The organism is Saccharopolyspora sp. NPDC002376, assembly GCF_053593195.1.
The window spans coordinates 1-57671 of record NZ_JBSFBZ010000023.1 but is presented as its reverse complement, the minus strand read 5'-3'; the positions used below and the strand labels follow the sequence as shown (position 1 = coordinate 57671).

Genomic DNA, 57671 nt, shown 5'->3' with positions numbered 1-57671 from the left:
CGGAACCGAGAGCCTGGTTTTCCGTGGTGGCGTCCCTCTGAACCAGCACGAACGGATGCGGGCTCCGTTCCAGGACGGCTCGTTCGACGGGCCGGTGAAGTACGGGTACCTCAACGTCGGGAGGGTCGAGGAGGGCCCGGAGTCCTTGGTGGGGCGCGTGGTGTTCTGCCTCTACCCACATCAGACCCGCTACGTCGTCCCGGCCGACGCAGTGGTCGTCGTCCCGGACGCGGTCCCGGCCGGTCGAGCGGTGCTTGCTGGCACGGTCGAGACTGCGGTTAACGCTCTGTGGGACGCGGCACCATTGGTCGGGGACCGGGTCAGCGTGGTCGGGGCCGGACCGGTCGGCTGCTGCGTGGCGGCGTTGCTGGCACGCATGCCCGGGGTTCGCGTTGAGTTGGTCGACATCGCGCCGACACGGGCCGCGATCGCCGACAGGATCGGCGCCGACTTCGCGCTCCCGGAGGACGCGCGGGGCGACCGCGACCTCGTCGTGCACACCAGTGGAACCGGCGCCGGGTTGACCCGGTCGCTGGAACTGCTCGCCGATGAGGCGTCGGTGCTGGAGTTGAGCTGGTACGGCGACAGGCCCGTAACTGTCGAGCTCGGAGGCGACTTCCACTCCCGCAGGCTTGCCGTACGCAGCAGCCAGGTCGGCGCCGTCGCTCCTGCCCGGCGCGGCCGGCGCAGTCACGCTGACCGGCTCGCCCTCGCCCTCGACCTGCTCGTCGACCCGGTGTTCGACGCGCTGGTGACCCACGTCGTCAGGTTCGAGGAGCTCCCGCGGGTGTTGGACCGGATCGCGACCGGTGTTGAACCGGACGCGCTCGCCGTCCGTATTGACTACGAAGAACCAACATCGCATTGAGGAGATCGGTTGTTCAGCATCACCGTCCGTGACCACTTCATGATCGCGCACAGCTTCCGCGGAGACGTGTTCGGACCCGCTCAGCGACTGCACGGCGCGACCTACGTGGTGGACGCCACGTTCCGCCGACCCGACCTCGACGACGACGGGATCGTCGTCGACATCGGACGGGCGAGTGCCGAGCTGAAGGCAGTGCTGGCCGACCTGGATTACCGCAATCTCGACGACGACCCTGCCTTCGCCGGGGTCAACACTTCGACCGAGTTCCTGGCCAAGGTGGTCGCCGACCGGCTGGCGGAACGGGTGCACACGGGCCGACTCGGCGAGAGCGCGAGCGGGCTGACCGGGCTCACGGTGTCGCTGAGCGAGTCGCACGTGGCCTCGGCCGCCTACGAGCGGACGCTGTGATGGTGCCGATGCTGCACCTGCTGGTCCCGGAGGACGTCGACGACCCGCTGCGCCCCAGCGGAGGCAACGTCTACGACCGCAGGGTCCGCGACGGCCTGCTGCAATCAGGGCGGCCCGTGCGACAGGTGGCGCTGTCCGGTGACTGGGCGGACCCCGGGCCGTCCACGATGGCCGGACTGGCTCGTGCCCTCGCCGCGATCCCCAATGGCGATGCGGTGCTGGTCGACGGGCTCGTCGGATGCGCGGCCCCGCAGGTGGTCGTCTCGCACACCGCGCGGCTCGATGTCGTCGTGCTGGTCCACGTGCCGCCGGGGGAGGAACCGGGCACCCACGCCCAGCACGATGCCGGCGGGCTCCTCAGAGCGGCCCGCGCGGTGGTCGCCACCAGTCCCTGGACCGCCCAGCGGCTGAGCCGTTGCCACGGGGTCGACCCGGCGTCGATCATCGTGGCGGTCCCCGGGACCGACCCGGCGCCGCTCGTCCCCGGCACCGACGGCGCAACGAGTCTGCTGGCGGTCGGATCGATCACCCCCACCAAGGGCCACGATCTGCTCATCGCGGCGCTCGCCCGGCTCGACGGACTGCCGTGGCGGTGCCGGATAGTCGGGCCGGAATGCCGAAGCCCCGGGTTCGCAGCCGCGCTGCGCCGCACGATCGCTGACCGGGACCTCGATGCCCGGATCAGCCTGGAGGGGCCCCGCGCCGGTGCCGCGCTGGAGGCCGAGTACGCAGCCGCTGACCTGGTGGTCGTGCCCTCCCGGACCGAGTCCTACGGAATGGTGGTGACCGAAGCGCTGGCCCGAGGAATCCCGGTGCTGGCCGCGCGGATCGGCGGCGTCACCGCCGCGCTCGGCTCGGCCGCAGTGCCTGAGCTCCTGATCGAGCCGGGCGACCCCGCGGCGCTCGCCGCGGGCTTGCGGCGCTGGCTGACCAACCCCGGCCTGCGCGACGACGCGCGGCGCCGGGCCCGGCGCCGACGCGGCACGCTACCTAGTTGGGCGCACACCGTCGCCGTGGTGGACGCCGTGCTGGGTGTCCGGCAGCCGGAGGTGTCACGGTGAGCCCCGTCGACTCCGCGGTCTGCTCGCCGGAGTGGCTCACGCTGCGCGAAGAGGCCGACGCCGACGCCCGGTCCGCGGAGCTCGCCGGGTACCTCACTGGACTGTCGGGGGTGGTACGCGATCTCGGCTGCGGTACCGGCTCGATGACCCGCTGGCTGGCGCCCCGTTTACCCGGCGTCACCGGGTGGGTGCTGCAGGACCGCGACCCGCAGTTGCTGGACCGCGCCCGGTCTGCCGCCGCCCCGGTTACCACGTTGTGCGCGGACCTGACGACGGTGCGGGCCGCGGATCTCGCCGGGACAGCCTTGGTCACCGCGTCGGCTTTGCTCGACCTGCTCACCGCTGACGAGGTCGACGCGGTCGTCGAGGCCTGCCTGGGCGCTGGCTGCGCCGCTCTGCTGGTGCTCAACGTCACCGGCGAGGTGGCTTTCGACCCGGCGGAGCCTCTCGACCGCGAGTTCGCGGCTGCCTTCGACGAGCACCAGCGCCGCACCGTGCACGGCCGTCGTCTGCTCGGGCCGGACGCGGGTGCCCACGTGGCCCAGGCGCTGGCCCGCGGCGGCGGGCGGGTCCTCACCCGGCCCAGTCCGTGGCGGCTGGGCTCGATCCGGCCCGCGCTGACGGCGTCCTGGCTGGACGGATGGCTGGCCGCAGCCTGCGCCCAGCGCCCGGGTCTCACCGCCCACGCCGAGAGCTACCGGCGGCGACGCCTCGCCAGCTGCGCAGCTGGTGGGCTCACGGTGACCGTGGGACATCTCGACGTACTCCACCTGCCCAGCGGGACCGGGTCGTGAAGGCCGGACCGTTCGTCCGTGGCGGCCTCGCGATGGCGATCCTGGCGCTGCTCGCGGGCCATCTCGGCACCCGCACGGTGCTCGAGGGCCTGCGTTCGCTCAGTCCAGGCACGTTCGCCGCGGCTCTGTCACTGGGCGCCGTCGCGGCGCTGGCCGCGGCCGCGCGCTGGCGGCTCGTCTCCCGGACGCTCGGGGCGCCCGTGCCCCTGCCCGTCGCGGTAGCCGACACCTACCGCGCGCAGCTGCTGAACTCGGTCTTGCCAGCCGGTCTGGCCGGCGACGCGCACCGGGCTGTCGCGCACGGTCTGCCGGGATCCGGTGGCCGAGCGGGGTTCCGCGCCGTCGTCCTGGAGCGGGTGGGGGGACAGGTCGTGGTGATGCTCGCCTGCCTGGTCCTGCTGGTCGGCCCGTTCTGCCCAGCCGGGATCGGCTGGGCCCTGCTCGCCGCTGCGATCGTCGCCACGGCACTCGTCCGATACGGCCGGGCAGTCCGCGGACCGTCCCGCCCGGGGGCGCGCGGCTGGTGCGACGACGCCCGCGCCGTCCTGCTGTCCCGTGAGACGGGGCCGGGGGTGGTGCTGCTGTCTCTGGCCGCGCTGGCCTGCCACTTGGGGTTGTTCGTCGTAGCCGCCCGGGCGGCTGGAGTGACGGCTCCCCTAGGCGAGCTGCTCCCGCTGCTGGTCTCCGGCCTGCTCGCCATGTCGATCCCGCTGAACGTTGGCGGATGGGGCCCCCGGGAGGGGGTCACTGCGGCTGCGTTTGGTGCCGCCGGGCTGGACCCGGCAGCCGGGTTCGCCGTCGCCGTGCTCTTCGGCGTGCTCGGCATCGTCAGCTGTCTGCCCGGAGCGTTGACCCTGGCCCGCTCCTGGGGCGGTATCAAGGTGCATCCGCGCCCGACGAAAGGACCACATGACCGCTATCAACCTGCGCACCGATGACGACGCCACGGCCGTGGCGGCCGAGTTAGTCGGCGCGATCCGGTCGCATTCCCGCCGCCCGCACGTCGTTCTGAAGTATGCCCAGACCCTCGATGGCAGGCTCGCGGCCGTCGGCGGCGACTCAAAGTGGATCAGCTGCGAGCAGGAGCGGGCCATCTCGCACGCCGTGCGGGCCCGGTGTGAGGCGGTGCTCGTCGGAGTCGGCACCGTCGTGCGCGACGACCCTCGGCTCGACGTGCGCCTGGTCGCGGGGGAATCCCCGATGCGGGTGGTGCTCGACAGCACCCTGCGAACCCCGAGCAGCGCCCAGGTGCTCAACGGAGGGCCGGACACCGTGCTCATGGCGACTGAGCGAGCCACGGCCGGTGACCGGGAGCGTGTGCGGAAGTGCGGCGTCACGGTCTGGGAGATCCCGGCTGGGCCGGGCGGGGTCGACCTGCCCGCCGCGTTGGCGGCACTGCATGGTGCCGGGGTGCGCGCGCTGATGGTCGAGGGCGGGGCACAGCTGCTCACCTCGCTGCTGGCAGCGGGACTCGTGGACCGGGTCGTCGTCGGCATCGCCCCGCGGATCCTCGGCGCCGGCGTGGAGGCCGTCGGGGACCTGGGAGTGAGGCGGGTTGCGGACGGGATCGCATTGCGCCGGGCGTGCGTCCGCCTCATAGAAGACGACGTACTGGTCGCCTACGACGTCCTGCCCGGCCGGTGAACACCGGTATACCTGGGGGCCGGGCGGTGGACCGCTTCTTCGCGACGGGGCGCCCTGCCCTTGCCGAAAACTGCGTCCGTGCCGGTCACTCATCGACAGCAGGCGCAGCATCGCGAACGCGTTGGTCACCCCCCAGTAGGCCAGTCGCAGCAGCGCAGTCGATCATCAGCCGTAGCCTCCGACAGCAGCGGGAGCGCTTGCGTGAGCGACTGCGGTCGACCTACCCGTACGCCGTGGCTGCGGCGTCTCACCAGGGCGGATGAGGTTATCGGCAAGGGCAGGGTGTGTGGCCGGATATGCATCCGGCCACACACTACTGCGGAGCGCTCGGCGCAGGTCAGAACGTTGGCTCAACGCTGGTCTCGCCGTCGGCAGAGCGCCTTCGTGCCGGCGCCACCTGGTTTGTGCGCGGGAGCGCCCTCGCCAGCGGCCGTTAGTGTGGTGTGCTCGGGACGATGACGATCAAGTGGGGGATGCATGGCGGCGACGGCGCGGGAGCGGTTGGCTCGGTTGCTCAGGGGTTCGGAGCCGGTGGGGTCGTTCAGTGCGGAGCTGATCGCGCCTGCGCGTCTCTTCGAGCTCGAGGTGTCCGGTGTGGGGCCGGTGAGCCTGCCGATCCGGGCGCCTGTGGCGAGGAAGTTGATCTCGGTGGCACGGCCCGCGATGTTCGGGCGGGGTGCGGAGACGTTGACCGACACCGGGGTGCGGGATACCTGGGAGTTGACGCCGGATCAGGTGTCGTTGGGCGGGTCGGGGTGGACGTCGTTGCTGGAGGGCGCGCTGGAGCATTTTCGTGACGCGCTGGGACTTCCCGGGGCAGCGCGGTTGGTCGCCGAGCCGCATTCGATGTTGGTGTATGGCAAGGGGCAGTTCTTTCTGCCGCACCAGGATTCGGAGAAGCACGATGCGATGGTGGGCACGCTGGTGGTGTCGTTGCCATCGACGCACAACGGTGGGGAGTTGGTTGTCGAGCACGCCGGGGAGTCGCGGACCTACCGTGCGTCGAAGTCAGAGTTGGCTTTGGTCGCGTTCTATTCCGACTGCCGTCACGAGGTGACCCCCGTGCGGTCCGGGTATCGGGTGACGCTGACGTTCAACCTGCTGGCCTTCACCGAGGCCTCGACGGGGGAGCCCGGTTCGGTCACGGAGTTGGCGCAGTGCCTGACCGAGCATTTTGCTACTCCGGCGACCTCGAGGTATGGGGGCCGTGATCTCGGGATGCCGAATCGACTTGTGTTCCTGCTCGACCACGAGTACACGCAGCGCGGTCTGGGCTGGAGTCGGCTCAAGGGGGTCGACGCGGAGCGGGCCGCGTCGGTACGTGCCGCGGCGGAGGAGGCCGGGTGCGAGGCGGTGTTGGCGCTGGCGGATGTGCGGGAGACCTGGGACGCCGACTCCGATGACGGTAGTTACTACTGTGAGGTCACTGAGGACTACGAACTGCACTCGTTGATCGACGACGAGATCACCTTGGGCTGGTGGACCAACGGGGAAAACGGTGGTGAGTCGATCTCGCTGTACGTCCCCGACCATGAGGTCTGTGCCCTCACCGCGAGCGTGGAGCTGAAGCCCTACCAGTCCGAGTACGAGGGCTACATGGGCAACTACGGCAACACGGTGGATCGGTGGTACCGGCGGGCCGCGATCGTGATGTGGCCGAGGGAGCGGGCGTTCGCGGCGCGCGCCGAGGCGGGATCGGGCTGGGCGCTGCACGAACTCCGTGACTGCATCGAGAGGGGTGATGTGGCGGGCGCGCGTGGCGCGGCGGAGTCGCTCGCGCCGTTCTGGAAGACGACGGCGCCGCAGCCGGAATTGCTGGGGGTGGCGCTGGCTGTGGCGAGTGGTCTCGACGCTGCCGAGACGGCGGCGATGCTGCTTGAACCGTTCCGGATCGAGGCGCTCGCGCGGGACGACGCCGAGGCGTTGGCCGAGGTCGCCGGGCGGTACGGCGAGGACTGGACCGCCGATGTCCTCCGCGGGTGGTTTGGCGGCGAACACCGAATCGGAGCCGATCGAGACGGGTGGATCGAGACGCTGCCAGGGTTGTGCGAGGCGCTGCGTGCGGCGGGCGCGCCGCAGGTGGCGCGACTGCTGACCGGCCGAACCTGGTACTGGGTGGATGTGCAGCTCCGGTCGGGGCTCGCCAGTGGGCGAGCCGACATTCGTCGGCCGCGGCTGCAGCGGCTCGGTTCACCGCTGGCGCGGCTGTTCGAAGCTGCCGACGAAACACAGCGCGACGAGATCAGGACGGCGCTGCGCGAGCGCGGAGACACGGTGCTGGAGTGTGTGATGTCGGCGCTGCGTTCGGCGGATGGGCGACGGTCGGCCGGGCTGGAAGCCCTCGCCCACGACTGCGCGGCGTTGCTCGACACGATCATCGCGCGGCCGCGGCGCGCCGGGGACGACTGGTCGATCGACTGGACCGGGTGCGGATGCGAGCTCTGCAAGACCCTGGAGGATTTCCTTCATTCCCGATCGGAGCGGCGCTTCGAATGGCCGCTGGCGGCGGAGAAACGTCTGCACGTGCATTCCCAGATCGACTCGGCCGATCTCCCAGTGCAACACCAGACTCGCAAGCAGGGCCGACCGTACACCCTCGTCCTGACCAAGGCCCAGGCGCTGTTCACTCGGCCCGAGGAGCAGCGGCAGCAGGCCTTGGCGGACCTGGCGTGGATAAGGTCGAGCTGGGGAGGCGGGGAAGAGAACTCGGGTGCCTCTGCTGATGTCGATGAGCTGGAGCGGTGAGTCACGTTCCGCGTTCCGGTGGTGGCAGCGAGCCGCACCGGATTGTCCTGCGGATTTGGGGTTTTCGCTGGTCACTGTCTCTTGTGGACTGCGTTGGGGGGTTAAGGGGTCGTGGGTTCGAATCCCGCCATCCCGACTCGATCGCTCAGGCCCAGTCGTGGCGCGCCGCGTACCAGCCCAGCTGCATCCGGGTGTCGACCCCGGCGAGATCCATCAGATGTCGTAGGCGGCGTTGCAGGGTTCGCAGGGAGAGGTCGAGCTGGGCGGCGACCGCCTGATCCGTGAGCCCGGTCAACAGCAGAGCCAGGATCCTCCGATCCAGCCCGGTCGGGACGTCCGCGTCTCCACCGTGAGTTTCCTCGGCGGTCAGCTCGCCGAATGTGGAAACGTTGAGCGGATGGGCGTACCGCCATACGATCTCGAACAGTGCGTCCATCGCCGTGAGCAGCCCGGCGCGGTGCAGCAGCACCACACCAGGCTCGTCCCCAGGCGTGACGGTCAGTGGCACCAGGCCCAGCTCGGTGTCGGCCAGTACGAGCTTGATCGGTAGCGACTCGACCACCCGCACCTCGACGCCCTTACGCAGTGACTCGATGGCCTCGTCGACCGCGCCGGGTTCGGCGAGCACCGCCCGTTCAATCACCACCCGGTAGCGCACGCCCTGGGCCACCACCTGCGACTCGGTCGAATTGGTACCTATGGGTACGACAACGGCAGGTGCGGTGACGAAGCTGCGAACCTCTGTGCGGGCGGCGTGCTGCACCTGTGCGAACCGGTGCCGGACCGCCTCGACGCCGGTGACCACCTCGATCAGCTCGCTGATGGTGCGGCCCGCCGTCGCCTTGCGATGCTCCTCGGCGAGCTCGACGAGCGCCAGCTCGGCGCTCCGCAGAGCCGCCCGCCGTTCACTGAGCAACGCCCCGAGCGCGACCGCGGGCGGCGCCGCGGCGAATTCGCCGTCGCGGGTGGACTTCACCAGACCGCACGCCAACAGATGCGACAGCGCCTCCTCGACCGCCGGTACGGGCAGGTGCAGGGCGTCTGCCAGCTCTGCCGAGTTCGCCTCGGCACGGCCAGCGAGCACGCCGTAGACCGCTTCGTCGTCGGGGCTCAGGCCCAACGCGCCCAGCATTGGCGGCCGCCTTCCATCCACCCGTCGCTGCGGGGAGACTATGCGCGGCGATGGATCTTGCCCAGCCCCAAATGGCGGAAGGTCAGACGGGACGGGCCCCGGAACGTCGCCGCCCCGGGGCCCTTCGAACGGTCTCATCGAAGGCCGTAGGCCCGGATGATCTCCTGCTTGATGCTGAAACCGGCGTCGGTCGTACCGGTGGCTCGCACCGACACGAAGCCGCCCGGCTGCTTCGCCAGCTCGAGCTTGCCGTTCCACCAGTCGTCGGCGCCCTTGTTCAAGGTCACCTGCTGCCAGGTGGCGCCGTCGTCGTAGGACACCTCCAGCGTCGTTGAGGTGACGTTGCCGGTGCTGGGGCCGCCGCCCGCCTGGGGAATCGGCTTGAGGCGGATCTCCTCGGTGGTGCCCGCCTTCACGTCACCGTGCAGGTCGGTGTCGAGACGGTACTCCATCTGCAGCAGTGCGAACGGCTCGAAGAAGTCCGCATCGTTGGTGCTGGAGACGAAGTCCCACTCGGTGTGCGTACGGGTCGACAGCCGCCACTGTTCGGCCGGGCGGGACGCGTCCAGCACCAGGTGGTAAGGCAGCGTCCCAGTCGGCACCGACTTCCACTGCAGGTCGGACGAGTTCTTCTTCTCGTACAGCAGCTGGTCGCCCTGGTAGAGCTTCATGTTGACCGGCACCGAACCGTAGTCCAGGTATCCGCCGTGCTCCAGCACGTCGGCCGACGGGCTCCACGCCTGCACGTTGATGGTCATGAAGTCGCCCCAGCGGCTGTTCTGCACCGCGAACGCCCGGTTGAACGCCGGCCGGATCGCGGGAGCGAACCAGTCCAGCTGGGTGGTGCTGCCCTTGGCGTACGCGTGGCGGTTGGCCACGTCCGTCCAGGTGCCCTGAACGTGCGACTCGCTCCAGACCTGATCCGGGGTGACCCACTCGGTGCGGGTGCCGGGGTGCCACTCCCGTTCCCGGAAGCCGATCGACGGGACGAAGGTCAGGTCGAATCGGTAGCCGCCGCCCTCCATCGGCTTCGTGGGGTTGTGGTAGTCCGCGTCGATCCGGGCGAGATCCTGCTGGCTCGGGTGGTAGGTGAGCGCCTTGTCCGGCACCTGGCCGGTGTAGTCGTGGGTCAGGTCGTAGACGTAGCTCGCGTACGGGACCTGCTTGGTGACCAGCTTCAGCGTGCCGGTCTTGGCCAGGTCGATCAGTTGCGCTCCGGCGTCGCGGTGCACGGTGGCGACGGGGATCGGCGACTGGCCAACGAGCTCGTTGAGCACGCCGACGCCGTCGTTGACCACCAGCAGGAGCTTCGCCCCGGCGGCCACGGCGGCGGCGGCACGATCCTCGGCGCTGACCGCGTCGCTGCGGGTGACCACCGCGGCCTTGCCCTTCGCGTCGAGCGTGGCGTACTCGTCAGCCGCACCGGTGCCCGCGTAGACCGCGGGCAGGGTGTCGCTGCCGGCGGTGAATGTGCTGCCCGGCTGGACCGTGACGTCCACGGGCGACAAGCCGGGGACATCCACGCTCAGGTGCGGCTCGCCCTTGCGCCACCGGGTGACCATCGTGAACGATCCCTGGCTGATCTGCTTGGTCGGGGTGACGTAGAGGTCGTCGTACTTCACCGGCACGATGAACCCGTTACGGTAGCTGTCGCCGTTGGCGTACTCGACGGTGTAGTCGAGCTTGCGCTGCCGGTCCTCGCTCCGCTGCGGGGCGGTGGTGTCCAGCAAGCGCGCCTTGCTCGCGTCCAGCACCACTTCGGCTCCGGAGTTGGCGAGGATGGTCTCCGGGGCCACCAGCAGGGCGCGGCCGAGCGAGTCGGGCCGCTCGCCCGGGACGTCCAGCGACGAATCGACGGTGTAGGTGCCCGGCGGCATCCGCAGCGTCGTCTCACCGGTGACGGTGAAGAAGAATGGGTCGGACCCGTCGTCCTTCTTGACCACGACCGTCGAGGTGGCGGGCTTGCCGTCCCGGCCGATGAGCTTGATCTTCAGGTCGAAGCGCTCGTCCTCCTTGAGCAAACCGAGCGAGGTACGCGTGACCGCCTCACCCGTGGCGGCGTCGGTGCCGACGAGGTAGCCGGTGAACTGGCCGGTTCCGGGCTTGGTCGGATCACCGGTGACGGGAACGTCGACGCTCCCGCCGGCGGGCACTGTCACGGAGTCGGCGCCCAGCGAGAACGGGCCCGAACCGGTGGTGGCGAGGTTCAGGGTCACGTCGTCGCTGCCCGAGTTGGTGAACGTCACCGGCTTGGTCACCGGGGCGTCGGTGGGCTCGTGCGGCCAGTCGAAGTTGCCGAAGAAGACCGAGCCGGTCGCCTGGACGTTCTCGCGTACGGCGGCGGCGACGTCGATCCGGCCGGTGCCCACCTCGTACGCCGTGTACCTGGCGTCCAGACCCTTCGCGCTGCTCATCAGCGCTTCCTTGAGCTGCGCGCCGGACCAGTCCGGGTAACGCTGGGCCAGGATCGCCGCTGCGCCCGACACGTGCGGGGTGGCCATCGAGGTTCCGCTGATGGTCCGGTACTGGCCGGTGCCGGTGGTCATCTGCTGCGAGCGGGCGGCGGTGATGTCGACGCCGGGGGCGGTGATGTCCGGTTTGAGCGCGCCGCTGCGCACCAGCGGACCGGTGCTGGAGAAGCCCGCTAACCGGTCCTGCTTGTCGACCGCGCCTACAGTCAGCGCGCTGGCGGCCGAGCTGGGCGTGCCGATGCTCTGCGGCCCGGCGTTGCCGGAGGCGATGACGAACAGCGTGCCGTACTGCTCGGACAGCGTGTCCACCGCGACCGCCATCGGGTCGGTCCCGTCGGAGAGCGTCGGGTCGCTCAGGCTCATGCTGACCACGTCCGCCCCGGATTCGGCTGCCCACTGCATGCCGGCGAGCACCCAGGAGTCCTGGCCGTAACCGTCGTTGCTGAGGACCTTGCCGACGATGAGATCCGCGCCGGGCGCGACACCCTTGTACGTGCCGTCGGAGGCCGCGCCGGTGCCCACGATCGTCGAGGCGACGTGGGAGCCGTGCCCGTTGACGTCGGAGGTGTCCTCGTCCGGCGTGAAATTGACCTTGTCGTCGATCTGGTTGACCAGGTCAGGGTGGCCGGCGTCGATCCCGGTGTCCAGCACCGCGACCTTGACCCCGCTGCCGTCGTAGCCGGCGGCCCACGCCTCCGGCGCGCCGATCTGCGGCACGCTCTCCTTGAGGTTGGCGGTGACCCGGCCGTCCAGCCAGAGCTTCGCGATTCCGCTGCCGAGTTCCGGCTCGGAGCCGGTGGCGGCCGGCGCGACGCTGGTCCAGAAGGCGCGGGTCTGCTTCTTGTCCACCGCCAGCGCTGCGGCACCGACCCCGCGCAGGTCGCGGACCAGCTTCGCGCCCTTCGGCGTGACCGGCTCGGTGGTCCGGGCCGGTGCGTAGGTGCTGATCAGTGGCACACTCGGGGCCTTCGCGTCGTCGTACCCCATCTCGATGAGATCGGTGACGTTGAACAGCCGTCGGTCCAGCTCGTTGGCGGCCAGCAATGGCATCGCCTCGTCAGGCAGGACGTACAGATCGCCGCCGCTCTCCTGGACGTGCACGCCGCCGGTAGCGTCGTCCGGCCGGTCGACGTCAACCGTCTCCGCGCCGTCGCCGGAAGTGGTGACGGTGACCACGTCGCCGGTGATCAGAGTGACGGTCTGCTTGTCGGGGGCTGCGGCCTTGGCGGCCGTCGGCGGGCCGGCCGCCGCCACCGGCATCTGGACCGTGGTGAATCCGGTCGAGATCAGTACGGCCGTTGCTGCCGCGGCGATCAATCGCCGCCTTGTACAGGACGAAATGGGCCGTGAGGAAGATGACATGCGGGTGTTCTAACATCGCGATCAGGCCGGATGATCGGCTGACGATGGCGGAGTTCCGCCAAGACGCGCTTCCGCCAAAGGAACAAGCCCGCCCGCCGACGTACTGCAGCAGTGACGCGCGACAGGCGGCCGGGGCAAGACGCGATGCCGCGCCCCGGCTGCTACCCCTTCGGGTCGTTCACCGTTTCGGCGCTGCCCTTAGCACAGTCGGTATGCGGTGGGAATTGTCTGCTCGCCGGTGTTCCCCGCATTGCGCGCAGGGCCTCGGCAAAGTCGTTTTAGCTGGTGGTAAGGAGTTTGGCGGTTTTGGCGGGGTTCCCGGCGTGGTCACGGAGGGCGGCGGCGATGTTGGTGGCGCCGGCGAGACGGTGGGCGGTGATGGCGAGGTTGCGGAGGCTGGCCAAGGATTCCGCTGACCGTGACGAACTTGACGGTGCGTCGTTCGACGCGTCCATGCGCTTTCTCCTGGACACTGTCGGCGACGGGCACGTCTTGCCAGGGAAGGGTTTTCAGCTGTGTGTGGAGACTCGGCTGGTTCGATTTCGCGGTGAGCGTGTAGTGCGCCCCGCGGGCGTGGAGGTCTTCGGCGTGGGCGCGTTGGGTGTACGGGGTGTCGGCGGTGACGACCACGTCGGTGAGGTCGTCGAGGGCGTCCACGGTCGGGATGAATTCGCTGATCTCGCAGGTTTATCGCCGGTGTCGAGCTGGGCCGGCACCACCGCGGACCAGTGGTCGAGCATGGCCAGCAGATGCCGCGGCGCGACCAGCGTGCCGTCGGAGCCGCGTAGGCGTTTGCCGTCAACGGCCACAACTCGCCGTTTCCCTTGCGGCACTGGGGTTTTTCCGGACGCCCTCGACCCGAGGGCGTCATCTGACCGGTCGCTGTCGGGTTGCTGCAAGAGGCGTCGGATCGTCGATTCACACCGCATGTCCCCGGAAATCCCCGACTCGCCACACACCTGATCATCGGCTCCGGTGGCCCGGGGCATCCAGGCGGTCGGGATGGATGTGGTGCGCAACGCCTCCGGGGTGTTGCTCAAGCGTCTCTACCAGCACACCGGGCACGAGACGCCGCGCGTCTCCTGATGCGCGCGTCTGAACCGGATGTCACGGCCGGCCCCGCCCCCCACGTGGTAGGTCCGAGGATGGCGGAAGCCGGAATCGCACCCAGTTGCCGCGATCGATGACTCATCGCTGGAGTGCCGGGGGAGTCGTGGGTGCACGCTGCGCGGTGATGCCCGCTCCGGCGAGGGCTTCTGGGTGCGGCGCGAGGCGTGGCCGTGGTGCGCCGGGGTTCGTCGGGCGGGATTTGGCCGTAGGTCAGCCGGGAATGATCCGGGCCGATTTCGCCGCTTTTCTCGCACTGGGTGCGGGGCTTGTTGACTGACCCGAGGGATGCGCGTGTCTCATGGGGCCGGGGGAGATGGATGTGAAATACGCATACTGGCTGAAATGAATTCAAAATCCAATCTCTTCTGCTTGCTCGATGGGACGAGAGCGGTGCTGAGTGGGAGGATGGTGACCGTAGTTCCTTTCTCTCTGAGGGCGGAGGGGCGGCATGGAGATCAAGCCTCAGGCGGTGGTCATTCCCAAGGAGACCGACCATTTGGATCAGGGGAAGTACGGTCCCATTTTTCCGAGGACTCCTGCGTGTTATGGGTTCACCATTATCGCGAACGTGAAGCCTGGCCGGGCTGAGGCGATCCGCGAGTACGGTTACACCCTGGCCAAGGCTTTGGAGGGGGATCCTTATCTTCTCGCGCCGCTGAAGTTGCACTACCTGCGCTGGGTGCTTTTCGACGACGACGCGCGTTTCATGTACCAGGGGATCTTCGACACCGATTTCGACAAGTACACCGAAGACGCCATCGCTCTGTTCAGCAAGGCCGGGGTGAGCACGGCTTTTGAGAATCTTGAGGGATTCCCGGAGGACTGGCGTACCAATCCGGAGGCGTTCGTCAGATTCGTGCGGGAGCACCAGTGCCCGAGTTTCATCGAGTACGGGGAGTACCCGTACGTCACGGCTGATGAGGTTAAAAAGGCTCTGCGGATCAAGGACGCCTTGTCGGAGATGCTCGATCAGTTGCAGTGAGAACAGGCTTCTGCCTGCCCGTCCCACTGCGGATCGGAGACGCTATGACCGAGTCCACGACGGCCCGCACTTACAACCAGAGCCATGTGTCCCGCCCCTACACGCGGGGGCGGAGACGGGTGAGCATCTACGTCGCATGGAGCTACCCGGCCGAGGCCGGCAGGAATCCGGCTGAGCTGGACAACCGGTTCTCCACGATGACCGAGGTCCGGCGGGTTGCCTGGCCCGCTTACGAGGAACCGAGGTGGTCCGACCCGCTGCAGTTCCAGCAGGGCATCGCGGGTTCTCTGGAGTTGTTCTTCTGGGCCTGGGTGCCGTTCCAGTCGTTCGTGGAGGAGACCACTGGGCATGCTGTGCCGGTGTACCAACGCATCGATCAAGCCGGTTTCCGGACTTTGCTGGATGATCGGGTGCTGGCGGACACCGACACCTTGTTCGTCTTCGGCTTGGACCACATGATCACGGGGCAGGATGCCGAGCCAGAAGAGATCGATGCGCTGCGGCAGTTTCTCCAGCGGGAGGGAACCTGCCTGGTCCTGGGGCCCCACCACGACGTGGGAGCCTCGGACGACCTGACCGTACGGGAAATGGAGCATCTCCATCACGGAGATCCTTTGGTTCCGCGTCAGCAGCGGTTCGCCAGGTACGTCCGGGGTCTGATGCAAGGGTTGGGGGTGCCGGTGGAGAATCGCTACGGGTTGCGTCCTGCAGTGCAGGAACCGAACAAGATTGCCCCGCTGTCTGCAGCCAGGGATCTGGACACCAGAGGGTGGCTTGAAGGTGTGACCACCTTGAACTTCCACCAGCACCTGCCGCACTACGCCGTGACGACGGACGATCCGGATGTCATCCATGTGCTGGCGCGGCAGCCGATCGACACTTCCATGCCGCACCCGTTCACCGAGGCCGGCAACACGGAGTTCAACAGTTTCCTGTGGATGCCCCCGAGCGATGATCGGGTCGGTGATGTGCTGCTCGCGGACTCCACGATCTTCAGCTCGTTGTTCGGCGGCGACGAAAGCCTGCGGAACTTCTGGAAGAACGTCGTCTCGAAGTAGCGTTGCAAGGAGACGGGACCATGAGCGGGCACGCGCAGGTCGCGCTGGAACTCGACGACATTCAGCGCGGGGTTCTCAGCCCCAGGCCAACCCCCTACGCGGCGACCTACCTCGGTTTCCGCATCGATGACCGGGGGCCCGGGCGGCAGCTGATGCGGCGAGCGAGCGCCGTGGCCACCTCCGCGGCGGGCTCGCCCAGTCCCCTAGGAGAGACCTGGGTGAGCGTCGCGGTCACCTACCACGGCCTCAAAGCACTCGGTGTACCGCACGAATCGTTGGGCACCTTCGCCTGGGAGTTCCGGCAGGGGATGGCCGCCCGGGCCAAAGCGCTCGGCGACGTGGGAGAGAGCAGACCCGAGAATTGGGAGGCGCCCCTGGGAACGGCCGACGTCCACGTGGTTTTCACGGCTGTGGCACCAGATGCCGAGAAGCTGGAGGCGGCCATCGATCACGCCCGCACGGCGTACCACCGCCTGCCCGGCATCACCGCGATCTGGAGGCAGGACTGCCACGCGCTGCCCACCGAGACCGAGCATTTCGGCTACCGGGACGGCGTCAGCCACCCTGCTGTCGAGGGCAGCGGCATCGCCGGGTCGAACCAGCTGGAAAAGCCGCTGAAAGCTGGTGATTTCGTCCTCGGCTACCCCGACGAGCTAGGCGGCGTGCAGACCCCGCAGCCAGAGGTGTTGGGGCGCAACGGCAGCTACGCAGTCTTCCGCAAACTCCACCAACAGGTCGCCGCGTTCCGGCGCTACCTCAAGGACAACGCCACCAGCCGCGAGGACGAGGAACTACTGGCAGCCAAGATCATGGGGCGCTGGCGCAGCGGCGCCCCGCTGGCGCTCAGCCCGCAGCACGATGCCCCCGCCCTCGGCGCCGACCCACATCGCCGCAACACCTTCCTCTACGAGCGCGAAGACCCGACGGGGTTCACCACCCCGGGAGGCTGCCACATCCGCCGAGCCAACCCGCGCGACGCGTCGGTGGCAGGGGAAGTGCGGCTCCACCGCATGATCAGGCGCGGTGCTGTCTACGGTCTACCGCTTGCCGAAGACGTCCTGGACGATGACGGTGTGGAGCGTGGACTCATGTTCGCTTTCATCGGCGCCCACCTGGGACGGCAGTTCGAGTTCGTCCAGTCCGAGTGGTTGAACGACGGCGTTTTCTTCGGCTCAGGCAACACCAAGGACCCGATAGCCGGAGCCCACGAGGGTCGCACCGATTTCATCATCCCCCGTCGACCTGTGCGTCGGCGTCTGCCGCCGCTGCAGCGATTCGTGGTCACACGCGGGGGCGAGTACTGCTTCCTGCCCGGACTGAGTGCCTTGCGCTGGCTGGGCGATCTTCAGGACTGAACCGCGGTGGCGCGCTTCGGCACGGGCACCACCGGAGGTGGAACGTCCCATGGGCACCTTGCATCTGCTGTTCAACGCCGTCACGGTGATCTTCATCGCTGCCACGATGTTCGCCGCCGGTCTGGGGACCACCATCTCGGCGCTGCGGGACGTCTTCGCCGACCTTCCGCTGCTCCTGCTGGCGCTGCTCGGCAACCTGGTGGTCCTACCGCTGCTGGGCTGGGGTATCGGTGCGTTGCTCGGCCTGCCCACCGCAGCGTTCATCGCCTTGATCCTGGTCGCCTCGTCGCCCGGCGGGCCGTTCGGCGCGAAGCTGGCCATGGTGCAGGGCGGGGATGTGGTCGCGGGCGCAGCCATGCAGGTCATGCTCGCCTCCGTAGGCAGCCTGACCTTCGGTCCGACCGTCAACGGCATCCTCTCCGTCGCCGAGGTCGGTCCAGGGTTATCCCTTGACGTCGGCGCGCTGGTGCGGACCGTGGCGATCCTGCAGCTCGTTCCGTTCGCCATCGGCCTGCTGCTGCGCCGATGCACACCGGCAGTGGCGCGGTCCTGGCACCCCACCACCGTCAAGGTCTCGAACGTGACTTTCCTGATCGTGCTGGCGGGCATGCTGCTGGGCAACTGGCGCGACGTCGTCACGCTGCTCGGTTCGCTGACCCTCCTCGCCGGGTTCATCCTCGCCACCGCTGCCTTCGCCGTCGGCACGCTGCTGTCCACCGGGCCGGTGCTGCGCCGCACCACGATGGGAAGCGTCGCAGCAGTGCGTAACGCGGGGCCCGCGCTGGCCGCCGCCGGTATCGCCTTCGGAGACGAGCCGGCGCTTCTCGGTGCGCTCGCCGCGGTCCTGCTCACCGGGTTGGCGGCAGCAATCCCAATCGCCGCGATCCTCGGCCTGCGACGCAGCAAACCCCGCACTGACGGGAACCGCTGACCTGCCCGGTTTTCGCCAGGTGTGAAAGTCCAGGAAGAACGGGTGACGTTTCCGTAGTTGATCAAGGTTGCTCCGGGAGTCGGGTGGAGGTCGGCAAGCCCCGGGGGTGATGCTCCGCAGCGGCGCCCCGACTGGGAGCGACTGGTCCGATCAGGTAGCGGTCCTGGTCCAAGAGTGATCGAAGCTGCAAGTATCAAGGTCGTTTCGCGCAGTATCGAAAAAAGGGGTGGCGATGGGAAGCGTTAACCGACGGGGATTCCTCGGCTCGATCGCGGTCGGCGGCCTCGCGTTGGGCAGCGGCATGGTCCTCGGCACCAACAGGGTCGTCGCGCAGGCTCAGCAGTCGTCCGGGTTGACCGTGCGAGGCGACGAGTTCCTGCTCGACGGCGAACCGTTCCGGATCATCGCCGGCGAGATGCACTACTTCCGCACCCACCCCGACCACTGGCGGGACCGACTCGCCCGGATGCGCGCGCTCGGCCTGAACACCGTGGACACCTACGTCGCGTGGAACTTCCACGAACCCCGGCGCGGCGCGGTCGACTTCTCCGGCTGGCGCGACCTCGTCCGGTTCGTCGAGACCGCCGCCGAGGTGGGGCTCAAGGTCGCCATTCGGCCGGGCCCGTACATCTGCGCGGAGTGGGACTTCGGTGGTCTGCCCGCGTGGCTGCTGGCCGACCCGGATCTGCCGCTGCGTTGCGACGAGCCTGCCTACCGCGACCTGGTCGACGAGTGGTTCGGGGTCCTGCTGCCGCGGCTCGCCCCGTTGCAGGCGACCCGCGGTGGCCCGGTGATCGCGTTCCAGGTGGAGAACGAGTACGGCAGCTACGGCAACGACCAGGCGCACCTGGACCACCTGCGGAAAACCATGCGCGGCAACGGGATCGACAGCCTGCTGTTCTGCTCGAACGGCCCGGCGGAGTGGATGCTGCGCGGCGGGAACCTGCCGGACGTGCTCGCCACCGTGAACTTCAGCGGCGATCCCACCGAGCCGTTCGCGGCGCTGCGCCGGTACCAGCCGGAGGGGCCGTTGTGGTGCACGGAGTTCTGGGACGGCTGGTTCGACCAGTGGGGCGGACCGCACAACACCACCGACCCGGTCAAGACGGCCACGGACGTCGAGAAGATGTTGGCCGCCAAGGCATCCGTGTCGCTTTACATGGCGGTCGGCAGCACGAACTTCGGCTGGTGGGCGGGTGCGAACTTCGACGAGGCGAACAACAGGTACACGTCTACGATCACCAGTTACGACTACGACGCGCCGATCGGCGAAGCGGGCGAGCTGACCACGAAGTTCCACCGGATCCGCGAGGTCATCGCCCGCCATGAGCAGGTTCCGGACGAGCCGTTGCCCGCGCTGCCACCGCGGCTACCGGCGCAGCGCGTGCGACCGAACGCGGCGGTCTGGCTGCTGGATTCCCTCGACTCGCTCAGCAAGCCGATCCACCGGTCCGCGCCGGTGCACATGGAGGCGCTGGGCCAGCCGTACGGGTTGATCCACTACCGGACCCGCGTGCAGGGGCCGCGCGAGACGGCCGGGCTCCGGGTGCGAGGGTTGGCCGACCGGGCGCTGGTCTTCGCTGACGGCGAGCTGCTGGGCACGCTCGACCGCAACGATCCGAAGGGCTCGGTTGAGGTGCCGGTGCCGCGTGAGTCGGTGCAGCTGGACCTGCTCGTCGACACCGGGGGTCGGATCAACTACGGGCATCGGCTCAACGACCCGAAGGGCATCACCGACCGCGTCCTGCACGGCTCGCAGGCCCTGTTCGGCTGGGAGATCCGCCCACTACCGCTGGACGACCTGTCCGGCCTGCGGTTCCGCCCCGGCGCTGCGAGCGGTCCCGCCTTCCACCGGGCGGTGCTGCGGATCGCCGAACCGGCCGATGGTTTCCTCGCCCTACCCGGCTGGGAGAAGGGCATGGTGTGGCTGAACGGTTTCCTGCTCGGCCGCTACTGGTCGATCGGCCCGCAGCGCACGCTTTACGCCCCAAGTCCACTATGGAGGGCCGGGGAGAACGAGCTGATCGTCCTGGAGCTCCACCAGCCCGGCGGTTCGATCGAACTCCGTTCGGAGCCCGACCTGGGCTGACGCCCTCGGGTGTCGGGCATTGCACAAGAATGTGCTGGAAACGGCGTTGAACGAGGAGGTCGTGAAAAGAGCTCCAGCGGCGCCTGGTGGCGTGGACGAGATCGTGTTGTCACTGCACGCGAAAGGGCTTACCACGGGCGAGATTTCCGCGCACTTCGCCGACATTTACGGGGCGTTGGTGTCGAAGGAAGCGGTATCGAGGATCATCGACAGCGTTGTGGCGGAGATGGACGAATGGCCCAACCGTCCGCTGGAGGCGGTCTACACCGCGATCTTCACCCAAACATGATCCACAGGACGCTCTAGGGCGCCAGGATGTGTCTCGACCGAGCGGTTGAAGGCGCCACGACGGTATTCCGTGTGCTGGTTGTGACCAACGGAGACCATCCGCACGTCGTACTTGGCGAGTTCGTCGATGGTCGCCCAGTACGAAGAACAGCAGCACAAGGCCGGTTTGCCCGGAGAAGCGATCGCGTTCAGCGGCAGGTCACCCAGATCGGATTGCGCACCGGCCGAGGTTACGCGAAAGCCGACCGGAGTGACCGCGGTGCCGCCGGGCCGCGAACCGACGCTCTCCCAGAGCTCGGTCGCGGCCACGGCACCGGTGGTCAGCACCGCGAGCGGGCTGATCGTGGCTTCGGCGGCCGGCAGAGCAGTCGCCTGCACGTGCGCGACTCGCCGCGTTCTTCCCGGTATGAGTTGGTTGCCATGCAGGAGGAGCTTCGTCTGTTGTTTCGCTTCTGGACTCCTCGCACCTGCACGCTTCCTGCGCAGGAAACCAATCCGCGCAGCGGCCAGGACCGGTCGCAGTCGTTGCAGGTGGTCGACACCTCCGACGGCAAGGTGCAACAGGCCAACCGGCGCCCAGCACACTGTCGGTGTTGGGAACGCACCGTACGCGGTCGTCGCTGCGCCGGATGGCAAGACCGCCTGGGGCACCGAGCAGGCGCCAAACAGTGTCCACTTTGGACATTTTCCGGTGGCAAACTGGCGCCGACGGGCAAGATCACCGTGGGTACCCACCCGAACCAGGCCGTCCTGGACAAGGCGGCCGTCGGCTGTTCGTGGCCAACGGTGACAGACCAGGTCAGAGCCAGCTCGCCCGCTGGGCCCAGCAGGTGCGCAAGAACAGCGGCCTCGCCGCCGACGGCAATGGGCCGGACGCCAAGACGTCCTCGGCGGTGGTTCCCGCAATGCCCGGCCAGCCCACGCCGATCAAGCACGTCATCTACGTCGTGAAAGAGAACCGCAGCTACGGCCAGGAATTCGGTTCGTTGGGCAAGGGCAAAGGCGACCCGTCGCTGAACCTGTTCGGCGACGGGTCCGCGCCCGACGCCCGCACTCTGCAGCGGCAGTAGGCACGGCCCCAACGGGCGGTCTCTTCCGGTTGTGCATCTGCTCAAGTAGTGACGACTCAGTTGTGGCGGTTGGACCGTAGCGTTGTCGAGCCCCGCGCGAGCATCCTGAGCCGCACCAAACCGAGCTGATCGGGAGATCGACTGGTGAACGCACAGCAGGACCACCGCGACGCAGACGTCCTCATCGTGGGTGCCGGTGCCTCCGGCGGAGTGGCGGCCCTCGAGTTGGCCACGCGCGGGTTCCGCGTGGTCTGCCTCGAGCAGGGCGACTGGGCACTTCCGGATGACTTTCCCGGGGGAAAGCCCCAATGGGAACTGGCCCGCCTGAAGCAGTGGAACCCCAGCCCGAACGTGCGCGGAGCGGCAAGCGACTACCCGATCGACGTCACCGAGAGTCCGATCGAGCCGCTCATGTTCAACGGCGTCGGAGGCAGCACCATCCTGTTCTCGGGGCACTGGGTGCGGGCGTTGCCCTCCGACTTCAGAGTCCGGACCCTCGACGGGGTGGCGGACGACTGGCCGTTCACCTACGAGGACCTGCGCCCCTTCTATGACGAAGTCACCCACCACATCGGTGCGTCCGGGCTCGATGGAGACCCGGCGTACCCGGATGCGCACACGTTTCCGCTGCCGCCGCTGCCGATCGGCAAGTACGGCCGCGCCGCGGCGAAGGGGATGGACAAGCTCGGCTGGCACTGGTGGCCCGCGCCCAACGCCATCGCCTCGCGGAAGTTCAAGAACCGGCCCGCCTGCCTGCGGTACGGCGCGTGCGAGTCCGGGTGCCCGACCGGTGCGAAGGCGAGCACCGACTTCACCCACTGGCGCGAGGCGATCGCCGCCGGAGCGGTCCTGGTGACCGGGGCCAGGGTGCGGCAGCTCACGGTCGACAACCGTGGTTTGGTGACCGGCGCCGAGTACCTCGATCGCGACGGTGTCCTGCACCATCAGGCGGCAGGCGTGACCGTGCTCGCCGCCAACGGGATCGGCACCCCGCGACTGCTGCTCAACTCGACGTCCGCGCAGTTCCCCGACGGTCTGGCGAACTCCTCGGGTTTGGTGGGCAAGCGGTTGATGTTGCACCCCTATGCCTCGGTGTACGGGACCTACGAGGAAGAGCTCGAAACCTGGCTGGGCCCTACCGGGCAGGCACTGCAGTCTCTGCAGTTCTACGAGACCGACACGGACCGGGGCTTCGTCCGAGGGGCGAAGTGGAACCTGATGCCGACCGGCGGCCCGCTCACCCACACGTTGTGGGAGCCCGGCCAGGACTGGCGCGAGGCGTTCGGACCGGCCTTCCACCGTCGGCTGCGGAGCACCTTCGGGCGCTACACCGAGTGGGGCATCACCACCGAGGACCTGCCGGAGGAGCACAACGAGGTCGTCCTCGACCCGGCGGCCACCGACTCCGACGGCATCCCGGTGCCGAAGATCCGCTACACCATCGGCGAGAACACCGAGCGCATGCTCAAGTTCCACGTCGACCGGGCTATCGAGGCGCACCTGGCCGCAGGGGCCACCGCGGTCCACCCCATCCCGGTCGTCCGCGACAGCGGCTGGCACCTCCTCGGCACCGCCCGCATGGGCACCGACCCCGCCACCTCCGTCGTGGACGAGTACGGCCGCGCCCACGACGTACCCAACCTCTTCGTCATCGACGGCAGCGTGTTCGTCACCTCGACGGGCGTCAACCCGACCGCCACCATCATGGCCGTCGCGCTGCGGGCGATGCGCCACCTCGCCGACAACCGGCACGACCAGACCACTGCCCACTGAGGACCCCGTGATGCTTGATTCCGAACAGCGAAGCACTTTCGCCGCACTCGCCAACGTTCTCATCCCGGCGTCCGAACCGATGCCGTCGGCCACCGCAGCAGGGGTTCCCGAGGCGTTGATCGATCAGGTCCTGGGCTACCGGCCGGACCTGGCCGAAGCGTTCGTCGGCGCGGTGGCCTCGTGCGCCGGCCAGGAGCCCGAGGCAGCGCTCGACGAGCTCGCCGCGCGCAGTCCCGACCAATTCCAAGCCCTCACCCTGCTCACCGCCGGCGCCTACTTCCTGAGCCCTCAGGTGAATTCCGCCCTCGCCTACGACCCACCGCCGCGCGCAGCCAACGACGACACCGACACGTACGTCGACATGTTGGTGCACGTCGCCGAGCGCGGTTTTCCGACCCCTTGAGCCCGACAAACGAAGGATCCACGATGGACGAGACACGACCTCAGATCGAGGCGGCTCCTCTGACCGGCGACGACCTGGCGCCGGTCGGTGTCGAGCCCGAAGCGTTGGCGCACTTCGTCGGCGGCGCTCGCTGGACGGGCACCGGGACCGAGACCCATCCAGTGGTCAACCCCGCGACGGGACAGCTGATCGCCCGGGCCCTGAGCGGCACGGCGGACGACGTCAACCATGCCGTGGCCGCTGCCAGGACGGCGTTCGCCGACTGGCGCCAGAAGACGCCGAAGGACCGGGCCGATGTGCTGCTCAAGGCCGCGGCCGTGGCCGAGACGCACGCCGAGGAGCTCGCACAGCTGGAGTCTGCCAACGCCGGCAAACCGATGCCGCTGGCCCGCGAGGACGTCGCCTTCACCATCGACACCCTGCGGTTCATGGCCGGGGCGGTCCGTGCTCAGCAGAACTTCGGCGCCGGTGAGTACGTCGCCGGCCGCACCTCGATGATCGTGCGGGAGCCGGTCGGGGTCGTCGCCGCCATCACCCCGTGGAACTACCCGCTACTCACCGCAGCCTGGAAGATCGGGCCGATCCTGGCGGCCGGTAACACCTGTGTGCTGAAGCCGTCCGAGCAGACCCCGCTGACCGCTCTGCGACTGGCAGAGCTGCTGGCCGACGTACTGCCCGCCGGCGTGCTCAACGTGGTCACCGGTGACGGGCCGGTCGTCGGCGAGGCGCTTGCGACCCACCCGGATATCGCGCTCGTGTCAGTCACCGGCAGCGTCCGCAGCGGCCAGGCGGTGGCCCGCGCGGCCGCCGAGTCGCTCAAGCGCGTGCACCTGGAGCTCGGCGGCAAGGCGCCCGTCCTGGTGTTCGCCGACGCCGACCTGGACGCGGTAGCCGACGGCGTCGCGTTCGCCGGCTTCGGTAACTCCGGACAGGACTGCGGTGCCGCATGCCGGGTCCTCGTCGAGGAGTCGGTGCACGACGACCTGGTCGCGCGGCTGGTGTCCCGGGCGGAGGCGCTGGCCGTCGGCGACCCGGCGGAGGGGGACCACATCGAGATGGGCCCGCTGGTCACGCAGACGCATCGTGACCGGGTGGTCGGCTTCCTGGACCGGGCCTACGCCGAAGGCGTGCGAGTCGCGACCGGTGGCAAGGCACCGGACGGCGCCGGTTTCTTCGTCCCCCCGACCGTCCTGGTGAACATCCCCGACGGAGCCGAGTGCACCCGCGAGGAGATCTTCGGCCCTGTCGTGACGGTCGAGACGTTCACCGGCGAGGACGCCGCGGTCGCGGCGGCCAACGGCACGAGGTACGGGTTGTCGGCGTCGGTCTGGACCGAGAACGCGCGGCGGGCCGCCGACCTGCCCGGTCGGCTGGACTTCGGCACGGTCTGGGTCAACGACCATCTCGCGTTCGCCACCGAGATGCCGTGGGGCGGCTTCAAGTCCTCCGGCTACGGGCGCGACCTGTCGGCGTACGCGCTCGACGACTACTCGCGCACCAAGCACGTCATGGTCAACCGGACCCGGTAGCCGGGGAGGAACGGAGCATGAGTGAGCAGCTGACGGGGTGGCGGGAGTCCGCTGCGGGCATCGAGTCGGCCACCATCCAGCCCATCCCGCTGGACCAGCGACACGGCACGAACCGGGACATGTTCACGATCTGGTTCGGCACCAACATCATGGTCTTGGCCGTCGTCACGGGTGCTCTGGCCACCACGTTGTTCGGCCAGCCGGCTTGGTCTGCTGCCCTGGCGATCGTCATCGGCAACTTGTTCGGTGCGGTCTTCATGGCACTGCATTCCGCTCAGGGCCCGCGTCTCGGCGTACCTCAGATGGTGCAGACCAAAGGACAGTTCGGTTCCTGGGGTTCCGTGCTGATCGTGCTGGTCGTGGTGATCATGTACCTCGGGTTCTTCATCTCGATCCTGGTGTTCGGAGGTGAGTCCCTCGCGTCCGTGATTCCACACCTGGGGCAGCGGGGCGGCATCGTCCTGATCGCCGCCGCCAGCCTCGCGGCCACCGTCTGGGGATACGCGCTGATCCACACCTATGCGCGGATCATGACCTTCGTCTCCGGCGCGGTCCTGCTGCTGGCATTCGTCTGGGCGTTCGTGGTTCACCCGATCCCGGTCACTTTCTTCCATACCAGCGGCGCCAGCCTGGCTGGGTTCATGAGCATTGTGTCGGCCTCGGCCGTCTGGCAGATCGCCTACGCGCCGTATGTCTCGGACTATTCCCGCTACATGCCGGCGCAGACCGGAGCGAAGCCGGCATTCTGGATGAGCTACTGGGGCAGCAGCGTCGGTTCGATCCTGCCGATGTTCCTCGGCGCAGGCATTGGGCTGCTCCTTCCGGATCTGGACCCCGTTGCCGGTCTGACCAAGGCCACCGCAGGGATCAGCGTGCTGGTGGTCGCCGTGTTCAGCGTCGGCGTCGCGGCCACGAACGCGATGAACCTCTACTGCGGCACGCTGTGCACGATCACCATCGTGCAGACGTTCGCGCCGCGCTTCACCGCCCGCAGCCGCGAGCGGGCCCTGATCGCCACTGGGCTCGTTGTGGTGGCGCTCGGGGTGGCGCTCACCGCGGGCGATGACTTCGTGGCGACGTACGACAACTTCCTGACGTTGCTGCTCGGCTCCCTGGTCCCATGGACGGCGATCAACCTCGTTGACTTCTACCTGGTCCGGCACGGCGACTACGCGGTCGAGGACTTCTTCCGGCGCGACGGCGGTCGCTACGGGCTGGTGAACTGGCCGGCGGTGATCTGCTACCTGATCGGGGTCGCGGTCCAGCTGCCCTTCATGGTCATCGGTACGGCGTACACCGGGCCGATCGCCAGGCTTCTCGGCAACACCGACATCTCGTTCCTGGCCGGCCTGCTCATCGTCTCGCCGCTGTACTACGTCACCGTCACGGCGCTGGCCCGGCGCAAGTCGGGCATCGGCGAAGCCGCCGCAAGCATCGGGGACGCGCAGCCACAACCCGAGTAACCCGATCAACCCCAGAGACGTCCGTCTGGCGTCTCTCGTCAATCCACCCACCTCCCTTTGATCGGAGCCACCCAACATGAGTGACCACCAGCCGATCGGTGCCCTCGAAGCGACCGTGGTCCCGCGCTTCGCCGGGCTCGGGACCTTCGCACGGATCCCGGCCATCGACTCCGTGCCCGACTACGACATCGCCGTTCTGGGCGTCCCCTTCGACGGGGGCACGTCCTACCGGCCGGGCGCCCGGTTCGGGCCGATGGGGGTCCGGCAGGCCTCGCGGCACCTGCGGCCGAGATTCCACGTCGAGCTCGACACCGCGCCGCTGGAGCAGCTCCAGGTCGTCGATGCCGGCGACGTCCCGTGCACGCCGTACTCCATCGACGAGGCCGTCCAGCAGATCGAGGGGTTCGCCCGCGAGGTCGTCGGGAATCGGGACCGGCGCCTGGTGACCATCGGCGGTGACCACACCGTCGCGCTGCCGATGCTGCGCGCGGCGCGGGACAAGTACGGCCCGATCGCGCTCATCCACTTCGACGCGCACCTGGACACCTGGGACACCTACTTCAAGGCCCCGATCACCCATGGGACGGTGTTCCGACGCGCGTTCGAGGAGGGCCTGCTCGCCGAGGAGAAGTCGATCCACGTCGGCATCCGAGGGCCCATCTACGACCGGCTCGACCTCGTCGACGACGCATCGTTCGGATTCCGGGTCATACGGGCCGGGGACCTGGACACGCTTGGTATCGACGGCGCCGTCGATGCGGTGCGGCGGCGGGTGGGGGACACCCCGGTCTACCTCTCGATCGACATCGATGTGCTCGACCCGGCGTTCGCACCAGGCACGGGCACGCCGGAGATGGGCGGACTCTCCAGTCGTGAGCTGCTGCACCTACTTCGCCGGCTCGACGGTCTCAACCTGGTCGGAGCCGACGTGGTCGAGACGGCTCCTTCCTACGACCACGCCGAGATCACGTGCGTGGCGGCCGCGACGGTCGCCTTCGACCTCATCACGCTCATGAGCAAGACCGACCCGTCGGCTGCCGCTCCCGGCTGACCGGTCTAGGCACTGCAAATGACAGGGTGGGCACCCGCAGACCAGGCGGACGCTGAGGTTCCGCTACCCGCACCGCCACGCAAACCGAGGTTGGAAAAACCTCACTAGGAGATGAGTTCGAGTGCGCGCAGTGCCAGCCACAGTTCGGCGATGTCACTTGTTTCGCTCAGGTCGCGGTGGGTGAGTTCTTCGATCTTGCGTATTCGGTAGAGGACGGTTTGCCGGTGGACGTGGAGTGCCCGGCTGGTGCGCTGCCATGAGCGCTGGTTGGCGAAGTAGGCGTTGAGGGTTTCCAGCAGATTGGTTCCGTGGTCTTCTTCGTGCTTGAGCATGGGGTGCAGAACGCGATCGACCAGGGACTGGGCGTCGGCGATGTTGGACAGGCCGATCCATGGTGCCGCGGTGTCGTAGCGAACGACGGCGGTACCGGTGCGGTCTGCGATGCCCTGGGACCAGTTCGACTCCCGGGCAGCTTCCGGCAGCCGAGTGACGGCGTTGACCGGACGGCTAATACCGATGCGCGCCGCTTCCCCCAGGGTTTTCGTCAGAACGAGGTCGAGGTCGTCGTTGTTCTTGACGAGGACGTGGGTTCGCCCGGAGCGGTGCCGGCAGATATGCGGGATGCCGTGGCGCCACAGCGCAGTGGGCAGTTCCTGCAGCCGTCCCTCGTCGTTGCTCTGCGCGGTGATGATGACGGTTCGATCGGGTTCGAGGTGCAGGTCGAGGAGCTGGTGGTGCCCCACCTGCGGATCGATGCGGCCGTCGAGGAGTTGGTTGAGCAGCTCAGCGCCAAACCGGCGTTGTTGTTCCAGCGCCAGTTGCGTTTGGGACAGTTCCAGCGCTGCGACCGTCGCCGCATGTTGCAGGAGGACCCCGTCAAGCGCTGCGCTCCGACCCCTGATGACCATCAGTGTGGCGTGCTCCTGAGTAGGTACCTCGACCAGCAGGACTTCGCGGCCGTCTGGGAGCGGAATGCCGAATGCGCCTCCCGTGAGGTGGCGCGTGGTGGTGTCTCTGCCGCGCACGGCCGTTGCGGCGTCGGGGTCGGGTGGGCCCACATTGGGGTACCACGGTTCGCCGGATTCCTGGTGGAGGAGGTGGACTTCGCAGCCGAGTTCGTGCTTGAGCGCGTCGAGGAAGTCGGTCTGGCCGGACCCTCGCGATGTCGTGCGCCTGATGGCGTCGTAGATCCGTTGCGTCTTGATGAGACGTTGCGACTGTTCCAGCAGGGTTGCTTCGGCGACCGCGCGGGAGATCGCCACGAACGGCAGCGGGTAGCGGATCCACAGCACCGGAAGCCGCAACCGCTCGCTGGCCTGCTCCAGCTGCTGGCGCAGCGGCGGGCAGTGCATGCGTTCGCCGATGGCGAGGGCACTGGCACCGGCCTCGACCAGCCGCTCGACCAGCTTCTCCTGGTCCTCGGCGCTGCTGGGAAGGGACATTCCGTTGGTCATCAGCATTTCGCCGCCGGTGATCCATTCCCACGGCTCGGGCAGATCGCAGGTGTGGGTCCAGGACACCGTGTTGTTCAGGCCCGCCGAGCCCGAATGCAGCCGGAGGCGCAGGTGCGGGATCTCGAGGAGCTCGCCGACGGTGATACCCATACCCCAGGTTAAACACTGCCTGTCGTTTGTTTGAAGCAGTTTGTGCGATCGTTCTAAACCATGCAGCGATTTTGAGTAGATCGTGACTTCACGGCTGAGGTGATGCCGCGTACACCTGTTCTCCAACCGACTTGCCCGCACCGCTGCGGCCGCTCCAAGCGGCGGGAGGAGGTCTGGATGACGACCTCGAACCATTCGATCGACGACGTCCCCTTGACGACGTTCCACAAGAAGCTGACCGCCTACTCGGTTCGTGGTCGGCGGGATTCCCGGGCTGTACCTGGTTGAACGGATCGGCCGTCGTCGGCTGCTGCTGTGGTCCTTCGCGGTCGTGGGTGTAGCGCTGCTAGTTCCCGCCGTCACCCCCGGCGTGCCCGGTTGGCTGTTCTTCACCGCCCTCGCGGTGTTCGCGGTCGGTTCAGGCGCCTCGAACTTCCTCCAGGTCGTCTACCCGAACGAGCTGTTTCCGACCGAGGTCCGCGCGACCGCCGTCGGCGTCGGCACCGCGTTCAGCCGGATCGGATCGGCGCTCGGGACCTACCTGATGCCCTTCGCGCTCCAATTCGGGCCAGCGACAGCCCTGCTCATCGGTGCGGCGGTCACCTTCCTCGGATTCGGCGTGACCGCGGTGTGGGGGATGGAGACTCGCGGCCGGTCGTTGAGCGAGACCTCGGCATCCGACGATGGTCCAGGAAACAGGACGACAGCAGCACCGCGCTCCAGCACGGCACGGACCTGACGCGGACACCCCGAGCACAGGAGTACGACGAGATGACTCGACGGAAGTGCACCTCGGCCGCCTTCGCCGCCGTCTGCGACCGTCATGGCGTTCGACGGTCGATGGCCAGTTCGGCGCCAGTTGCGATAACGCCTCAGCGGAAGCATTTTTCGCGATGCTCAACGGGTCCAGCCAGCGTGCTCGCCCTGATCCGCACCACCGGCCCCGCAGCGTGCACCTCGTCTATCCGCAGTTGGGCACGATGCGGGAACAGGACTCCCAGCGCTCCAAAGATCACTTGATACCCCTCTACACCTGTCTTTGATGTCGACGCAGGCGAACCGATCTACGGTCTTCTCAGGCGGAGGGCGAATCCGCCAATTTGCCCCACCTCGATCGCGTTCCACCTGCTATTGGTGAGGAGGACGGCGTGCGTTACGGCTTCGCCATCGACCAGCGGACCTGCATCGGCTGCCACGCCTGCACCGTCGCGTGCAAGACCGAGCACGAAGTGCCGGTCGGCCAGTTCCGAACCTGGGTCAAGTACGTCGAATCGGGTGATTTTCCGTCAACCACGAGAGATTTCGGCGTGATGCGGTGCAATCACTGCACGGATGCGCCTTGCGTGCAGATCTGCCCGACGAAGGCGTTGTTCAAGCGCGACGACGGCATCGTCGACTTCGACCGGGACCGGTGCATCGGCTGCAAGGGCTGCATGCAGGCATGCCCGTACGACGCGATCTACATCGACGAGGACACCCACACCGCCGCCAAGTGCAACTTCTGCGCCCACCGGGTCGACGAGGGCCTGGAGCCGGCGTGCGTTGTGGTGTGCCCGACGCACTCGATCTGGGTGGGTGACCTCGACGATCCTGGCAGCGGGATCGCCAGGCTGGTCAACGAGAATCCGGTCCAGGTGCGCGCGCCCGAGCAGAACACCGGACCGAACGTCTTCTACCTCGGTGCGGACCGGGCCGTCCTGGATCCGCTGGCGGCGCCGACCGGCGAGTCCTACATCTGGGCGCAGCCCGATGAGCACCGCCGCGAGGCGTCGAAGGACCTGCCCGTCGACCCGGTCAGCCGCGCCCGCACCACGCTGAACACCGCGCATCCCCGCCCGTGGGGGTGGCGGGTGACGACCTATCTGTGGACCAAGGCATTCGGTGCCGGTGCACTGCTGGTCGCCGCGCTGGCGCGGTTTCTCGGGGTCGACCTCGGTCTGCTGGGGACGGTCGTCGCGCCGACGCTCGGCGTCGTCGGTGCGGCGGCCACCGGGGTGCTGCTGGTATGGGATTTGAAGCAGCCCAAGCGGTTCCTGTACTTGCTGCTGAAACCGAACCCGACATCGTGGCTGGTGTGGGGTGCGCTGGTGCTAGGCGTCTTCGCCGCTATCGGTGCCGCGTGGCTGTGCACCGGCGTGCTGGCCGCCGCCGGGGTGATCAGCGCGCACACCGCCGACGCAGTGCTGGATCCGCTGGCCTGGGCGGTGATACCAGCGGCGGCGATGACCGCCGGCTACACCGGATTCCTGTTCGGCCAGGCCGAAGGCCGCGACCTGTGGCAGTCCCCGCTGCTGTTCTGGCACCTCATCGTGCAGGCCGTGATGGTCGGCGCCGGTGCGCTGCTGCTGCTTTCCGCGTTCGTCGACCCGTCCAGCGACGCGGTCGCGCTCGTCGTCCGAAGCCTGGCGATCAGCACCCTGCTGCACGTGGTGATGCTGCTGCTGGAGTACCTGGGCCGGCACCCGACCCGAAACTCCCAGGCCGCCGCGCACATGATCACCCGCGGTCGTTACGCGCGCCTGTTCTGGGGCGGCGGCGTCGCGACTGCCGCCCTCGCCGCGGTGGCCGCCGCAACTGGGTGGCAGGGCACGTCCGCAGCGCTCCCGGTACTGGCCGGCGTCCTCGTCCAGGGCGCGCTGCTGGCCTACGAGAGCGTGTTCGTGCGCGCCGCCCAAGACGTTCCGCTGTCCTGAATCGGGAGAGGAAACGCCCATGCACAACGAGCAGCCGCGCTCCGAACCGGTGCTACCTGGCGCGCGGAACCACGAACACCTGCGCAACTTCCCGCCGGTGTCCACCTGGGACCACCACGTCGAGTACGACGCGAAGGCGCATCCGCGAAAGATGCCCCACTCGTACACACTGGTGCCCACGACCTGCTTCAACTGCGAAAGCGCCTGCGGACTCCTCGCCTACGTCGACAAGGACGATCTGTCCATCAAGAAGCTCGAGGGCAACCCGGCGCACCCTGGCTCACGCGGTCGCAACTGCGCCAAGGGGCCAGCGACGATCAACCAGCTCAACGACCCGGAGCGGATCCTGCACCCGCTCAAGCGCACCGGCGACCGCGGCGGCGGGCAGTGGCAGCGGGTCAGCTGGGACGAGGCGCTCGACGACATCGCCACCCGGATTCGCCAGGCAATTGTCGAGAACCGCCATGAAGAGGTGATGTACCACGTCGGACGCCCCGGCGAGGACGGATTCGCCGAGCGCTTCCTGAACGCCTGGGGCATCGACGGACACAACAGCCACACCAACATCTGCTCGTCCGGCGCGCGGTTCGGCATGACGCTATGGGCCGGATACGACCGCCCGTCACCGGACTACGCCAACGCCAACGTGATCCTGCTGCTGTCCTCCCACCTGGAAACCGGGCACTACTTCAACCCGCACGCCCAGCGGATCATGGAGGGCAAGCAAGACGGCGCGAAGTTGATCGTGCTCGATCCGCGGATGTCCAACACCGCCTCGCACGCCGACACCTGGCTGGCGCCGTGGCCGGGCAGCGAAGCCGCCATCCTGCTGGCGGTCGCCTCGCACCTGCTGCGCACCCGCCAGATCGACGAGGCATTCCTGCGACGCTGGTTCAACTGGAAAACCTACCTGCGCGAACTGCACCCCGACGCGCCGTCGGACTTCGAAACGTTCCTCGACCTCCTGGAATCCGATTACGCCGAGTACACCTTCGAGTTCGCCGCTCAGGAGGCACGGGTCCCGGCCGCCAAGATCGCCGAGGTGGCCGAGACCGTTGCCGCGTGCGGCGGTCGGCTGGCTTCGCACGTCTGGCGTTCGGCGTGCGCCGGAAACCTCGGCGGCTGGCAGGTCGCCCGCGCGCTGTGGTTCGTACTCGCACTGACCGGCAGCATCGGCGCGAAGGGCGGCACGAGCCCCAACGGCTGGAACAAGCTCATCCCGCACGGGCCGTCCATGCCCGCACCGCACGACCACTGGAACGAACTGACCTGGCCCCGCGAATACCCGTTGTCCACCAACGAGATGTCCATCCTGCTGCCGCACTTCCTCGCTGAGGGCCGTGGCCGCTTGGAGGTCTACTTCTCCCGCGTCTACAACCCGATCTGGACCAACCCCGACGGCTTCACCTGGATGCAGCAGCTCACCGACCCCGACAAGGTCGGCCTGCATGTCGCGCTAACCCCCACCTGGTCGGAAACCGCGGAGTTCGCCGACTACGTGCTGCCCATGGGCCACGGCGCCGAACGCCACGACACGCACTCCTACGAAACCCACGCCGGCCGGTGGCTCGGCTTCCGCCAACCGGTGCGCCGGGTCGCGATGGACCGGCTCGGCCGCGACTACACCGACACCCGCGACACCAACCCCGGCGAGGTGTGGGAGGAGAACGAGTTCTGGTTCGAGCTGTCCTGGCGCATCGATCCGGACAATGCGCTGGGCATCCGCAAGCACTTCGAGTCGCCGTACCGCCCGGGCGAGAAGATCACCGTCGACGAGTACTACCGCTGGATTTTCGAGAACCAGATTCCGGGACTGCCGGAGAAGGCCGCCGAGCAGGGCATGACCCCGCTGGAGTACATGCGGCGCTACGGCGTCGTGGAGATCGACCACGACGTCTACCGCCAGGACGAGCGGGAACTCACCGACGCCGAGCTGGACGGCGCGGAAGCCGACGGGGACGGGGTGTTCCGGCGGCCGGTGGCGCTGGAGTCCGCGACTCCGGTGGTCGGTGAGGCCGGGGCTGTCGGCGTGCGGCACGACGACGGTTCGGCCACCGCTGGCTGGCTCACCCCGTCGCGCAAGCTCGAGGTGTACTCGACGGCTATGCGCGACTGGGGCTGGCCCGAGCACACCACCCCGGGATACATCCGATCGCACGTCGCCCACAGCGAGATCGACACCGCCGCCGGCGAGCTCGTGCTGGTGCCCACCTTCCGGCTGCCGACGCTGATCCACACCCGGTCCGGGAACGCCAAATACCTCAACGAGATCAGCAACACCCACCCGCTGTGGTTGAACTCCGCCGACGCCAGGAACCACGGGGTCGACACCGGCGATCTGGTGCGCATCAGCACCGAGATCGGCTACTTCGTCTGCCGCGTCTGGGTGACCGAAGGGATCCGGCCGGGCGTGTGCGCACTGTCGCACCACATGGGACGGTGGCGACTGCACCCCGGCGATGGCAGCCGGTGGGTCGCCGGCATGGTCGAACTCTCCCACCCGGACGGAGACCACACCTTCATGCTGCGATACAAGACCGGAATCGCACCGTTCGACTCCGATGACCCGGACTCCTCGCGCATCGACTGGAACGACCCCGGCGTGCACCAGAACCTCGCGTTCCCGGTGCACCCGGACCCGTGGTCGGGCATGCACTGCTGGCTGCAGAAAATCAGCCTGACCCCGGCCCATCCGGAAGACCGCTACGGCGACGTCTACGTCGACACCCGGCGCTCCCGTGCGGTGTACCAGGAATGGCTGACCAAGACCCGTGCCACGCTCGGCCCCGACGGCCAGCGCCGCCCGGAGTTCCTGATGCGGCCGGTACCACCGGTGCGCCGCGCCTACCGCGCCTGACCACGGAGATATGCCATGTTGTTGAACCACAAGGCAAAACCCCGCACCGACAGCGGGACGGTGCGCGCCGCGGTCGGCGCCGTGCAGGACCCGGAACTGCACCGCGGACTCGCCGAGCTGGGCATGCTCCGCGACGTCGAAGTGGACCGCAGGGGCCGGGCGCGCATCGAGATCGCCCTGACGACCTCAGCATGCCCGCTGCGCGAGTCGCTGCGCGAAGCCGTCACCACCGCCGCGACCGCCGCCGGCGCCACCGCGGTCGAGGTCGGTTTCAGCACCATGTCGGAGCGGCAACGCATGGAACTGGCCAGCAACCTCCGAAACGAGCGACCACGAGGGCTCGACGAGCGGACCCGGGTCTACGCCGTGGCCAGCGGCAAGGGCGGCGTCGGCAAGTCCAGCGTAACGGCGAACCTCGCGGTCGCCCTGGCCCGGTCCGGACAGCGCGTCGGCGTGCTCGACGCGGACGTGTGGGGCTACTCGATCCCGCACCTGTTCGGCGTGCGGCGCAACCCGATCGCGTTGAACGGGATCATGCTGCCAGTCGAAGCGCACGGCGTGCGGTTGATGTCGGTCGGGTTCTTCGTCGACGACGCCGAACCCGTGGTGTGGCGCGGCCCCATGCTGCACAAGGCGTTGGAGCAGTTCCTGGTGGACGTGCACTGGGACGATCTCGACGTGCTGCTGCTCGACCTGCCCCCCGGCACCGGTGACGTGGCGCTGTCGCTGCTGGAATTGGTGCCGCAGGCCGCGTTGCTGGCGGTGACCACGCCGCAGCCCGCGGCGCAAACGGTCGCCGCCCGCGTCGGCCGGATGGCACGCGACCAACGGATGCCGATCGCCGGTGTCGTGGAGAACATGTCCGAGCTCGTGTGCGAGTCTTGCGGTGCCACCACACCGCTGTTCGGTTCCGGCGGCGGTCACCGACTCGCTGAACAGCTCGACGTGCCGTTGCTCGCGCAGGTGCCGCTGGATACCGCCATGCGCGAAGCGGGCGACGCCGGGATTCCCGTGGTGGCGCGCGATCCCGATGCTCCGTCCGCGACCACAATGGTGAAGCTCGCCGCGGAAATGCCCGTGATTCGGCGCGGACTCGCGGGGATGCCGCTGCCGCTGTCAGTCGTGTGAGCGGTGTATGGCATGCCGGGACCGCGTCGCCACCCCGACAAGGTCCCGCACCGGCCCCAACAGCTGATGGCCGGACCGCCACACCGCGCGGATCACCCGTCGCATTTCGATGCCCGCGACTGGGACTGCGACCAGCCGACGCTCCACGAGGTCCCCGGCCACCGCGAGCGAGCTGATCACCGCTGGCGCCACCCCCGCTGCGGCGGCAGAACGGACGGCAGTCGTCGAGGAAGCCTCCTGCAGCGGCGGGGCCAGAGGTCCGAATGCGGCAAGCACTCGCTCCAGCGTGTACCGCGTGCCGGAGCCCGGTTCGCGCTGGATCAGCGGAGTAGCTACCAGTTCCGCCGCCGGTACCGGCGTGCGCCGACGACTCCAGGGGTGGCTGGGAGCCACCACCACCTCCAGCCGGTCAGAAGCCACATCCTGGCTTTCCAGTCCCTCAGGCACCGACGGGCCCTCGACGAATCCGAGTTCCACCTCGCCGCCAAGGACCAACCTGGCCACTTCAGCTGAATTGGCCAGCCGCAACGAGACCTTCAGCTCCGGCGCCTGTTCGTGCAGCACGACCAGCCAGCCGGGCACCAGGTACTCGGCTGCGGTCATGCTCGCCGCGACCCCCAGTTCGTGCGCGCGCTTCTCCCGCAACGCGCTGATCCCGGCATCTAGCACCGCCGCGGACTCCACTACGTCGCGGGCCCAGTCGGCGACGAGCGCGCCAGCCGGAGTCAGCCGAGAACCGGAGGTGGAACGCTCCAAAAGCGGCACACCGATCAGCCGCTCCATGTAGCGGATCCGGGAACTCACGGCAGGCTGCGAAATGCCGTGTGCCTTGGCCGCACGGTTCAAGCTCCCCAACCGGGCAACACTGAGCAGCACTTCGAGCGCGCCGATCTCCGGCATGCGTGGTGACAACGGTGCCACATCGACATCCTACGGTCCGCAGGTCGTGCTGGACACCCTTGATCAAGTTGATCGCACAACCGTGTCTTGGGTGCCTGGTTCATGCCTGGCCCTACCGAAGTGTTCGAGTGCCTGGCCGAACGGTCCCAGGTCAAGGACCGGGCCATGAGGAATTCCTTGCTGCCTGCGATGTGAGGTCGCGGCCATTCGTGCGGTGGATGGTTTTGTCGGCGACCCGGCACGGCCCGCTGCCGGTGGTGAGCGATGGTCTGCGAGGTGTTGAACGACTCGACGAGTGGATCGTGGCGCAGCGCATCGGCTGTGGTCTTCGGGTTCAATGCGTTGGCGGCGAAGTGGGGGCCGGCGCTGATCTCCTCGCCCAGCACTGCGGTGGTCGTCAGCGCGGGCACCACGGTTGGTACGGGTCTGGGGTTCGCAGCCCAGTGTCCATAATGGATGATCGGACAACCGGCCACCGCTGCCGGTCTCGAAGCCAAGCCCGTGCGGCCCCGGCTCAGCCAAGCCGCTGTCCAGCAGACTCAGGCGCGCCTGCTCGATCAATTCCTTGGCGCGATCCGCAGATCACGATCACCATTCTCGCCAGCGGCCGACCCTGCCGCCTGGTCCTTGTCCGTCAACCTGGATCCCTTCCAGCCGGAACACCCGCCCCAGCACGGGTCGAGATCACCCACCACCCGCTGACAGTCCCTCGCGGGGATCAGCCCGCGTTGGGGCCCTGGTGGAGGGCCAAGCCGTGGATGGCTTGAGCGGAGGCGATTTCGGCGACCGACGTGTTGTGCTCGTCGTCGCCCGGTTCGAGTTGGGCCGCAGCGGCGTTGACGATGCCTTGGATGAGCCGGCTGCGCAGGCCGGGTTCGGGCACCCCGGCGTCATCCAGTGCGCACACCAGGGGTTCCAGTAGTCGTTCGTGCTCCTGGCGAATCCGCTCCCGGGTTTCCGCGCCGAGCGAGTGGGTCGACAAGGCGACGGCGGCGGCATGCTGCCCGTCGGTCAGCATCCGCAGCTGGTGCTTGACGTAGGCGGCGACCTTGTCGTGCGTGGTGTGATGGCAGGCCAGCTCCTCGTCGATCTCCGCTACCCATCGCGGCAACGCGTCCTCGATGATGGCCGCGGCCAGGTCATCGCGGGACCGGAAGTACTCGTAGACGCTGGAGCGAGACACCCCGACCCGCTTGGCGAGCGCGCCAAGGGTCAACGCGTCGGGGCCTTCCTCGGCGACCAGATCGCGTGCGGCGTGCATCAGGTTTCGTAGCTGCTTCGCCCGATGCTCGGCGACCGTCGGAGCGTTGATTCTCGGCACGAATCCAGGATAACGAGGCTGAAATTGTGTCCTGTGTCACAGTCGAGGGCGCGTTGGTAGTTCCCGACATAGTGTCGGAATAGTTTCCGACACGGTGTCGGGAAAATCGGGAGGAAAAGATCATGTTCTACGCCACCAACCGCCTCTACGTCCCGCCGGAGAAGGCCTCGGAGTTCGAAGAGCACTTCATCGACAACATGCGCAATTACCTGCCCGGTGTCGAAGGGCTTCGGCGCAGCACCCTGCTCAGGCCGGACCACCCCGACCACCCGTACGTGTCGATCAACGAGTTCGACACCGAGGAGCAGTTCCGCACCTGGGTCAGCTCCGACTCGTTCAAACAAGCCCACGCGCGGAACAAGGGCATCGCCCGCCACGTCAGCTCGAACGCGGTGGAGACGTTCGAGCCCCTCGAAGACCTGGTGCTCTAAGCGGCGACTCGGTACGCGACCACATGGCGAGCGATCGAGTCTGTTCCGGAAGGTGGGACACAGGAGCACATGGACAGGGAGCACCCCGCCGATACCGAGCCGGGTCAGGCGACCGGTCGGCAGCGGACGGTCCCCGACGCGGCCGGAAACGCGTTGATACCGCTCCTCGGCGGGCGGAGCAGCGCCCTGGACGCGAGTCTTCCGCCGCTGGGATTCGGGCTGGGATGGCTCACCTCCGGACACTCGATCGCCGTCGGTGCGGCGGTTGCCCTGACCATCAGCGCCGCCATCGCCGTGTGGCGGCTGAGAACCGGTTCCCGGCCGTTGGCAGTGCTCTTCAGTCTGCTCGCCGTAACGCTCGGCGCCGTGGTCGCGGCCCGCACGGGCAACGCCGCCGACTTCTTCCTCGTCCGCTTCGGCTCGAACCTCCTCAGCATGCTGGGCTGGATCCTGAGCATCGCGGTTCGGTGGCCGTTGCTGGGCGTGATCGTCGGCACCGCACTCCGACAGGGCGCGCGGTGGCGTCGCGACCCCGACCTGTTCCGCGCGTACAGCCGTGCGAGCTGGGTCTGGGTCGGCCAATACGTCCTGAGACTCGCGGTTTTCCTGCCGCTGTGGTGGGCCGATGCGGTCGCCGCTCTGAGCCTGGCACAGCTGATCCTGACCTGGCCCCTGGTCGCCCTGTGCATCGCCGGCAGCTGGTGGGTTCTCCGGTCCTGTCTGCCGGCCGACCATCCCGGAATCCACGCGACGAGACCGGTCGCGCCCCGCGCAGCCATTCTGGGCGAGGATTTCCCCGGCGAGCCATGAGAACAGCGCGAGGGTCTCTGTCATGGTCGCGACCGGGGTCGTCGGAGCAACAGCATTCCTCGCCACCGTTGTCATGAGTATCCTGCTGGTCTTCGCGATTCTGCTCCGCGGACGTCGGCCGCAGCCGCGCGCCATCGCGTCCTGATCTCGCGCGGCAACAGCTGCCGGTGGCTTGTTTCGAACTCGCGCAGGGCGTGATGCAGGTGCCGCTGGTTCCGGATCAGGGTGCGGTACAGGTGCTCGCGTCGGCACGCCTGTACCCATTTCTCCATGATCGAGTTCATTCTCGGTACTGGGACGCCGCTGAGCACGACGTCGATGCCCATATCGGCAAGGATGGAGTCGAAGAGGGCAGGGAATTTGCCGTCTTGGTCTCGGATCAGGAATCGCGCCCGGCAGTCGGCGTCTTCAAGGTCCATGACGAGATTCTTTGAGGCTTGGGTGACCCAGGTGGCGGTGAGGTGTGCGGTGGCGCCCAGGATCCGGATCCGCCGCGTGGCGTGCCCGATGACGGCGAGCACGGACATCCTTGCCCCGGATAGGAATGGGGATTTCGGCAAGTGCAACGGCAACCGGCCACAGTGGATCATTGTCCACCCGAGCTGATCACTGCGCCCGAGCCGGTACCCGATCACACTCCGGAATTAAGCAGCAGAGTCGTACAGGGAGACCGTCACGATCCGTTCAGTGAGAGCCCGAGGGTGAGGCTCACTCGGGTCACCCGACCGTGCCCCGGGGCCCGCGCCCGCTTCGCCGCCGCTGACTACATCGAAGTGTTCCCGGACCGGCAGGAGAAGTGCTGAGCGCGTCGTGTGCGAACCACGTTCAAGGGGTTCTTCGGCCTGAACGTGCGGTTCACACACCTTGTCGGGGCCAGCCCGCGAGCGCGGTGGCGGGGTCGGTGTAGGTGAGGTTGTGTGCCTGCGCCACCGGCTCGTTCACCAAGGCACCGCCCAGCGTGCTCAGGCCCTTGGCCAGCGCGTCGTCCTGACGGGCGGCAGCGCGGATGCCTTGGCTGGCGACATTGATCAGGTAGGGCAGTGTCGCCGACGTCAGGGCCAGGGCCGAGGTGCGGGCCACCGCGCCGGGGATGTTGGCCACGCAGTAGTGGATCACTCCGTCGACCACGTAGGTCGGGTCGGAGTGGGTGGTCACGCGGCTGGTCTCGAAGCAGCCACCCTGATCGATGGCGATGTCCACCACGACACTGCCGGGACGCATCCTGGCGATCATCTCCCGGGTGACCAGCTTGGGTGCCTTGGCCCCTGGTACCAGTACTGCGCCGATGACCACGTCGGACTCCGCGATGTACTCGGCAAGCCGGGTCCGGTTGGGTACCACCAGGTCGAGCCTGCCTGCGAAGATGTCTGCCAGGTAGGCCAGCCGGGAGGGATTGGTGTCCAGCACCCGCACCATGGCCCGCATCCCGGCGGCGATCTTGGCCGCCTCAGTGCCGGACACCCCGCCGCCGATGATCAGTACTTTCGCCGCCGGGGTCCCGGGCACACCGCCGAGCAACAGGCCAGCACCACCGGACGGGCTTTCCAGGTGATGCGCTGCAGCCTGCACCGCCATTCGACCAGCCACCTCGCTCATCGGAGTGAGCAGCGGCAGCTTCCCGTCCGCGGTTTGCACCGTCTCGTAGGCGATGGAGTCGATCTTGCGCTCCATCAGGAACTCGGTGAGCGGCTTGTCCGCGGCCAAGTGCAGGTAGGTGAACAGCTGCTGGCCCTCGCGGAAGCGGTGGTACTCGGCGGGGATCGGCTCCTTGACCTTCACGATCAGGTCGGCGCTGGTGAACACCTCGTCTGCGTTGGGCAGGATCGTGGCTCCAGCCGCGGTGAACTCCGCGTCGGTGAATCGGGAACCTGCGCCGGCGTTCGTCTCCACCAGCACCTCGTGCCCGTTGTGGACGAGTTCGGCGACGCCGTCGGGCTGAACTGACACCCGGTTCTCGTTGTCCTTGATTTCCTTCGGCACCCCAACGACAAGTTTCGACACCTGTATGCTCCTTCCTGGGTTTGATCGTTCACGTCATCAACGTGGTGGTGAGGCGGTCGAAGGACGTGATGGCGATGTACATCGCCTCAGCCATCCCCTCCCGGGCTTCGCGCGCACTGTGCCGCGATGCGGGATGAGGTGGTCGGCGACAACCGGCGGGGCGGCCTCGTCAGGTTTGGTCCACCGTATAGCGCCCGCCGGTGAACCGCTTCCGCTAGACCTTGACCTCTGGCGCCACGTGCTCGGGCTCGACCGCCTCGTCTAGCCCTCACATGATCAAGGCCGCCAGCTCGGGCATGTGGGCGCCGCAGGATAGCGGCAACCCCGGCCCGTGCAGCTCCTCGGCCAGCCGGCCCGCCGTCTCGACCATGGCCGCGGCGTAGGCCGGGCCCGCGACCTTCCAGTTCAGCATGGTCACGGCGAGGCGCCGCCCGCGGAGCCACACCGACATCTGCCCGGACAGCGCTCGCGGTACACCGTCGGCGTATCCGACCGGCACGAGCGCCAGGTTCGACGGGCGCTCAGCAACCCATGCGTGCCCGTACGACACACCCTCACCTCCGGCAACGCGCTTGGTCAGGTGCGACCAGACCGCGACGACTTCCAGTAGGCCATCGGACTGCGCCTTCGCCGCCGCCTCGACGAGTGCGGGCCACAGTTGCTCGCGGCAACCGTTCCGCACCATGTCCGTAGCCGGCGGATTTCACGACAGCCATCGTTCGCGCCCCGAACGTCGTGCGTGCCCGGAGAGCGCGGAGACGTTGTGGCGGATGGCCCCGACGTCGATTCGCAGGTCGGCGCGGCAGGTCCGGCTGCCCCCACGGCTGGTAGACGAGCCGGTCTCGAAAGGGATTCCGCTCTCAGATCACCCGGTGCAAGAAGTTCCAAGTTCATTCTCATCTCAAGTAGACGGTCATATCAGCCGGGGCTGCTCGGAAACCCCGCCCGAAGTGGGGGAGCTGTCGCTGGTGCGTGCGCTGGGACGGGGGACCAGCGCACGCACCAGCAGCAAATTGTTGTCAGGGCAGGGGATGCTCGGCGGGAGCGGTCTTCGGGGCGACCGGTCGGCGGTTGCGCACCGCGAGGTAGCCGACTGCGACCGCGGCGGCCAGGACCGGGATGAGGTACAGCGCGATCCGGGTGTCCGGGTCGAACGCCAGCAGCACCACGACAAGCGCGAGGAAGGCGAGCACGAGGTAGTTGGAGTACGGGGCGAAGGGCATCCGGAACTTCCCCGCCCGGATCTCGCCCGCCGCCACCTTCCGGCGGAACCGGAGGTGGGCGACGATGATCATCCCCCAGGTGAAGATGGCGCCGACGGTGCTCGCGCTGGTGATGTAGGTGAAGGCCTCCTCGGGGGCCACGTAGTTGATCAGGACACCCAGCAGCATCGCGACGAACGTGACCGCGATGGCTCGGGACGGCACGGCACGGGTGTTGAGGCGACCGGCGCTTCTCGGCGCCTGTCCGTCCTGCGCCAGGGTGCGCAGCATCCGTCCGGTCGAGTAGATGCCGCTGTTGCAGGATGACAGCGCTGCGGTGGTCACCACGAAGTTCACCACGCCGGCCGCCGCCGGGATGCCGATCAAGCTGAAGGCGTGGACGAACGGACTGCCGCTGGCCGGGAACTGGTTCCACGGCACCAGCACGGTCAGCGCCGTGAGAGCACCGACGTAGAAGATCAAGATCCGCCACATGACCGAATTGATCGCCCGGGGAAGCACCTTCTCGGGGTTCGTGCTCTCGCTCGCGGTCTGACCGACCATTTCCACGCCCACGAAGGCGAACATGACGATCTGGAACGACAGCAGCGCGGCAGTCGGGCCGTTCGGGAAGAGCCCGCCGTGCGACCAGATGTTGCTCACCGCGGCGGTGCCGCCGATATCGCTGAAGCCGAACACCAGGATCGCCGCGGCCAGCACGATCAGCACGATGATGGCCAGCACCTTGATGAGCGCGAACCAGAACTCGAACTCGCCGAAGAGCTTCACCGCGATCAGGTTGACCCCGGAGAGGACGAGCAGCGCCACGAGCGCCGGGATCCACTGTGGAACGTGGGGGAACCAGAACTGGAAGTACCTGCCAACGGCGGTGATCTCGGCCATGCCGGTCACGATCCACACCAGCCAGTATCCCCAACCGGTGGCGAACCGGGCCCACGGTCCGACGAACTCCCCGGCGTACTCGGCGAAGGAGCCGCTGACCGGCCGGTACATCAGCAGTTCGCCCAGCGCGCGCATCACGAAGAAGATCATCAGTCCCGCGAGGGCGTAGATCGAGATGAGGCCGGGACCGACCTGGTGCAGGGCCTTGCCCGAACCCAGGAACAACCCGACCCCGATCGCGCCGCCCAGGGCGATCATGTTGATGTGCCTGCTGCTCAGCGTTCGCTGGTATTCCTCGGGGGCTTGCTGGCTCATCTGAGGGAGCTCCGTTCATGCGGCAGCACTGCCACTTGGTCAGTTCCAGGCATATGTCGCAAACGTCGCATGTGCATTCGGCCACGTGCGTGTTGCGGACCACCATGCGGCACTGGCCACGGGGTGTCATTGTTCCGCCGGCACCGTTTGAGCAGAGTCGATTGTGTCCTCGCCCCACACAACGCGCAGAACGCGCCGCACACGGATCCAAGGCGAGGGGCGTTGGCAAGCTCGCAATCGCCGCAAGGCCGCGTTTGCATTCGATTCGTCGCTGGATTGCCAGGGAGCGGCCGCAGGACACACCTCCGGCGACGACGGGTGTTCCGGGGCCGCGACCCAGCCCTGGGAGACCGTCGGTTCGTGACCCGACGGCACTGCGGTCACTCCGGTCACTCCGGTCGGCTTCCGCGTAACCTCGGCCGGTGCGCAGTCCGATCTGGGTGACCTCCTGCCGCTGAACGCGATCGCTCCGGACGAGCGGTGGCTGGTGGTCGCCAACGCGGGGTAGGGAACGCAGTCGTTGCAGGTGGTCGACGCCTCCGACGGCAAGGTGTGCCAGGAGATCGAGCACAAGGCGCCGTAAGCGCTGTTCACCGGGCTGGCCTTCAGCGAGGACGGCGGCAACAGAATCCGCAACTACACCATGTCCGGCGGTCAGCTTGCCGAGAGTGACGGAGTCGCCGAAAGCGGTTACCCCCGTTGAGCTCCTGGTCGAACTTGACCACGGATCCGAAGACCCTCTGGTGGGTGCGATCCTCCGCCGGTGCGCGATAGTCCAATGAGGACAGTCTGCTGTGATGGCGCAGGCCGAGGACCTCGATGTCCTTGTCTCGGTCGTTCATCGGCAGCAGCTGCAGCGTGGCGAACGCGTTCGTCATGCCGAGGTAGGCCAGTTGTAGCAGCGCAGTCGATCACCATGCCGTGGCGCTCGACAGCGGCGAAAGCGTCCGGTCGAGCGACTGCTCGACCTCCCCGGACGTACTGCCCACCGCCTCGCACCAGGACGGACGAGGTTGTCGGCAAGGGCGGCGTCCGTGGTCCGACCGGTGGCGAAAGGGCGGGGCATCCATCGGCTGGCGGTCAGCGTGGTGCTCTGCGTCGGGCGAGGGAACTGACCGTGGCCGAGTTGTGGACGGTGAAGGAGACGGTTCCGGGGAGGAAGCGGTCCTCCGACCACAACAGGGGTGCGCCGGTGGGATCGGTGGCCCGGCGGATTTCGCGGAGAAGGCCGGTGCCCTCGGTGCAGCCCAGCAGGCGGACGTCGGTCTCATCGGCAGCGACGACGTCGATGGTGTGCTCACTGTCTGCGAAGACGACGCCGGACGCATCGAGGGCGCTGGTGTGCGAGAGGGAATCCGACGCCAGGGCTTCGATGGCCTCCCCGACCCGTGCCGGGTAGACGGTGCGTTCAAGCATGGCCGGAACGCGTCCGAGGAACCTGAGACGGAGCACTTCGGTGATGTCGTCCCCTGGATTGAGCTGCAGGCGCTCTCCTTCGACCGCAGTCGCTGCGCGAACGCGAGAATGGATGGTCCGGGCGCCGGGCTCCTCGCCCAGGGAGCGTGCCCAGTTGGTGAAACTCAGCAGTTCATGGAAGCTCTGGGTACGCGCGGTCCCCAGGATCACCCGCCGGGTTCCCCTGCGGGAGGTGACCAGCCCATTCGCTCGAAGCAGCGCCAGGGCATTGCGAACGGTGCCGCGGGAGACCCCGTACTGTTCCGCGAGACTCTCCTCGCTGGGTAGGCGCCCGTCGTTGCCGAATCTTCCTGCCTCAATCGCGCGACGCATGTCGGCTGCCAACTTTTGATACCGAACGGCTCCTGTCCCGCTTGGCTTGCCGTTCCCTTCGGCTGTTTCGCTGATCATCCGTCCAAGGTACCCCGTTATGTCTCTTTTCTGCGTGGATACATGCTTTTCCATCGCCAGCCCGCCAACAGTTCCTCCTCTCGCGCCCATCCGTTCACCTGTACGACATCCGGCTCGGCGACAGTGTCGACAGCAAGTTGTATGGCCAACTTCAGGAGACTTCAATGAAGGCAACCCTCCGGCGCGTCAGCGCCATCGGTGCCGCGGCCCTGCTGCTGTCCGGGCTGGCTGCATGTTCGTCCGGGAATGACGCTTCCGACTCAAAATGGCGCACCGCGACCTCGGTCGAAGAAGGCGGCGGCATGGATGCCCTGATCGCCGCTGCGCAGAAGGAAGGGAAGCTGAACGCCATCGCGCTTCCGAAGGACTGGGCCAACTACGGCGAGGTCATCTCCACCTTCGAGAAGAAGTACGGCGTCAAGGTTGAGGTCGAGAACCCGGATGCCTCCAGCCAGGACGAGATCACCGCAGTGTCTTCCCGCAAGGGCCAGGAACGCTCGCCGGACGTCATCGACGTTGGGCACGATTTCGACGTCGCTGCCGCGAAACAAGGCCTGCTCGCCCCGTACAAGGTGACGTCCTTCGGCAAGATCCCGGACTCCCAGAAGGAGGCCACGGGTCTCTGGTACAACGACATGGGCGGCTATGTCTCCATCGGCTGCGATGCCGGTCGCGTGGCGAAGTGCCCCACTAAGTTCTCGGAGCTCCTGGACCCGCAGTACAAGGGCAAGGTCGCGCTCACGGGCAACCCCGTGGAGTCCGCTTCCGCTTTCGGTTCCGTGTTCGCCGCCGCTCTCGCGAACGGCGGGTCCTTCGACAACATCCAGCCCGGCATCGACTTCTTCGCGAAGCTGAAGCAGGTCGGCAACTTCAACCCCGTCGAGGCGACACCCGCGACGATGGAAAAGGGCGAGACGCCCATCACCGTCGTCTGGGACTACCGCAACGCGGCTTACTCCGACGAGCTGAAGGCCAAGGGGATTGAGTGGAAGGTCACCGTCCCCGAAGACGGAGTTTTCGCCCAGTACTACTCCCAGGCGATCGTCAAGTGGGCGCCGCACCCGGCCGCCGCTCGCCTGTGGCAGGAATTCCTCTACAGCACCGAGGGACAGAATCTCTGGCTGAAGGGCTACGCCCGCCCCGTGCTGCTGCCCGTCATGGTCGCCGACGGCACGGTGGACAAGAGCTCGCTTGACCGCCTGCCCCGGGTCAATGAGGACAAGGTTTCCTTCCCGACGGAGGCTCAGGGCCAGGTGGCCAAGACCGCAGTATCCAATGGCTGGGCGAAGGCCGTCTCCTGATGACGACTGCCACACCCACCGTCATCGCCGATGCGCCCAGCGTGTCCCGGCGCCAGGAGCTCCAGGCACCCCAGGCGCCCCGGCGCCGAGCCCGCAGGCCTGCTACCGGCTGGCTCGGCGTCGCCCCTCTGATGGCCTTCGCCGTGATCGTGCTCGGCCTGCCCGTGACGGCCATGGCCGTCGGCTCAGTCACCATCACGACCGACACCGGCGCCACCGAGTTCACCGGGGCCAACTTCGCCGCCACCTTCGACGGTCCGTATCTGGAGAGCCTGCTGGGAAGCGTCAAGCTCTCCGCGCTCTCCGCCTTCATCGCGACCGTCGTCAGCCTGCCGATCGCCTATGCCATCGTCACCTCGCGTTTCCGCGGGTTGCGTGAGGCGGTGCTCTCGGCTTCCGGTGTGATCGCGAACTTCGGCGGCGTACCCCTCGCCTTCGCCTTCGTCGCCACCCTGGGCAATGCCGGCGTCCTCACCGGATTCTTCGGTCTCGCGGACAAAGGCTGGAGCCTGTATTCCTTCTGGGGGCTGGCGATCGTCTACCTGTACTTCCTCATCCCGCTCATGGTGCTCACCTTGACGCCGGCACTGGACGGCCTCAAACCCCAATGGCGGGAGGCCGCGCAGAACAACCGCGCCACCGGCTTCCAGTACTGGCGGCATGTGGCCTTCCCCATCCTGTTCCCGACGCTGCTCAGCGGCTTCGTTCTGCTGTTCGGCAGCGCCTTCAGCGCCTACGCGACGGCTGCCGCCATGGTGGGGAGCTCCATCCCCCTGGTGACCGTGAAGATCGCCTCGGCATTGACGGGTGACGTCCTCGTGGACCAGGGCAATGTCGCCCTCGCACTCGGCATGGACATGATCGTCGTGGCCGGGATCGTCATGGGCATCCAGCTGCTGCTGCAGCGAAGGAGTTCGAAGTGGCTGTCCTGACCGGCTCACGCCCGGCACCGACCAAGAAATCCCGACTCGGCCCCAACGTCGTCCTCACCGTCGCCGGGGTCTACTTCCTGGTCCCCATCCTCTGCGCACTGGCCTTCACCTTCGGGCTCGGCGACCCCCGCCAGACGCCCAGCCTGGATGCCTACACCGCGATCTTCACCACCGACGGGCTCGCTGAAAGCCTCGGCCTGACACTGGTCCTGGCAGCCGCCACGATCCTGCTCGTCTTCGGCCTGCTGCTCCCGGCCCTGCTCGCCGTACGCCTTGCGGTCCCTCGCGCGAAAGCCGTGGTCGCAGTCGTCTGCATGCTCCCGCTCGTCGTCCCGGCGGTGGCTCTCGGTGCCGGAATCACCACGGTCCTGCGCTGGGGAACCGACTGGCTCTACGACACCCCGGGGTTCCCCGTACTCGCCGCCCTCCAGCAGCCCGATTTCCCGCTGATCCTGGTGCTTGCCTATACGCTCATGGCCCTGCCCCTGGCCTACGTCACCCTGGAATCCGGACTGAACGCGATCGACCTGAAGGTCCTGGTCGAGGCCGCGCGGTCCTGCCGGGCGTCCTGGCCCCGGGCCCTGTTCCGCGTGATCCTCCCGAACCTCCGGGAAGCCTTGCTGAACACCGCCTTCCTGACCATCGCCCTGGTCCTCGGGGAATACGCCCTCTCCGCACTGCTCGGCTTCCAGCCCTTCGCCGTCTGGACCGTTGCGATCAGCAGTGCCCACGCCCAGCTGTCCGTCGCCGTCTCCATGGTCGGCCTGATCGGCACCTGGCTCATCCTCATTGCGGTCGCGAAGCTCGGCCGCTCCAAAGCGTTCAAGGAGACTTCATGACGCCCACCATCAGATCCCGGCCCCCAGCCGGCACCTGCAGCGCGGGCCTGGAGTTCCGCGACCTGCGCCGATCCTTCGGCGCCACCACGGCCCTCGACGGACTCAGCCTCACGATCAACCCCGGCGAGATGCTCGCCCTCCTCGGCCCTTCCGGCTGCGGGAAGACCACGGCGCTGCGCATGGTCGCCGGTTTCGAGCACCCTGACTCCGGCGAGGTCCTGCTGGACGGCAGCGACATCACGGGTCTCCCCGCGCACCGCCGTGACGTCGGCATGGTGTTCCAGTCCTACAGCCTCTTCCCCCACCTCACCGTCGCCGACAACGTCGCTTTCGGTATGCGCATGCAAGGCGTCCCCAGCGCAAAGCGCCGGGCCCGGGCCCACGAACTCCTCGAACTCGTCGGACTGCCCACCCAGGCCGACCGCTACCCACGGCAACTCTCCGGCGGCCAGCAGCAACGGGTGGCCCTCGCCCGTGCCCTCGCCCTGGAGCCCCGGGTGCTGCTGCTGGATGAGCCGCTCTCCGCCCTCGACGCGAAGGTTCGGCAGTCCCTGCGCGACGAGATTCGCCGTCTCCAGCTGGACCTGGGCATCACCACTCTGTTCGTCACCCACGACCAGGAAGAGGCACTGTCCATATCGGACCGCGTGGCCGTCATGCGGGCAGGCAGCCTGGAACATTGCGCCACACCGGACGAGCTGTACAACGCGCCTGCCACCCCCTTCATCGCCGAGTTCGTCGGCACCATGAGCCGCCTGCCCGGCCGTCTCAACAGCGACGGCACCCAGGTGGACGTTCTGGACCTCACTCGCCCTGTCCAGGCACACCTCCCCGCTCGGAGCGGCAGCGCGGCCACCGCGCACGACACCCGCGACATCGACGTCCTCGTCCGGCCCGAAGCCCTCGCCGTCAGCGCTGCCCCGGAAAGCCGGTCACAAGTCGTGGCCGCGTCCTTCCTGGGAGCGACAACGCGACTCACGGTGCGCCTGGACAGTGGCCAGGAAGCCCTCGCCGATGTCCCCACCGCCGTGGCGTCCACCGTTCCGGTCGGTTCACGTGTCCGGCTCAGCCTCCCGGAACGCCCCGTCCTGATCGACCAGGCCAGGGAGAAGGAGGCCGCCGCATGATGCCGCACCAGGACACCACCGCCCTGCCCGACGCCGCGCCGGCTCACACGGCACCGGAAAGCGCCGGAATGGCTCTGCCCGCAGCTGTGCTCTTCGACATGGACGGCACCCTCGTGGACACCGAACGGCTGTGGTGGGACGCCGTCGAGACGGTGGCCCGCAACCTAGGCAGGACGCTCGGGCCGGAGGACCGGCCTGATGTCGTGGGGCGCCCGTCCCAGCACACGGCCGCGTACCTCGCGTCCACGACGGCCACCCCGCCGTCTGCCAGCGCACTCGTCGAACGGCTCGACGAGACCTTCACGGCCCTCGTGGCCCAGGAGGTCGTGCCCAGGCCAGGAGCCCTGCAGCTCCTCCACCTCCTGGCAGGGCAGGGGATCCCAGCGGCCATCGTGTCGGCCTCGCCCCGCCGCGTGGTGGAGCTGGTCCGGGAACGGCTCGGCCGTGAGCTGTTCACGCTCATCGTGGCCTTCGAGGACACCACCGCTTCGAAGCCTGCCCCCGATCCCTACCTGGAGGCCGCGCGACGGTTGGGCGCCCAGCCTGCCGAGTGCGTGGTGGTGGAGGACTCACCCGTTGGTCTCGCCGCAGCGGAGGCAGCCGGCTGCCCCGTCGTCGTCGTACCCTCCACCGTCCCGATCGACGCCGCCCCCGGCCGCACGATCATCACTTCCCTCGAAGAGGTCACGCTCCCGTTCCTGGCACAGGCAAGGGGCTCCGAGCGATGACTACCCCGACCACGAAACCGGTGACGACAGTGAACACTCCCACCCGCCCTACCGCTCCTGCCGCTGGCCGGCCCCGGATCATCCTGCTGGGCATCGACGGGCTCCGCTGGGACCTCGCAGCGGATTCCCCGGCCGCCCCAGCTTTGCGCGCCATGGCCGCCGAGGGCGAACTTCAGCCCATGGTGATGGAAGTGCCCACGATGTCCGGCCCGGGATGGTCCTCCATCCTCACGGGGACGACTCACGCCGAGCACGGGGTGAAGGACAATTCCTTCGTGGGTCACCGGCTCTTCAGCCATCCGGACCTGCTCTCCCGAGCCTTCTACCAGGACCCTTCGACCAGGACTTTCGCTGCTGCGGGCTGGCCGCCGCTCGTCTCCCCGGACGGGCTAGGGCCGGTCATCCACCAGCGGCTCGAGCAGCAGAAGGCCGGGCTGCACACCGTCGTCTCCCGCGACGGTGAAACCCACGGATACGTCAGCATCGACGCCGAGATCACCGATTTCACCCTCGCGGCGCTCACGTCCCACCGCGTTCCCGATGTGGCCTTCGTGTACTTCTGCGATGTGGACGATGCCGGGCACGTCTACGGTGCCCGCAGCGAGCAGTACCAGGCGGCACTAGCCCGGGTTGACCGGCACATCAGCCGCATTCGCCAAGCCGTGCAGGCGCGGGCGGATGAACACGCCGAGAACTGGCTCTTGGTGGTGGTGGCGGATCACGGGCATCTGGACGAGGGAGGGCACGGCGGGAGCACGCCCGAGGAACGGAATTCCTTCATCCTGCGCTGGCAGGCCGCCGGATCGCTCACCCCCTGGCCCGAGACGGTCTCGCCTCACGAAATGCTGGAACTCCTGCTGGACGAGAGCTCCCGGGAGCGGTAGCGCCCGGCACTGCACCCACGCGCAGACTCCACCCAAGCCCATCCATGCTGGTTTCCTCGTCCTCTTTCGTACTACGCGAATCCGGGCAACTTGTGACCGGAATCGCACTGGGGGATGGGTTGGGGATGCCATCCCCTCAGGGCATGCCCGGATTATTCCTGCGGTATGTCTGCGAGTGTCGATATGGGGCGTCTGCGGGCAAGGTCGGGAAATCCTTGGGGCACTGAGGCGTTCCACGTAACCGTCGGTGACCTTGTGCAGCGGTGTCGTGTGGCGTGTCGAAGTTGTTGCGGTGCAATGAAAAGACGCAGAACCTCGGTATGAAGTAGGTCCTTGCGCAGATCAACTTCATAAGGGTTCTGCGCTTGATGAGTGCGACATGCGCCGCCACATTGCCAGTGCGCGAGGGAGCCTCCGGGGGCACCGGAGCGGCTCAAGCGTGTTGCTTTGACGCTGGTGGTGGGAGGAAAATGGGAGGAGTGAGGTTCCACCCCGGGGCCGGACACCGGGGTTTCATGCCGCGAGGGCGTGTTCTTGACGATAGCTGATGCGGGTTTCGTGTGGTGTTCGGTGGCCGAGTGTCGAATGTAGACGGTCGTGGTCGCGGGTGGCCCATACCGTTGTGCCGAGCTCGGCTTTGAGTGTGGTGAAGAACGTCTCCGCGATGGCGTTGTCGAAGCACGACCCCGCCCTGCTCATCGACGGACGCATGTCCGCCGTGCGGAACTTGCCCGATGTTGCGCTTGCTCCAGCCATTCAGGACGGATTTCGGCCAACGTAGCAGGCGTCGGGCTGCATGACGTCAGCTGGCATCCGTGCCGAGGGCGTGCGGTGCACTCTGCCGGTGCAAGACCTGGCGGTGATGTCCGCGTTGTGACGTTCCAAGTCTGTGTCTGCGAATGCCGAACTTCGGTCACTCGCTCGATCACGTCCGTTTCCCAGTGGGCTTCCCCGGCGTCACAGCTTCCACCCAATCGCCCACTTCGCACCGCCGCGCGGCCAGGAGACCAGCTGGATCGATCCGGGTGGTGTAGGCTACACAATTAATGTCACGGTTCAATAACAGGTCAGATACTGGTGTGGCCAGTGGATGAAGGCTTGTCCGCAGCCATTCCCCTGGTGGTTTGTCGTTAATAGCGTGCCGCGTTGTGAACAGACTCTTACGCGCAGCGGCGAGCTTCGGTCTCGCATCGCTGTTGGCGGTCTTCGGACTGGGCGCAGCGCCAGCCGGCGCCCATGTTTCCCCACAACATGGTGAACTCGTGGTCGCAAGCCACGGCGACACCACCAGCGGTCGGCTGATCGTGCACCACGACGTCGTCTCGGCGCAGGACGCGGGCGGGTGGGCGCAGAGCCTGCTGGCCCAGCCCTGCGCGGTGACCGGTTCGGGTGTGCCGGGCGACGACGGTGGCGTCCCCGAAGGTGTCGTCGTCGAGCTGGCCTGGAACTGCCCCGTCGAGCAGCTCAACTTGGCCCCGATGTTGGAGAAGGGCGGGTTGTCGCAGGTCGTCGTGGAGTTCAACGGCACCACGATGAACGCGACACCGGAGCTGCCCATCGTCGATGTCAACGGCGCCCATGAACCACCGCACTTCCCCGTGCTGCCCGTGCTGCTGGCCGTGCTGCTCGCTGCCGCGGTGCTGGCGGGTGTCGTCGGGATCCGCAGGTACGGGCCGCAGGTCTGGGAAATGGTGGCTCACACCCGCCGCCCATTCCGCGTGGCGATCGCGGGGGTGCTGGCCACCGCGTCGCTGACGCCAGCGGTGGCTACGGCGGCTCCGGCGGCTCCGGCGGCCACGGCGGCGACCGTGCCCGTCCAGGGCACGATTTTCGCCGACGCCAACGGAAATGGTGCGCGGGACCCTGGTGAAGCTCCGCTGCCAGGTGTGTCGGTGACCGACGGTGCGGTGTGGGCCACGAGCGGACCCGACGGCTCCTACCGCATCGACATCGACCCGGCCCGGCGCGAAACCGACCTCGTCAGCGTCGTCTCTCCCAACGGCTACACCCCGGCGCTGCGCGCGGACTTCGTGCCGCAGTTCTTCCGCGAAGTCCCGGCCGGTGACGGCCCGCGGACCGGTGTCGACTTCGCACTCGTACCCGATGCGAACGCGGCCAACCCGACCGAGAAGTGGTTGATGGTCTCCGACACGGAGGTCAGCAACGTTACCGACCAGCAGGCCACCACGGCGCTGCCCGGTTGGACCGGCCGCGTCAACGCCATGTCCGAAGTAGACGGCGCGACCATGACGATCACCACCGGTGATCTCACCGTCACCGACTACGCCGCCGAACCCCGCCGGCAGGGCGGCTACGACATGCTGCGCAAGGGCCTGACCGACGGCGCACTGGGCCAGCCTTTCTACCCGGTCATCGGCAACCACGACGTCGGTGGCACCGCCACCTCGCAGGGCTACGGCGGGAGCCTGGAGTACTGGCGCCGCAACATGGGACCGGAGTGGTACAGCTTCGACCGCAACGGCCGCCACATCGTCGTGCTGGAGGACAACTACGACTCCAGTGGCCTGGCACCGCAGCTGGAGTGGCTGCGCGAGGACCTCAAGCGGCATGCGGTGGGCAAGCAGGTCTTCGTCTTCGCCCACCGGTCACTGTTCACCCGCTGGGGCCCCGGGGCTGGGATGCAGCCGATCGTTGACGAGCTGGCTCGCTACGACGTCCGGATGTTCGCGGCCGGGCACAACCAGCAGGCCGAGTTCCGCCGGGGCGCCTTCGACCGCTCTGTCGAGGTCAACAACCAGGGCACCTATGGCATCGACGGCGCCCGCCCGGACTACAAGATCCTCGATTTCAAACAGATCACCGACAACCCGGCCACGAAGGCCAACGAGGACACCGGTTACGTCGCCGGCACGCACCGGCAGTTCGATGTGAACGATGACACCGCGCTGGTCAGCCCTGCGCAGGGCAGCGTCCACCCGACTGGCCGTGACATCCCCGTCGAGCTATACGCCGAGGACAACGGCCGCACGCCGGCCACCGCGTCGCTGACCATCCGCGACGATCGCGGCAAGACCGTCCGAGAAGAACGCGACCTGAAGTTCGGCGCCAAGGTCGGTAAGCAGGGCATCGTGAACTGCTACACCGCACCCGGCGGCACGGCAGAACCGTGTCCGGAGGCCAGGATCTCGTGGACACGGGTGAGCGACCGCGTCGGGGAGCTCAAGCCCGGCACCTACACCGCCGAGATGACCGCAGTCGACACCACCGGCAAAGCCTGGCCAGCGGCGAAAACCACGTTCCAGGTCGTGCCGGAGAAGGACGTGAAGAAGGCCGAGACCGGCCAGTCCTGGATTCGTCAAGGCGGCGACGAACGCGGTCGGTCCGCCAGCACCGACGACCCGGGCGCCCAGCTCGACCTGCGCTGGGCGGCCAACACCGGCGAGCAGTTCCACCTCAACGGTGCCGCCATCGTCGACGGCAAGGCGATCGTCGCATCGCAGGCCTTCGACTCGCCGTACAACATGGTGCTCGCCTACGACCTGAAGTCCGGGCGTGAGGTGTGGCGGACCTATGTGGACGGTGACGCCGAGTCGTTCCCGACCGTCCACGGCGGCCGGGTGTACCTGACGACCGGCGTGGGCCGGGTCTACGCGCTGGACGCCAACAACGGCAAGGTCGTCTGGGAAACGATCGACGCCGAGCAAAAGCACGGTGACACCGTTCGCCGCTACGGGCGCGCGGGCGGCCCGGTCAGCGTGTTCGACCTGCCCGCCGAACACCGCTCGGTCGCCGTCTACCAAGAGTGGGATGGCGTGGTCTGCCGAGACGCCGGGAACGGCCAGCGCCTGCCCGGCGGGTTCTCCGCCCCGGGCGGCTGGGGTGAGTTCCACAGCACCGCAATCCGCCAGCCCGGTTCTGACATCGCCTACCTGCACTCCGGGTCCAGCCAGTCGCTGATCGCGATGGACCTGCGCACCTGCACCCGCACGGCGGAAGTGAACACCGAAGGCGATCTCTTCAGCTACTCCTCGCCGGCGTTCACCGACCCGCCCCAGGGGGATCCCCAGCTGGTGACGATGACGTCGTCCGGAGCGCGTGGGCACGACCCGAAGGCCGGCCTGGCCGCGACCTGGCACGCGAAGTCCACCCCGCACTCCTGGTCCTGCGAGCCCGGCCCGCCGCCGGTGACCAGCCCGGCGACGTGGGGCGACATCGCCTACGTCGCCAGCATCGACGGCGTCGTCCGCGCCTACGACACACGCGCGGCCGATCCCACCAAACCGTTGTGGGAAACGCCGGTCGGTTACCTGCCCGGGGAGGACCCGTCGCAGGACGCGTGGCATGTCAGTGTCGGCTGCACCACCGCCCCCGCCGGTTCACCGGCCATGCACGCACTGGCCACCGAAACCGTGGTTTACGCGGGCACCTGGGACGGACGTCTGCTCGTCCTGGATCGCGGTACCGGCAAGCTGCTGGCCGAGCACAACCTCGGCGGTGGTGTCGCCTCGGCGCTGTCTGTCAGCGGTGACTGGGTGTACGCCCTGACCGACGACGGCACGATCCACGCCTTCGCAGCACGCCGCACCCCGTAACACCCCCCCGGCCTCACGAGCCGCGCCCGCCGCGGCTCGTGAGGCCCTGTCCTCCGTTCCGACTGACTTTTCGCACCAGGAGTTCGACCGTGCCATCTCGCAACGCGCCGTGGAGGCCGCTCCGCGCAGCCGCCATCGGCCTGGTCGCCGTCGCAGCACTGCTGGGCTTCGCGAGCCAGGCCGCCGCACACCCGCTGGGCACACCAGCGGTGGCCAAAGTCGAAGCGCGCGATGCCGTCGTCGAGCTCAGCTGGTCGGCCGCGGCCGATGATCTCGTCGCGCTCGGCCACAAGACCGGGGTCCTGGCGCCCTCGGACGTCTCGACCGATAACGCGGCGCAAGCCCAGCGGCTGTCCGGGTCGACCACCGTGGCCGCCTACCTGAGTTCGCACATAGGCGTCAAGCAGAACGGTGTTCCCTGCCGCGAGGACGCAGTGGACACCAGCGGCATCGCGCAGCAGGGCGCCCAGCTGCGCTATGCGTGCCCGGAAACCGTTGGCGCGGTGGAGATCACCATCACCGCCTTGACCGACATCGACCCCGCCTATCGCACGATGTCGGTGACCGAAACGGGAAACGGCGGCCTGCACACCACCACCGCTCCGAACCGGACGCTCGTGCTCGCAGGTCCACCGGATGCCGCGCCCACCGATCGAACCGAGCAGTCGATCTGGACCACCGATCTGACCCAGTTGCTGGACAGCGGCGTATTCCTGCCGTTGGCCCTGCTCATCGCGGCATCCGTGGGCGCCTTCCACGCCTTCGCCCCCGGCCACGGGAAAGCACTCGCCGCTGGCTACCTCGTCGGCGGACGCGGCCGGACCCGGGACGCCCTGGTGCTGGCAGCCATCGTCGCCCTGATGCACACGGTGTCCGTGACAGCGCTCGGCATCGGGTGGTGGATCGCCGCCGAACACGTTCCGGACATCTCAGCCGTGACAGGGTGGCTGCAGCTGATCGGCGCGCTCCTCGTCGTCGGAGTGGGCGTGGCGCTCCTGCGCCGCTACCTGCGCACCCGACACCACGGGCACGGGCACGGCCACGGACACGGCCACGGGCACGGGCACGGGCACGGGCACGGCCACGGGCACCCGACTGAATCGCTGCTGACTTGGCGGGGCATCGTGCTGCTCGGCACATCAGGCGGACTGCTGCCCTCGCCTTCGGCTTTCCTCGTGCTCCTCAGCGGCCTACTCTCCGGTCGAGCCGGAGCCGCAATGCTCATGGTGGCTGCATTCGGCATCGGAATGGCAGCAGCACTCGCTGCTGTCAGCCTGGTGGTGCTCCGCGGCCGCGACGCGCTGCTGACGCGCGTATCGACGTCTCACCGCCTGCAAACGTGGAGCCGCCGCCTACCGCTGGCCGGAGCAACAGCGGTGACGATCAGCGGCACAGTGGCATCCGTAATCGCCGCAGGCAGCATTCTCGCCCCGTGAGGTCAACCCCTGCACCGCGATCACGGCTGCTTCCTGGGATCGCAGGTTGTGCGGGGCCTCGGTGTTCACCCCGAAGACGTCGCGGAGTACCCACCTACGCGGGCGCGAGACAAGCGACGCAACGAAGACCATGGGTAGGTTCCGCAGGGCTCACCTAATACTGCAACGGCAGTTCAGGGGTAGCCGCGTTTTCGGTAGTGGCTGGTTCGGGCTTGGAGTTGGCGTTGTCGGCGCCAGTGTGACCAGGCCAGGA

The 57671-nt window shown here is 67.9% G+C and carries 43 protein-coding genes and 2 pseudogenes; 33 read left to right on the top strand and 12 right to left on the bottom strand.

Features of this window, described 5'->3' with window-relative positions; all coding sequences use genetic code 11:
• Nucleotides 1-55 precede the first annotated feature (55 nt).
• The 7 genes from ACWCO2_RS17375 (at nucleotide 56) to ACWCO2_RS17345 (ending at nucleotide 7520) form a co-directional block, all read left to right on the top strand.
• Nucleotides 56-868, top strand: coding sequence for a zinc-dependent alcohol dehydrogenase (locus ACWCO2_RS17375; RefSeq protein ID WP_450128739.1), 813 nt, complete (start codon nucleotides 56-58; stop codon nucleotides 866-868).
• Between the two features lie 9 nt (nucleotides 869-877).
• Nucleotides 878-1276 carry a 6-pyruvoyl trahydropterin synthase family protein gene (locus ACWCO2_RS17370; protein WP_450128738.1) on the top strand — a complete coding sequence of 133 codons (399 nt, stop codon included), beginning with the start codon at nucleotides 878-880 and terminating at the stop codon, nucleotides 1274-1276.
• Nucleotides 1276-2337, top strand: coding sequence for a glycosyltransferase family 4 protein (locus tag ACWCO2_RS17365; protein WP_450128737.1), 1062 nt, complete (start codon nucleotides 1276-1278; stop codon nucleotides 2335-2337). The genes ACWCO2_RS17370 and ACWCO2_RS17365 overlap by 1 nt, the downstream gene beginning before the upstream one ends.
• Complete coding sequence (locus ACWCO2_RS17360) at nucleotides 2334-3131, top strand: class I SAM-dependent methyltransferase (protein WP_450128736.1); 798 nt, start codon at nucleotides 2334-2336, stop codon at nucleotides 3129-3131. The genes ACWCO2_RS17365 and ACWCO2_RS17360 overlap by 4 nt, the downstream gene beginning before the upstream one ends.
• Complete coding sequence (locus ACWCO2_RS17355; protein WP_450128735.1) at nucleotides 3128-4069, top strand: lysylphosphatidylglycerol synthase transmembrane domain-containing protein; 942 nt, start codon at nucleotides 3128-3130, stop codon at nucleotides 4067-4069. Before ACWCO2_RS17360 ends, ACWCO2_RS17355 begins: the two co-directional genes overlap by 4 nt.
• Nucleotides 4041-4775 carry a RibD family protein gene (locus ACWCO2_RS17350; protein ID WP_450128734.1) on the top strand — a complete coding sequence of 245 codons (735 nt, stop codon included), beginning with the start codon at nucleotides 4041-4043 and terminating at the stop codon, nucleotides 4773-4775. Before ACWCO2_RS17355 ends, ACWCO2_RS17350 begins: the two co-directional genes overlap by 29 nt.
• Nucleotides 4776-5252: 477 nt before the next feature.
• Nucleotides 5253-7520, top strand: a complete 2268-nt coding sequence (locus ACWCO2_RS17345; RefSeq protein WP_450128733.1) for a 2OG-Fe(II) oxygenase — start codon at nucleotides 5253-5255, stop codon at nucleotides 7518-7520.
• Nucleotides 7521-7665: 145 nt separating this feature from the next.
• Here the strand turns inward: ACWCO2_RS17345 and ACWCO2_RS17340 are convergent, their stop codons facing one another.
• The 3 genes from ACWCO2_RS17340 to ACWCO2_RS17330 all read right to left on the bottom strand — a co-directional run bounded on the left by ACWCO2_RS17340 (nucleotide 7666) and on the right by ACWCO2_RS17330 (nucleotide 13142).
• Nucleotides 7666-8652, bottom strand: coding sequence for a helix-turn-helix domain-containing protein (locus ACWCO2_RS17340; protein ID WP_450128732.1), 987 nt, complete (start codon nucleotides 8650-8652; stop codon nucleotides 7666-7668).
• A 134-nt stretch (nucleotides 8653-8786) separates the two neighbouring features.
• A complete protein-coding gene (locus ACWCO2_RS17335; RefSeq protein WP_450128731.1) occupies nucleotides 8787-12440 on the bottom strand; it encodes a S8 family peptidase in 3654 nt (1217 codons plus the stop codon).
• Between the two features lie 372 nt (nucleotides 12441-12812).
• Entirely contained in the window at nucleotides 12813-13142 is a 330-nt protein-coding gene (locus tag ACWCO2_RS17330) for a hypothetical protein (RefSeq protein ID WP_450128730.1), read from the bottom strand.
• A 901-nt stretch (nucleotides 13143-14043) separates the two neighbouring features.
• Between ACWCO2_RS17330 and ACWCO2_RS17325 the strand changes: the two genes are divergently transcribed.
• From ACWCO2_RS17325 to ACWCO2_RS17300, 6 genes and pseudogenes are all read left to right on the top strand, one after another.
• On the top strand, nucleotides 14044-14577 hold the full coding sequence (locus tag ACWCO2_RS17325) for a hypothetical protein (RefSeq protein WP_450128729.1): 534 nt from the start codon (nucleotides 14044-14046) through the stop codon (nucleotides 14575-14577).
• Between the two features lie 197 nt (nucleotides 14578-14774).
• Nucleotides 14775-15635 (top strand): hypothetical protein, encoded by an 861-nt coding sequence (locus ACWCO2_RS17320; RefSeq protein WP_450128728.1) that lies wholly within the window; start codon nucleotides 14775-14777, stop codon nucleotides 15633-15635.
• 20 nt (nucleotides 15636-15655) lie between these two features.
• Nucleotides 15656-16990: a Dyp-type peroxidase gene (locus ACWCO2_RS17315; protein WP_450128727.1), complete on the top strand. Its 1335-nt coding sequence runs from the start codon at nucleotides 15656-15658 to the stop codon at nucleotides 16988-16990.
• Nucleotides 16991-17039: 49 nt separating this feature from the next.
• A complete protein-coding gene (locus tag ACWCO2_RS17310; RefSeq protein WP_450128726.1) occupies nucleotides 17040-17921 on the top strand; it encodes a bile acid:sodium symporter family protein in 882 nt (293 codons plus the stop codon).
• A 232-nt stretch (nucleotides 17922-18153) separates the two neighbouring features.
• Nucleotides 18154-20010: a glycoside hydrolase family 35 protein gene (locus ACWCO2_RS17305; protein ID WP_450128725.1), complete on the top strand. Its 1857-nt coding sequence runs from the start codon at nucleotides 18154-18156 to the stop codon at nucleotides 20008-20010.
• An 85-nt stretch (nucleotides 20011-20095) separates the two neighbouring features.
• Nucleotides 20096-20287 (top strand): annotated as a pseudogene (locus ACWCO2_RS17300) (transposase); the annotation flags it as partial.
• Here the strand turns inward: ACWCO2_RS17300 and ACWCO2_RS17295 are convergent.
• Nucleotides 20272-20859 (bottom strand): hypothetical protein, encoded by a 588-nt coding sequence (locus ACWCO2_RS17295; protein ID WP_450128724.1) that lies wholly within the window; start codon nucleotides 20857-20859, stop codon nucleotides 20272-20274. The pseudogene ACWCO2_RS17300 and the gene ACWCO2_RS17295 overlap by 16 nt on opposite strands.
• Nucleotides 20860-21074: 215 nt before the next feature.
• Here ACWCO2_RS17295 and ACWCO2_RS17290 point away from each other — a divergent pair, with 215 nt between their 5' ends.
• From ACWCO2_RS17290 to speB, 6 genes are all read left to right on the top strand, one after another.
• The gene (locus ACWCO2_RS17290; protein WP_450128723.1) at nucleotides 21075-21368 is read left to right on the top strand and encodes a hypothetical protein; all 294 of its coding nucleotides are present in this window, start codon (nucleotides 21075-21077) and stop codon (nucleotides 21366-21368) included.
• Nucleotides 21369-21512: 144 nt separating this feature from the next.
• Nucleotides 21513-23141, top strand: coding sequence for a GMC family oxidoreductase (locus ACWCO2_RS17285; RefSeq protein ID WP_450128722.1), 1629 nt, complete (start codon nucleotides 21513-21515; stop codon nucleotides 23139-23141).
• Nucleotides 23142-23151: 10 nt separating this feature from the next.
• A complete protein-coding gene (locus ACWCO2_RS17280) occupies nucleotides 23152-23544 on the top strand; it encodes a hypothetical protein (RefSeq protein ID WP_450128721.1) in 393 nt (130 codons plus the stop codon).
• A gap of 23 nt (nucleotides 23545-23567) precedes the next feature.
• Nucleotides 23568-25073 (top strand): aminobutyraldehyde dehydrogenase, encoded by a 1506-nt coding sequence (locus ACWCO2_RS17275; protein ID WP_450128720.1) that lies wholly within the window; start codon nucleotides 23568-23570, stop codon nucleotides 25071-25073.
• A 17-nt stretch (nucleotides 25074-25090) separates the two neighbouring features.
• A complete protein-coding gene (locus ACWCO2_RS17270) occupies nucleotides 25091-26536 on the top strand; it encodes a purine-cytosine permease family protein (protein WP_450128719.1) in 1446 nt (481 codons plus the stop codon).
• A 76-nt stretch (nucleotides 26537-26612) separates the two neighbouring features.
• Entirely contained in the window at nucleotides 26613-27587 is a 975-nt protein-coding gene (gene speB, locus ACWCO2_RS17265) for an agmatinase (RefSeq protein ID WP_450128718.1), read from the top strand.
• Between the two features lie 104 nt (nucleotides 27588-27691).
• On the opposite strand, the gene ACWCO2_RS17260 is transcribed toward speB, so the two are convergent.
• Nucleotides 27692-29191, bottom strand: coding sequence for a PucR family transcriptional regulator (locus tag ACWCO2_RS17260; RefSeq protein ID WP_450128717.1), 1500 nt, complete (start codon nucleotides 29189-29191; stop codon nucleotides 27692-27694).
• A gap of 253 nt (nucleotides 29192-29444) precedes the next feature.
• On the opposite strand from ACWCO2_RS17260, the gene ACWCO2_RS17255 reads away from it, so the two are divergent.
• From ACWCO2_RS17255 to ACWCO2_RS17240, 4 genes are all read left to right on the top strand, one after another.
• Nucleotides 29445-29930, top strand: a complete 486-nt coding sequence (locus ACWCO2_RS17255; protein WP_450128716.1) for an MFS transporter — start codon at nucleotides 29445-29447, stop codon at nucleotides 29928-29930.
• 409 nt (nucleotides 29931-30339) lie between these two features.
• Nucleotides 30340-31884, top strand: a complete 1545-nt coding sequence (locus ACWCO2_RS17250; protein WP_450128715.1) for a 4Fe-4S dicluster domain-containing protein — start codon at nucleotides 30340-30342, stop codon at nucleotides 31882-31884.
• Between the two features lie 19 nt (nucleotides 31885-31903).
• Entirely contained in the window at nucleotides 31904-34741 is a 2838-nt protein-coding gene (locus tag ACWCO2_RS17245; protein WP_450128714.1) for a molybdopterin-dependent oxidoreductase, read from the top strand.
• A 15-nt stretch (nucleotides 34742-34756) separates the two neighbouring features.
• Complete coding sequence (locus tag ACWCO2_RS17240) at nucleotides 34757-35869, top strand: Mrp/NBP35 family ATP-binding protein (protein ID WP_450128713.1); 1113 nt, start codon at nucleotides 34757-34759, stop codon at nucleotides 35867-35869.
• On the opposite strand, the gene ACWCO2_RS17235 is transcribed toward ACWCO2_RS17240, so the two are convergent.
• Together ACWCO2_RS17235 and ACWCO2_RS17230 are read right to left on the bottom strand one after the other, a co-directional pair.
• Complete coding sequence (locus ACWCO2_RS17235) at nucleotides 35858-36790, bottom strand: LysR family transcriptional regulator (RefSeq protein WP_450128712.1); 933 nt, start codon at nucleotides 36788-36790, stop codon at nucleotides 35858-35860. The genes ACWCO2_RS17240 and ACWCO2_RS17235 overlap by 12 nt on opposite strands.
• Before the next feature lie 697 nt (nucleotides 36791-37487).
• Nucleotides 37488-38090, bottom strand: a complete 603-nt coding sequence (locus ACWCO2_RS17230) for a TetR/AcrR family transcriptional regulator (RefSeq protein WP_450128711.1) — start codon at nucleotides 38088-38090, stop codon at nucleotides 37488-37490.
• Between the two features lie 122 nt (nucleotides 38091-38212).
• Here ACWCO2_RS17230 and ACWCO2_RS17225 point away from each other — a divergent pair, with 122 nt between their 5' ends.
• Both ACWCO2_RS17225 and ACWCO2_RS17220 read left to right on the top strand, forming a co-directional pair.
• Nucleotides 38213-38521 carry an antibiotic biosynthesis monooxygenase family protein gene (locus ACWCO2_RS17225; RefSeq protein ID WP_450128710.1) on the top strand — a complete coding sequence of 103 codons (309 nt, stop codon included), beginning with the start codon at nucleotides 38213-38215 and terminating at the stop codon, nucleotides 38519-38521.
• Between the two features lie 69 nt (nucleotides 38522-38590).
• Complete coding sequence (locus tag ACWCO2_RS17220; RefSeq protein ID WP_450128709.1) at nucleotides 38591-39331, top strand: DUF3159 domain-containing protein; 741 nt, start codon at nucleotides 38591-38593, stop codon at nucleotides 39329-39331.
• A gap of 71 nt (nucleotides 39332-39402) precedes the next feature.
• On the opposite strand, the gene ACWCO2_RS17215 is transcribed toward ACWCO2_RS17220, so the two are convergent.
• The 5 genes and pseudogenes from ACWCO2_RS17215 to ACWCO2_RS17195 form a co-directional block, all read right to left on the bottom strand.
• Nucleotides 39403-39858 (bottom strand): integrase core domain-containing protein, encoded by a 456-nt coding sequence (locus tag ACWCO2_RS17215; RefSeq protein ID WP_450128708.1) that lies wholly within the window; start codon nucleotides 39856-39858, stop codon nucleotides 39403-39405.
• Between the two features lie 328 nt (nucleotides 39859-40186).
• The gene (gene ald, locus ACWCO2_RS17210; RefSeq protein WP_450128707.1) at nucleotides 40187-41332 is read right to left on the bottom strand and encodes an alanine dehydrogenase; all 1146 of its coding nucleotides are present in this window, start codon (nucleotides 41330-41332) and stop codon (nucleotides 40187-40189) included.
• A gap of 415 nt (nucleotides 41333-41747) precedes the next feature.
• Nucleotides 41748-42023 (bottom strand): annotated as a pseudogene (locus ACWCO2_RS17205) (alanine racemase C-terminal domain-containing protein); the annotation flags it as partial.
• 328 nt (nucleotides 42024-42351) lie between these two features.
• A complete protein-coding gene (locus ACWCO2_RS17200) occupies nucleotides 42352-43752 on the bottom strand; it encodes an amino acid permease (protein WP_450128706.1) in 1401 nt (466 codons plus the stop codon).
• Between the two features lie 1080 nt (nucleotides 43753-44832).
• Nucleotides 44833-45618, bottom strand: coding sequence for a GntR family transcriptional regulator (locus ACWCO2_RS17195; protein WP_450128705.1), 786 nt, complete (start codon nucleotides 45616-45618; stop codon nucleotides 44833-44835).
• 164 nt (nucleotides 45619-45782) lie between these two features.
• Here ACWCO2_RS17195 and ACWCO2_RS17190 point away from each other — a divergent pair, with 164 nt between their 5' ends.
• The 8 genes from ACWCO2_RS17190 (at nucleotide 45783) to ACWCO2_RS17155 (ending at nucleotide 57418) form a co-directional block, all read left to right on the top strand.
• Nucleotides 45783-46919, top strand: coding sequence for an ABC transporter substrate-binding protein (locus ACWCO2_RS17190; RefSeq protein ID WP_450128704.1), 1137 nt, complete (start codon nucleotides 45783-45785; stop codon nucleotides 46917-46919).
• Complete coding sequence (locus ACWCO2_RS17185) at nucleotides 46919-47851, top strand: ABC transporter permease (protein WP_450128703.1); 933 nt, start codon at nucleotides 46919-46921, stop codon at nucleotides 47849-47851. Before ACWCO2_RS17190 ends, ACWCO2_RS17185 begins: the two co-directional genes overlap by 1 nt.
• Nucleotides 47839-48690, top strand: a complete 852-nt coding sequence (locus tag ACWCO2_RS17180) for an ABC transporter permease (protein ID WP_450128702.1) — start codon at nucleotides 47839-47841, stop codon at nucleotides 48688-48690. The genes ACWCO2_RS17185 and ACWCO2_RS17180 overlap by 13 nt, the downstream gene beginning before the upstream one ends.
• Nucleotides 48687-49817 carry an ABC transporter ATP-binding protein gene (locus ACWCO2_RS17175; RefSeq protein WP_450128701.1) on the top strand — a complete coding sequence of 377 codons (1131 nt, stop codon included), beginning with the start codon at nucleotides 48687-48689 and terminating at the stop codon, nucleotides 49815-49817. Before ACWCO2_RS17180 ends, ACWCO2_RS17175 begins: the two co-directional genes overlap by 4 nt.
• Nucleotides 49814-50545 carry an HAD family hydrolase gene (locus ACWCO2_RS17170; RefSeq protein ID WP_450128700.1) on the top strand — a complete coding sequence of 244 codons (732 nt, stop codon included), beginning with the start codon at nucleotides 49814-49816 and terminating at the stop codon, nucleotides 50543-50545. The genes ACWCO2_RS17175 and ACWCO2_RS17170 overlap by 4 nt, the downstream gene beginning before the upstream one ends.
• Nucleotides 50546-50565: 20 nt before the next feature.
• Nucleotides 50566-51429: an alkaline phosphatase family protein gene (locus ACWCO2_RS17165; protein WP_450128699.1), complete on the top strand. Its 864-nt coding sequence runs from the start codon at nucleotides 50566-50568 to the stop codon at nucleotides 51427-51429.
• A gap of 1262 nt (nucleotides 51430-52691) precedes the next feature.
• Nucleotides 52692-55982 (top strand): outer membrane protein assembly factor BamB family protein, encoded by a 3291-nt coding sequence (locus ACWCO2_RS17160; RefSeq protein WP_450128698.1) that lies wholly within the window; start codon nucleotides 52692-52694, stop codon nucleotides 55980-55982.
• Nucleotides 55983-56071: 89 nt separating this feature from the next.
• Nucleotides 56072-57418, top strand: coding sequence for a hypothetical protein (locus ACWCO2_RS17155; protein WP_450128697.1), 1347 nt, complete (start codon nucleotides 56072-56074; stop codon nucleotides 57416-57418).
• The last annotated feature ends 253 nt before the right edge of the window (nucleotides 57419-57671 follow it).

Coding starts and splice junctions, on each gene's coding strand:
- ACWCO2_RS17185 (WP_450128703.1), top strand. CDS start 46,919: ATGACGACTGCCACACCCACCGTCATCGCCGATGCGCCCAGCGTGTCC.
- ACWCO2_RS17325 (WP_450128729.1), top strand. CDS start 14,044: ATGGAGATCAAGCCTCAGGCGGTGGTCATTCCCAAGGAGACCGACCAT.
- ACWCO2_RS17280 (WP_450128721.1), top strand. CDS start 23,152: ATGCTTGATTCCGAACAGCGAAGCACTTTCGCCGCACTCGCCAACGTT.
- ACWCO2_RS17345 (WP_450128733.1), top strand. CDS start 5,253: ATGGCGGCGACGGCGCGGGAGCGGTTGGCTCGGTTGCTCAGGGGTTCG.
- ACWCO2_RS17195 (WP_450128705.1), bottom strand. CDS start 45,618: ATGATCAGCGAAACAGCCGAAGGGAACGGCAAGCCAAGCGGGACAGGA.
- ACWCO2_RS17240 (WP_450128713.1), top strand. CDS start 34,757: ATGTTGTTGAACCACAAGGCAAAACCCCGCACCGACAGCGGGACGGTG.
- ACWCO2_RS17320 (WP_450128728.1), top strand. CDS start 14,775: ATGACCGAGGTCCGGCGGGTTGCCTGGCCCGCTTACGAGGAACCGAGG.
- ACWCO2_RS17190 (WP_450128704.1), top strand. CDS start 45,783: ATGAAGGCAACCCTCCGGCGCGTCAGCGCCATCGGTGCCGCGGCCCTG.
- ACWCO2_RS17365 (WP_450128737.1), top strand. CDS start 1,276: ATGGTGCCGATGCTGCACCTGCTGGTCCCGGAGGACGTCGACGACCCG.
- speB (WP_450128718.1), top strand. CDS start 26,613: ATGAGTGACCACCAGCCGATCGGTGCCCTCGAAGCGACCGTGGTCCCG.
- ACWCO2_RS17215 (WP_450128708.1), bottom strand. CDS start 39,858: ATGTCCGTGCTCGCCGTCATCGGGCACGCCACGCGGCGGATCCGGATC.
- ACWCO2_RS17175 (WP_450128701.1), top strand. CDS start 48,687: ATGACGCCCACCATCAGATCCCGGCCCCCAGCCGGCACCTGCAGCGCG.
- ACWCO2_RS17270 (WP_450128719.1), top strand. CDS start 25,091: ATGAGTGAGCAGCTGACGGGGTGGCGGGAGTCCGCTGCGGGCATCGAG.
- ACWCO2_RS17375 (WP_450128739.1), top strand. CDS start 56: ATGCGGGCTCCGTTCCAGGACGGCTCGTTCGACGGGCCGGTGAAGTAC.
- ACWCO2_RS17170 (WP_450128700.1), top strand. CDS start 49,814: ATGATGCCGCACCAGGACACCACCGCCCTGCCCGACGCCGCGCCGGCT.
- ACWCO2_RS17305 (WP_450128725.1), top strand. CDS start 18,154: ATGGGAAGCGTTAACCGACGGGGATTCCTCGGCTCGATCGCGGTCGGC.
- ACWCO2_RS17225 (WP_450128710.1), top strand. CDS start 38,213: ATGTTCTACGCCACCAACCGCCTCTACGTCCCGCCGGAGAAGGCCTCG.
- ACWCO2_RS17350 (WP_450128734.1), top strand. CDS start 4,041: ATGACCGCTATCAACCTGCGCACCGATGACGACGCCACGGCCGTGGCG.
- ACWCO2_RS17340 (WP_450128732.1), bottom strand. CDS start 8,652: ATGCTGGGCGCGTTGGGCCTGAGCCCCGACGACGAAGCGGTCTACGGC.
- ACWCO2_RS17315 (WP_450128727.1), top strand. CDS start 15,656: ATGAGCGGGCACGCGCAGGTCGCGCTGGAACTCGACGACATTCAGCGC.
- ACWCO2_RS17245 (WP_450128714.1), top strand. CDS start 31,904: ATGCACAACGAGCAGCCGCGCTCCGAACCGGTGCTACCTGGCGCGCGG.
- ACWCO2_RS17220 (WP_450128709.1), top strand. CDS start 38,591: ATGGACAGGGAGCACCCCGCCGATACCGAGCCGGGTCAGGCGACCGGT.
- ACWCO2_RS17310 (WP_450128726.1), top strand. CDS start 17,040: ATGGGCACCTTGCATCTGCTGTTCAACGCCGTCACGGTGATCTTCATC.
- ACWCO2_RS17260 (WP_450128717.1), bottom strand. CDS start 29,191: ATGGGTATCACCGTCGGCGAGCTCCTCGAGATCCCGCACCTGCGCCTC.
- ACWCO2_RS17200 (WP_450128706.1), bottom strand. CDS start 43,752: ATGAGCCAGCAAGCCCCCGAGGAATACCAGCGAACGCTGAGCAGCAGG.
- ACWCO2_RS17275 (WP_450128720.1), top strand. CDS start 23,568: ATGGACGAGACACGACCTCAGATCGAGGCGGCTCCTCTGACCGGCGAC.